56 protein-coding genes and 1 tRNA gene (2 of these 57 only partly in view) are annotated in these 54,717 nt (G+C 73.2%); 13 read left to right on the top strand and 44 right to left on the bottom strand.

Going from position 1 to position 54,717, the window contains the following annotated elements:
* From MET2598_RS0126065 to MET2598_RS0126045, 5 genes are all read right to left on the bottom strand, one after another.
* Positions 1-992, bottom strand: the 5' portion of a protein-coding gene (locus MET2598_RS0126065; RefSeq protein ID WP_018262864.1) for a sensor histidine kinase. 58 nt of this gene lie to the left of the window's left edge; 992 of the gene's 1,050 nt are visible here — the first part of the coding sequence; the start codon lies at positions 990-992; its stop codon lies beyond the left edge, outside the window.
* Complete coding sequence (locus MET2598_RS0126060) at positions 989-1,423, bottom strand: response regulator (RefSeq protein ID WP_018262863.1); 435 nt, start codon at positions 1,421-1,423, stop codon at positions 989-991. The genes MET2598_RS0126065 and MET2598_RS0126060 overlap by 4 nt, the downstream gene beginning before the upstream one ends.
* A gap of 12 nt (positions 1,424-1,435) precedes the next feature.
* Positions 1,436-4,096 (bottom strand): CHASE domain-containing protein, encoded by a 2,661-nt coding sequence (locus MET2598_RS43895; RefSeq protein WP_018262862.1) that lies wholly within the window; start codon positions 4,094-4,096, stop codon positions 1,436-1,438.
* A 235-nt stretch (positions 4,097-4,331) separates the two neighbouring features.
* Positions 4,332-4,640 carry a hypothetical protein gene (locus tag MET2598_RS0126050; protein ID WP_012330290.1) on the bottom strand — a complete coding sequence of 103 codons (309 nt, stop codon included), beginning with the start codon at positions 4,638-4,640 and terminating at the stop codon, positions 4,332-4,334.
* Between the two features lie 92 nt (positions 4,641-4,732).
* A complete protein-coding gene (locus MET2598_RS0126045) occupies positions 4,733-4,972 on the bottom strand; it encodes a hypothetical protein (protein ID WP_018262861.1) in 240 nt (79 codons plus the stop codon).
* Between the two features lie 433 nt (positions 4,973-5,405).
* Between MET2598_RS0126045 and MET2598_RS0126040 the strand changes: the two genes are divergently transcribed.
* Positions 5,406-5,666, top strand: coding sequence for a hypothetical protein (locus MET2598_RS0126040; RefSeq protein ID WP_018262860.1), 261 nt, complete (start codon positions 5,406-5,408; stop codon positions 5,664-5,666).
* A gap of 46 nt (positions 5,667-5,712) precedes the next feature.
* Here the strand turns inward: MET2598_RS0126040 and MET2598_RS0126035 are convergent, their stop codons facing one another.
* Complete coding sequence (locus MET2598_RS0126035; RefSeq protein ID WP_012330293.1) at positions 5,713-6,327, bottom strand: invasion associated locus B family protein; 615 nt, start codon at positions 6,325-6,327, stop codon at positions 5,713-5,715.
* Complete coding sequence (locus tag MET2598_RS0126030) at positions 6,327-7,094, bottom strand: SapC family protein (RefSeq protein WP_012330294.1); 768 nt, start codon at positions 7,092-7,094, stop codon at positions 6,327-6,329. The genes MET2598_RS0126035 and MET2598_RS0126030 overlap by 1 nt, the downstream gene beginning before the upstream one ends.
* An 829-nt stretch (positions 7,095-7,923) precedes the next feature.
* Between MET2598_RS0126030 and MET2598_RS0126025 the strand changes: the two genes are divergently transcribed.
* From MET2598_RS0126025 to ccoG, 5 genes are all read left to right on the top strand, one after another.
* Positions 7,924-8,214, top strand: a complete 291-nt coding sequence (locus MET2598_RS0126025) for a hypothetical protein (protein ID WP_012330296.1) — start codon at positions 7,924-7,926, stop codon at positions 8,212-8,214.
* 157 nt (positions 8,215-8,371) lie between these two features.
* Positions 8,372-10,219, top strand: coding sequence for a tetratricopeptide repeat protein (locus MET2598_RS0126020; protein WP_018262858.1), 1,848 nt, complete (start codon positions 8,372-8,374; stop codon positions 10,217-10,219).
* A gap of 69 nt (positions 10,220-10,288) precedes the next feature.
* The gene (locus tag MET2598_RS0126015; protein ID WP_012330298.1) at positions 10,289-10,630 is read left to right on the top strand and encodes a hypothetical protein; all 342 of its coding nucleotides are present in this window, start codon (positions 10,289-10,291) and stop codon (positions 10,628-10,630) included.
* A gap of 421 nt (positions 10,631-11,051) precedes the next feature.
* Complete coding sequence (locus MET2598_RS0126010; RefSeq protein WP_012330299.1) at positions 11,052-11,906, top strand: HD domain-containing protein; 855 nt, start codon at positions 11,052-11,054, stop codon at positions 11,904-11,906.
* Between the two features lie 128 nt (positions 11,907-12,034).
* On the top strand, positions 12,035-13,465 hold the full coding sequence (gene ccoG, locus MET2598_RS0126005; RefSeq protein WP_018262856.1) for a cytochrome c oxidase accessory protein CcoG: 1,431 nt from the start codon (positions 12,035-12,037) through the stop codon (positions 13,463-13,465).
* On the opposite strand, the gene MET2598_RS0126000 is transcribed toward ccoG, so the two are convergent.
* The 4 genes from MET2598_RS0126000 to MET2598_RS0125985 form a co-directional block, all read right to left on the bottom strand.
* Positions 13,449-13,901: a DUF6691 family protein gene (locus tag MET2598_RS0126000; RefSeq protein ID WP_012330301.1), complete on the bottom strand. Its 453-nt coding sequence runs from the start codon at positions 13,899-13,901 to the stop codon at positions 13,449-13,451. The genes ccoG and MET2598_RS0126000 overlap by 17 nt on opposite strands.
* The gene (locus MET2598_RS0125995) at positions 13,898-14,323 is read right to left on the bottom strand and encodes a YeeE/YedE family protein (protein WP_012330302.1); all 426 of its coding nucleotides are present in this window, start codon (positions 14,321-14,323) and stop codon (positions 13,898-13,900) included. The genes MET2598_RS0126000 and MET2598_RS0125995 overlap by 4 nt, the downstream gene beginning before the upstream one ends.
* 263 nt (positions 14,324-14,586) lie before the next feature.
* Positions 14,587-14,802 carry a hypothetical protein gene (locus MET2598_RS0125990; RefSeq protein ID WP_012330303.1) on the bottom strand — a complete coding sequence of 72 codons (216 nt, stop codon included), beginning with the start codon at positions 14,800-14,802 and terminating at the stop codon, positions 14,587-14,589.
* 250 nt (positions 14,803-15,052) lie between these two features.
* Positions 15,053-15,127 (bottom strand) — tRNA-Val (locus MET2598_RS0125985).
* Between the two features lie 177 nt (positions 15,128-15,304).
* Here MET2598_RS0125985 and MET2598_RS0125980 point away from each other — a divergent pair.
* The 4 genes from MET2598_RS0125980 (at position 15,305) to MET2598_RS0125965 (ending at position 27,334) form a co-directional block, all read left to right on the top strand.
* A complete protein-coding gene (locus MET2598_RS0125980) occupies positions 15,305-17,587 on the top strand; it encodes a glycosyltransferase family 2 protein (protein WP_018262855.1) in 2,283 nt (760 codons plus the stop codon).
* A gap of 109 nt (positions 17,588-17,696) precedes the next feature.
* Positions 17,697-17,933: an Lrp/AsnC ligand binding domain-containing protein gene (locus MET2598_RS0125975; RefSeq protein ID WP_012330305.1), complete on the top strand. Its 237-nt coding sequence runs from the start codon at positions 17,697-17,699 to the stop codon at positions 17,931-17,933.
* A gap of 495 nt (positions 17,934-18,428) precedes the next feature.
* Entirely contained in the window at positions 18,429-25,859 is a 7,431-nt protein-coding gene (locus MET2598_RS0125970; RefSeq protein WP_018262854.1) for a type I polyketide synthase, read from the top strand.
* A 107-nt stretch (positions 25,860-25,966) separates the two neighbouring features.
* The gene (locus MET2598_RS0125965; protein WP_012330307.1) at positions 25,967-27,334 is read left to right on the top strand and encodes an aminotransferase class I/II-fold pyridoxal phosphate-dependent enzyme; all 1,368 of its coding nucleotides are present in this window, start codon (positions 25,967-25,969) and stop codon (positions 27,332-27,334) included.
* A gap of 69 nt (positions 27,335-27,403) precedes the next feature.
* On the opposite strand, the gene MET2598_RS0125960 is transcribed toward MET2598_RS0125965, so the two are convergent.
* Both MET2598_RS0125960 and MET2598_RS0125955 read right to left on the bottom strand, forming a co-directional pair.
* On the bottom strand, positions 27,404-28,249 hold the full coding sequence (locus MET2598_RS0125960) for a formyltransferase family protein (protein WP_012330308.1): 846 nt from the start codon (positions 28,247-28,249) through the stop codon (positions 27,404-27,406).
* 32 nt (positions 28,250-28,281) lie between these two features.
* A complete protein-coding gene (locus MET2598_RS0125955) occupies positions 28,282-29,055 on the bottom strand; it encodes an SDR family NAD(P)-dependent oxidoreductase (protein ID WP_012330309.1) in 774 nt (257 codons plus the stop codon).
* A gap of 186 nt (positions 29,056-29,241) precedes the next feature.
* On the opposite strand from MET2598_RS0125955, the gene MET2598_RS0125950 reads away from it, so the two are divergent.
* Complete coding sequence (locus MET2598_RS0125950) at positions 29,242-31,227, top strand: capsular polysaccharide biosynthesis protein (RefSeq protein ID WP_018262853.1); 1,986 nt, start codon at positions 29,242-29,244, stop codon at positions 31,225-31,227.
* A gap of 219 nt (positions 31,228-31,446) precedes the next feature.
* Here MET2598_RS0125950 and MET2598_RS0125945 read toward each other — a convergent pair whose 3' ends face one another.
* From MET2598_RS0125945 to MET2598_RS0125935, 3 genes are all read right to left on the bottom strand, one after another.
* Positions 31,447-32,514 (bottom strand): phytanoyl-CoA dioxygenase family protein, encoded by a 1,068-nt coding sequence (locus MET2598_RS0125945; RefSeq protein WP_026190947.1) that lies wholly within the window; start codon positions 32,512-32,514, stop codon positions 31,447-31,449.
* A 116-nt stretch (positions 32,515-32,630) separates the two neighbouring features.
* Positions 32,631-32,873 (bottom strand): hypothetical protein, encoded by a 243-nt coding sequence (locus MET2598_RS42345; RefSeq protein WP_018262851.1) that lies wholly within the window; start codon positions 32,871-32,873, stop codon positions 32,631-32,633.
* Between the two features lie 150 nt (positions 32,874-33,023).
* On the bottom strand, positions 33,024-34,382 hold the full coding sequence (locus MET2598_RS0125935; protein ID WP_012330312.1) for a capsule biosynthesis protein: 1,359 nt from the start codon (positions 34,380-34,382) through the stop codon (positions 33,024-33,026).
* A gap of 633 nt (positions 34,383-35,015) precedes the next feature.
* Here MET2598_RS0125935 and MET2598_RS0125930 point away from each other — a divergent pair.
* Positions 35,016-36,248 carry a polysaccharide biosynthesis/export family protein gene (locus MET2598_RS0125930; protein ID WP_018262850.1) on the top strand — a complete coding sequence of 411 codons (1,233 nt, stop codon included), beginning with the start codon at positions 35,016-35,018 and terminating at the stop codon, positions 36,246-36,248.
* Between the two features lie 42 nt (positions 36,249-36,290).
* Here MET2598_RS0125930 and MET2598_RS0125925 read toward each other — a convergent pair whose 3' ends face one another.
* Positions 36,291-37,268 (bottom strand): D-2-hydroxyacid dehydrogenase family protein, encoded by a 978-nt coding sequence (locus MET2598_RS0125925; protein WP_018262849.1) that lies wholly within the window; start codon positions 37,266-37,268, stop codon positions 36,291-36,293.
* Positions 37,269-37,613: 345 nt separating this feature from the next.
* Between MET2598_RS0125925 and MET2598_RS0125920 the strand changes: the two genes are divergently transcribed.
* Positions 37,614-38,702 (top strand): branched-chain amino acid ABC transporter substrate-binding protein, encoded by a 1,089-nt coding sequence (locus MET2598_RS0125920; protein ID WP_012330315.1) that lies wholly within the window; start codon positions 37,614-37,616, stop codon positions 38,700-38,702.
* Between the two features lie 46 nt (positions 38,703-38,748).
* Here MET2598_RS0125920 and MET2598_RS0125915 read toward each other — a convergent pair whose 3' ends face one another.
* The 27 genes from MET2598_RS0125915 to rplC all read right to left on the bottom strand — a co-directional run.
* Positions 38,749-40,032, bottom strand: coding sequence for an aminotransferase (locus MET2598_RS0125915; protein ID WP_012330316.1), 1,284 nt, complete (start codon positions 40,030-40,032; stop codon positions 38,749-38,751).
* 187 nt (positions 40,033-40,219) lie between these two features.
* The gene (gene rplQ, locus MET2598_RS0125910; protein WP_012330317.1) at positions 40,220-40,636 is read right to left on the bottom strand and encodes a 50S ribosomal protein L17; all 417 of its coding nucleotides are present in this window, start codon (positions 40,634-40,636) and stop codon (positions 40,220-40,222) included.
* A 187-nt stretch (positions 40,637-40,823) separates the two neighbouring features.
* Entirely contained in the window at positions 40,824-41,876 is a 1,053-nt protein-coding gene (locus tag MET2598_RS0125905) for a DNA-directed RNA polymerase subunit alpha (protein WP_415926910.1), read from the bottom strand.
* A 186-nt stretch (positions 41,877-42,062) separates the two neighbouring features.
* The gene (gene rpsK, locus MET2598_RS0125900; protein WP_012330319.1) at positions 42,063-42,452 is read right to left on the bottom strand and encodes a 30S ribosomal protein S11; all 390 of its coding nucleotides are present in this window, start codon (positions 42,450-42,452) and stop codon (positions 42,063-42,065) included.
* Positions 42,453-42,644: 192 nt separating this feature from the next.
* Complete coding sequence (rpsM, locus tag MET2598_RS0125895) at positions 42,645-43,013, bottom strand: 30S ribosomal protein S13 (protein ID WP_012330320.1); 369 nt, start codon at positions 43,011-43,013, stop codon at positions 42,645-42,647.
* Between the two features lie 216 nt (positions 43,014-43,229).
* Positions 43,230-43,829, bottom strand: coding sequence for an adenylate kinase (locus MET2598_RS0125890; RefSeq protein ID WP_012330321.1), 600 nt, complete (start codon positions 43,827-43,829; stop codon positions 43,230-43,232).
* Positions 43,830-44,014: 185 nt separating this feature from the next.
* Positions 44,015-45,352: a preprotein translocase subunit SecY gene (gene secY / locus MET2598_RS0125885; protein WP_012330322.1), complete on the bottom strand. Its 1,338-nt coding sequence runs from the start codon at positions 45,350-45,352 to the stop codon at positions 44,015-44,017.
* Between the two features lie 110 nt (positions 45,353-45,462).
* Positions 45,463-45,951 carry a 50S ribosomal protein L15 gene (gene rplO / locus MET2598_RS0125880; RefSeq protein ID WP_012330323.1) on the bottom strand — a complete coding sequence of 163 codons (489 nt, stop codon included), beginning with the start codon at positions 45,949-45,951 and terminating at the stop codon, positions 45,463-45,465.
* Positions 45,952-45,961: 10 nt separating this feature from the next.
* Complete coding sequence (rpmD, locus tag MET2598_RS0125875; protein ID WP_012330324.1) at positions 45,962-46,153, bottom strand: 50S ribosomal protein L30; 192 nt, start codon at positions 46,151-46,153, stop codon at positions 45,962-45,964.
* 10 nt (positions 46,154-46,163) lie between these two features.
* Positions 46,164-46,742, bottom strand: coding sequence for a 30S ribosomal protein S5 (gene rpsE, locus MET2598_RS0125870; RefSeq protein WP_012330325.1), 579 nt, complete (start codon positions 46,740-46,742; stop codon positions 46,164-46,166).
* 100 nt (positions 46,743-46,842) lie between these two features.
* Positions 46,843-47,205 (bottom strand): 50S ribosomal protein L18, encoded by a 363-nt coding sequence (gene rplR / locus MET2598_RS0125865; RefSeq protein WP_012330326.1) that lies wholly within the window; start codon positions 47,203-47,205, stop codon positions 46,843-46,845.
* A gap of 12 nt (positions 47,206-47,217) precedes the next feature.
* Positions 47,218-47,751, bottom strand: coding sequence for a 50S ribosomal protein L6 (rplF, locus tag MET2598_RS0125860; protein ID WP_012330327.1), 534 nt, complete (start codon positions 47,749-47,751; stop codon positions 47,218-47,220).
* Between the two features lie 33 nt (positions 47,752-47,784).
* Positions 47,785-48,180, bottom strand: coding sequence for a 30S ribosomal protein S8 (rpsH, locus tag MET2598_RS0125855; RefSeq protein WP_012330328.1), 396 nt, complete (start codon positions 48,178-48,180; stop codon positions 47,785-47,787).
* Positions 48,181-48,196: 16 nt separating this feature from the next.
* A complete protein-coding gene (gene rpsN / locus MET2598_RS0125850) occupies positions 48,197-48,502 on the bottom strand; it encodes a 30S ribosomal protein S14 (protein WP_012330329.1) in 306 nt (101 codons plus the stop codon).
* Between the two features lie 44 nt (positions 48,503-48,546).
* Positions 48,547-49,113, bottom strand: a complete 567-nt coding sequence (gene rplE, locus MET2598_RS0125845; RefSeq protein ID WP_012330330.1) for a 50S ribosomal protein L5 — start codon at positions 49,111-49,113, stop codon at positions 48,547-48,549.
* The gene (gene rplX, locus MET2598_RS0125840; protein WP_012330331.1) at positions 49,106-49,423 is read right to left on the bottom strand and encodes a 50S ribosomal protein L24; all 318 of its coding nucleotides are present in this window, start codon (positions 49,421-49,423) and stop codon (positions 49,106-49,108) included. The genes rplE and rplX overlap by 8 nt, the downstream gene beginning before the upstream one ends.
* Positions 49,423-49,791, bottom strand: a complete 369-nt coding sequence (gene rplN, locus MET2598_RS0125835; RefSeq protein WP_012330332.1) for a 50S ribosomal protein L14 — start codon at positions 49,789-49,791, stop codon at positions 49,423-49,425. Before rplN ends, rplX begins: the two co-directional genes overlap by 1 nt.
* Before the next feature lie 271 nt (positions 49,792-50,062).
* On the bottom strand, positions 50,063-50,323 hold the full coding sequence (gene rpsQ / locus MET2598_RS0125830) for a 30S ribosomal protein S17 (protein ID WP_012330333.1): 261 nt from the start codon (positions 50,321-50,323) through the stop codon (positions 50,063-50,065).
* 12 nt (positions 50,324-50,335) lie between these two features.
* Complete coding sequence (gene rpmC, locus MET2598_RS0125825) at positions 50,336-50,551, bottom strand: 50S ribosomal protein L29 (RefSeq protein WP_012330334.1); 216 nt, start codon at positions 50,549-50,551, stop codon at positions 50,336-50,338.
* A 13-nt stretch (positions 50,552-50,564) separates the two neighbouring features.
* Positions 50,565-50,978, bottom strand: a complete 414-nt coding sequence (gene rplP / locus MET2598_RS0125820) for a 50S ribosomal protein L16 (protein WP_018262847.1) — start codon at positions 50,976-50,978, stop codon at positions 50,565-50,567.
* A 34-nt stretch (positions 50,979-51,012) separates the two neighbouring features.
* Positions 51,013-51,771 (bottom strand): 30S ribosomal protein S3, encoded by a 759-nt coding sequence (gene rpsC / locus MET2598_RS0125815; RefSeq protein ID WP_012330336.1) that lies wholly within the window; start codon positions 51,769-51,771, stop codon positions 51,013-51,015.
* Positions 51,772-51,781: 10 nt separating this feature from the next.
* A complete protein-coding gene (rplV, locus tag MET2598_RS0125810) occupies positions 51,782-52,165 on the bottom strand; it encodes a 50S ribosomal protein L22 (protein WP_012330337.1) in 384 nt (127 codons plus the stop codon).
* Position 52,166: 1 nt separating this feature from the next.
* Positions 52,167-52,445, bottom strand: coding sequence for a 30S ribosomal protein S19 (gene rpsS / locus MET2598_RS0125805; protein ID WP_012330338.1), 279 nt, complete (start codon positions 52,443-52,445; stop codon positions 52,167-52,169).
* Positions 52,446-52,457: 12 nt separating this feature from the next.
* Positions 52,458-53,294, bottom strand: coding sequence for a 50S ribosomal protein L2 (rplB, locus tag MET2598_RS0125800; protein ID WP_012330339.1), 837 nt, complete (start codon positions 53,292-53,294; stop codon positions 52,458-52,460).
* A gap of 26 nt (positions 53,295-53,320) precedes the next feature.
* The gene (locus MET2598_RS0125795; protein WP_012330340.1) at positions 53,321-53,617 is read right to left on the bottom strand and encodes a 50S ribosomal protein L23; all 297 of its coding nucleotides are present in this window, start codon (positions 53,615-53,617) and stop codon (positions 53,321-53,323) included.
* Entirely contained in the window at positions 53,614-54,234 is a 621-nt protein-coding gene (rplD, locus tag MET2598_RS0125790; RefSeq protein ID WP_012330341.1) for a 50S ribosomal protein L4, read from the bottom strand. The genes MET2598_RS0125795 and rplD overlap by 4 nt, the downstream gene beginning before the upstream one ends.
* Positions 54,234-54,717: the 3' portion of a 50S ribosomal protein L3 gene (rplC, locus tag MET2598_RS0125785; protein ID WP_012330342.1), read on the bottom strand. 257 nt of this gene lie beyond the right edge of the window; only the last 484 of its 741 coding nucleotides appear in the window; its start codon lies off the right edge, out of view; it ends in the stop codon at positions 54,234-54,236. Before rplC ends, rplD begins: the two co-directional genes overlap by 1 nt.

Here is a 54,717-nt window from a genome sequence, read left to right as displayed (position 1 = left end):
TTGGAGCGCAGGTTCGTGCCCATGGCCCGCAGGATGCGCGAGCCGAGGCCGGAGCCGAGCGGGGTCCCCTCCCCCGACCAGCCGATGCCGTCGTCCTCGACCACGAGGCAGAGCGCGTCCTCGCCGCGCCGCGTGATGGCGACCCGGATCTCCCCCGCCACCTCGGGCGGATAGGCGTACTTGTAGGCGTTGGTGACGAGTTCGGTCACGACGACGCCGAGCGAGACCGCCTTGTCGGTGGCGAGCCGGATCGGCTCGGCCCGCAGGCGGATGGCGTGGTCGCGCCCCGCCGCCTTCATGGAGGCTTCGAGTTCCTCGACCAGGCTCGCCAGGTAGGCGTCGACCTCGACCGCCTGGACGTCCTGCGAGGTGTAGAGGCGGCGGTGGATCCCCGCGATGGCGGAGATCCGCGCCTGCATCTCCTCGAGCGCGCTCTTGGCGGCCGGGTCCGTCACCGCGTTGGTCTGCATCCGGGCCAGCGCCGCCACCAGGGCGAGGGAGTTGGCGACGCGGTGATTCACCTCCCGCAGCAGGATCTCGGCCCGGTCGCGGGCGGCCCGCACCTCGGCCTCCGCCCGCTCCTTGTCCCGCCGCAGCGCCTCCTGGCGCAGGGCGGTGTCGATCGCCTCGCCGAGGAGTTCGCGGAAATGGCCCTGCACGTCCTTCCAGACGTAATCCACGGCGCCGGCCTTGAGGGCGGCCACGGCGACGCGGCTGTCCTCCGAGCCGGTCACGTAGACGACCGGGGGCGCCTCGGGCAGGGCCCGGATCGCCGCCAGCACCTCGAGCCCGCTGCGGCCCGGCATGTGGTGGTCGAGGGCGACCACGTCGATGCCGCCCGCCCGCAGCCGCGCCAGCCCCGCCTCCCCGTCCTCGGCGAGGTCCACGGCGTAGCCCCGGCCCCGCAGGGCGCGCTGGACGAGGCGCCCGAGCCCGGGATCGTCGTCGATGTAGAGGATGCGGGCCTGGCCCGGCGCGGCCGCGTCGCTCATGGATTCTCGGGCACCTGCATCACCGAGAAGAACAGGCCGAGCTGCCGGATCGCGTTCGCGAAGCCGTCGTAGTTCACCGGCTTGGTGATGTAGACGTTGGCGCCGAGGTCGTAGCAGCGCTGGATCTCGCGGCTGTCGTCCGTGGTGGTGAGGACGACCACGGGCGAGCGCCGGGTATGCGGGTTCGCCTTCACGGTCTCCAGGATGTCGAGGCCGGTCATGTCCGGCAGGTTGAGGTCGAGCAGGATCAGGAGGTGGCGCCCCGCGCTGACCTCGCCGCTGCCGTCCGGCCCGAGCAGGTAGGCGAGCGCCGAGGTGCCGTCCCGGAACGGCAGGATCTCGTTGTTCACGCCGGCCCGGCGGATGTTGCGCTCGATGAGCCGGGCGTGGCCCTCGTCGTCCTCGATCATCACGATGCAGACGGGATGCATCCGGTCCTCCCCTCACTCGGCCGCCATCCCGGGCGCACCCCCGGGGGCGGCCTCCGGGGTGCCCTCGAACCCGGCCCGGTCCGGCCCGGGGGCGCTCGCGACCGGGCGGCGCGGCAGCGTCACCGTGAAGGTGGTGCCCTCGCCGAGCCGCGAGGCCACCTCGATGCGCCCGCCGAGGGAGCGCACCAGCGCCTTGACGTGGGCGAGCCCGATCCCCTCCCCCGGCCGGTCCTGGGCGCCCGCCCGGCGGAACAGCTCGAAGACCCGGGCGTGGTCCTGGGGCGCGATGCCGCGCCCGTTGTCGCTGACGGCGAAGCGCACGCGGTCGCCCGGGGCGGCCTCGGCCGCGACGGCGATGCGGCCGGGCCGCTCGGGCGACAGGTATTTCAGGGCGTTGTCGATCAGGTTGGAGAAGATCTGCTCGATCGCGAGCCGGTCGGCGGTGATCGGCGGCAGGCCGGGCGCGACGCTCACCCTTGCCCCGACCGCGTCGGCCTGGTGGCGCTGCGCGTCGGCGAGCCCCTGGATGACCGCCGTCATGTCGAGGGGCTCGGGCCGGAAATTGCGCCGCCCCTCCCGCGACAGCTTCAGGATCGCGGCGATCAGCCCCTCCATCTTGGTGATCGCCGCCCGGATGAAGCCGAGGGCCTCGCTCATGTCGCCGTCGATCTGCGCCGCCTGCGGGTGGCCCTCGAGCGCGCCGCGGATCTCCTCCTGCAGCGCCTCGAGCTCGCTCGTGAAGCCCATCACGTTGACGAGCGGCGCCCGCAGGTCGTGGGAGACGATGTAGGCGTAGCGCTGGATCTCCTCGTTCGACTCGCGCAGCTCGGCCTCGGCCTCGCGCTGGGCGGTGATGTCGGTGTGGACCCCGACCCATTCGCGGATGCGCCCGTCCGGCTCCAGGATCGGCACGGCCCGGATCGCGTAGGGCCGCCACGTGCCGTCGCGGCTGCGCACCCGGTGCTCGAACACGAAGGTGCGCCGCGCCGCGACGGCCGCGTTCCAGGCGTCGATGCTCGGCTGCGCGTCGTCGGGATGCACCGCCCGCGCCCAGCCGTAGCCCTCGTACTCGGCGCGGGTCTGCCCGGTGATGGCCGCCCAGCCGGGCTGCTCGCCGGTCATCCGGCCGGCCGCGTCGTTGGTCCAGAGCACGCCCCGCACCGCCCGCACCGCGGCGCGGAAGCGGTCCTGCTCGTGGCGCACCGAGATCAGGAGGCGCGCATTGTCGAGGGCGATCCCGGCCTGCCCGGCGAAGCCCAGGATCAGGCGCTCCTCCCGGGTCCCGAAGCGGCCCGGCTCGGGATGGCCGAAGAGCAGGGCGCCGAGCGTCTCGCCCGAGCCGGAGACGACCGGCACCGCGAGGTAGCTGCGCACGGGCAGGTGGCCCTCCGGCATGCCGCCGTGGGAGCCGTAGCGGGCATCCGCCGCCACGTCGTCCGAGCGCACCACCCCGTCGGCCCGGAAGGTCGGGGCGAAGAGCGCGGTGGCGCGGGGCAGGCCGAAGCGCGTGAAGGCCTCGCGCGGCGCGCCCGTCAGGCTGAACAGGCGCCAGGCCTCCTCCGGATCGCCCTCGCGCCCGGCCGGCACGCGCTCGAAGAAGGCGCCGTAGGCCGCCCCCGTGAGGGCGGTGGCGTTGTCGATGATGCTCTGGACGAGGCGGCCGAGATCGTGCTCGGCGGCCAGGGAGGCGCCGGCGCGGTTGAGCCGCTCCAGGCGCGCGGTCTCCTCCTGGAGCGCGAGCCGCGCCTCCTCGGAGCGCCGGCTGACCCGGACCTGGGCGAGGGCCCCGCCCGCGAGCAGCAGCGTGAGGACGAGGCCGAGCCCGCCGATCGTCGGCGCGAGCGCCCCGGCCGGGTCGTGCGCGAAGGCCGGCGTCGCGGCGGCGCTCAGGGTCCAGGTCCGGCCCGCCAGGGTGAGGGCGCGCCGCGCCGTCAGGCCGGCTTCCGGCCGGCCCGCCCCGGGCGCGGAGGCGTAGAGGAGCCGCTCGGGCATCGGCTCCGAGGCATCGGGCACGGCGCCGTCATGGACCGCGTAGGCGAGTTCGCGCGCGCCGCCCGCGGTGCGGCGGGTGACCACCTGCGGGAAGAAGTCGCCCGCCCGGAACGGGGCGTAGACGAACCCGCGCAGGGCGCCGCGCCGGTCCGCGACCGCCTCCGGGATGGCCTCCCCCGCGTAGACCGGGAGGTAGAGCAGGAAGCCCGGCTGGCGGTCGCGGTCGATCTCCTGGACGAGTTCGACCTTGCCCGAGAGCGCGACCTCGGCGCCGTCGCGGGCCCGCGCCATCGCCTCCCGGCGCGTCGGCTCGGAGGACATGTCGAAGCCCATCGCGGCGGCGTTGCGCCGGTCCGCGGGTTCGAGCGCGACGATGGCGGTGGGGTCCGGCGCTCCGGTCTCCGGCCACGGCTCGGGCGCGCCCTCCGCGCCGAGCCGCCGCAGCGCCTCGCGCTCGCCGGGGGCGAAGCGCTGCGCGAAGCCGAGGCCGCGGATGCCCGGATAGAGCTCCCCGAGGCGCAGCCGCGCCACGTAGGCGGCGAATTCCGCCCGGCTGACCTCCCGGCTCGCCGCGTAGAGCCCGGCCGCGCCGCGCAGGAGCGCCGCGTAGGTGTCGAGCCGCTCGCGGATGTCCTCGGCCTGCGCGTCGACGAGCCGCGCGAACCGCTCGCCGTCCCGCACCGCACTCACCTGCCGGAGCTGCAGGGCCGCGCCTCCCGACAGGATCAGGCCGACCAGCAGGATCAGCAGCGGCAGCCCGTAGCGTCCGATCGGGCGCGCTGAACCAGACGAGGGCGGAGCAGGCGACGAGATGACGGCGATCCTCTGCGCGAGCGCGACCGGGATGTTCTAGTGCCGCCGCGCTGCACGGCCAGACAGCGGGGCCCGCAACAGGGGAAGTTCGGCCGGTCTCGAGTCAGGCCTTGGCGCGGGAGCCGCGCCGCGGGTGGGCCGGGCGCACCGCCGTGCGGGAACGGCATCGCTGCCACCCCCAATGCTCGTAGGGGCTCGTCGGCGCGGCCTCGCACCAGCCCGCCCGCCGCAGGCGCTCCGCGAGGATCTGGCGGTCGAGGCAGGCCTGCTCGCTCATCGCGGAGGACGGGAGCCCGCAGGCCGCGTCGGCCCGCTCCCACCGGGCGACGAGATCCTCGGACGCCGCGGCCCGGCCGACGCAGAGGAAGGCGAGCCCGAGCACGAGACCCGGCAAGGTGAGGTGACGGAGCATGGGCGAGTCCTGCGCGCCCGACCGATTCGGGCCCGCGCGGGATAGCACGGCCGGCGCAACCGGCAAGGCGGCAACCGGTCCCGCGCCCGCGATCAGTGCGGGGCGAAGATCGGGCGGCGCGGGACCGGGCGGGGCGGGCGGCGCGGGGGCGGGACGGCGCCCGCCATGCGCCGCGACGCGCCCTCGATGGTGCGCGACCACAGGCTCGCCGCCTCCGCCGCCTCGCCCCTCGACGCGAAGGTCTCGTCGGATCTCAGCAAGGTCTCGTTCTTGCGGCCGATCAGGCGCCACCGCCATCGGCCGGTATCATCCTGCTCGATGAGGAATTCCATAGCCGCCTCCACTGGATTTCCTTTGCGGAGGAATATGCCTCATGCCATGGGCCGCGGGGCGCCGCGCCGGCCCGCGAGGCAGGCGATCTGCCCCGCGGGCGCGATTCGGCGCGAGTCTTCCCCAGGATCCACAGGTCCGCGCCGGCGCGCGGGCGGCGCGAGCGAGGGATCGGCTTGACGGCTGTGCCGGCGACACGAATCCCGGCGCGCATGTCCCGGCGCGCATGTCCCGGCGCGCATGCCGGAGCGGAACCGATCGGTCCGCCGCGCCTTCTCTCCGCGGTTCCCGGGGGAGGCCGGGACCGAGGCAGCGGATCCCCGCGCGACGATCCTTCGGTCCCGGTGCCGGTCGAACGGGGCAAGCCGGGCCGCGGCGCCGTGCGCCGCGATCGAGGGGGGACCGCCGCGGCGGATCCGTCGGAGGGAGGCCGCGATGGTCGGTTCGATGTGGAAGCTCGGCATCGAGATGACGATGCTCGGGCTCGAAGCCCAGACGGTGATCGGCCTGCGCCTCGCCAAGATGGCGCTGGGCGGCCCGGCCGCGGCGGCCGAGGCCCAGCTGATGGTGGCCGAGAAGGTGGCCGCGGCCGGCGAGGCGGCCGTCCAGGCCGCGACCGGCGGGTCGCCCCGCAAGATCGTGCGCGGCTACCGGCGCAAGGTGCGCGCGAATACGCGGCGGCTGCGCAAGGGATGAGCGACGGGCGCCGCGCGGCGCCCGTTGCGGATCGGGCGCGCCGGTGTCAGGCGCGCTCCTTGGCGAGGGCCTCCAGGGCCTGATCGAGGCCGCGGAACGACAGCGGCAGCGTCACGTCCCGGCCCGCGGCGTCCTTGAACGTGAGCCGCCCCGGCTCGCTGCCGGCCCGCCAGCGCTTGAGCACGTCCTCCCTGGTCGCCCCATCCGCCACGCAGCCCGCCGGGAGGCAGCGCCGCCAGGCCAGATCGAGCGCCGCCGCCTCGCGGCCCTCCTTGCCCTCCAGGCCCACCCGCACGCCCGACGGGAAGCTGACCGTCACCGGCAGCACCGCCGTCAGCCGCAGGCCGGCCTCGCCGGGCGCCCGCCCCAGCGCGACCTGCGCCAGGGGCGCGGCCTGACCCTGGACCTGGACGGCCTGCGCCACCTCGCAGAACCGGGTCACCTTCTCGCCCTCGGCGAGGCGCTGGCAGCGCAGCGTCCACTCGCCGAAGCTCGCCGTGGTCAGTTCCGGCTCGGCCGGGACCGGCGGCGCGGCGGGCGATGCGGCGGGCGGCGGAGCGACCGCCGGCTTGGGCGCGGGCTGCGCCAGCACCGGCCCCGCGAGACCGAGGGCCGCGGCGAGCGCGGCCGGGACGGAGCGGAGCCCGATCGCGCGGCGCATCACGCGGCCTCCCCCAGGCTCTCGGCATTCGCCGGCGCCGGCGGCGCGAAGGTGAGGGCGAAGTCGCCGATCGCCTGCAGGCTGACGAGATGGGCCGAGATCGCCGCCAGCCAGCCCTCCCGGCGCAGCCGCAGGAAGACCTCGTCCGAGAGGCCGTTCAGCGCGCCCTCGTCCACCACCAGCGCCCCGTGCAGGGCGTGGCTCTCCCCCGTCGCCGGGTCCTTCCCGTGCAGCGTCACCCCGCGCAGCAGCCCCAGATCCTGCAGCACCCGCCCGAGCGCGCCCGTGCGCTTGGCCGCCTCGGCATAGTCCGCCACCAGCCGCACCCGCTCCTGCAGCGGCGGCGTCTGCGCCCCGTCCTCCCCGAACAGCGCCAGGCTCTCGCCCGCATCCTCCTCGCGCAGCACGCCCTCGGCGGTGTCGTCGAGGCAGACCAGCGCGGGCCGGCCCTCGCTCTCGCCCAGGATGAAGGGGAAGCGGCGCAGATAGGCCGGCAGGTAGCGCCCGGTCCAGGTGCCGTCCTCGCTCACCAGCGCCGAGCGGCCGGGCACCAGGCCGGTGAGGAAGACCGGGGTCGGGCCGAGGCTCTCGGGCAGGAACAGGATCGGCAGGTGGCGGCAGGCGGCGGCGAACTCGTCGACCACGGCGGGCACGAGGTGGCTCCCGCGCGCGAAGCCGAAACGCTGCGGGTTGGCCAGCCGCAGCCCGCGATGGCCCTCCCGGTCGAGGGGCACGACGGCGCGGTAGAACAGGGGAAGCTGAGTCATGGATCGATCCTCGGCTGGAGGGTTGGGAGGGGGGACGCCCACCGCGCCGCGGCTCCGCGGGCGCGAGGGACAGCGGAGCCCGCCGCCCCGGGCGATGTCAGGGGATATTCCGCGCCGCCCGCACCGGCGCGTCAGGGGCGCTCCGGCCGGCGGACACGGCGAGCCAGGGAGAGAGCGGGAGGCGCGGTGTCACGAAGGGCGGTCCGGGCATGTCGGTGATCGCGGCGTCGCCCGCGTCGGGCGGGCCCGGCGCCGCGGAGGACGGAGATCGGGCCGCGCGGGGCGCGGTGCGCCCGCACCTGCCCGACCCGGCCGCCATTCCACCGCCTCGCCCGCTCTCCGCGGTCGGTTCCGTTCCTTCATCTCGGTTCTGCGCTATCCCGACCGCACCGCGCTCTTCCTGGAGAGCATCCGACGCCGGATGCCCCAACGGAAGGCGCTATAACATGGCCCGCGCGCGGGTTTCCAGAGCGGCCCATCAACGAAACGCGACGCGAATTCCGCTGCGCCGGGATGTCTTCGTCCTCGCGTTCGACGAAGCAGTGCGATGCCGGCGGGCGCAGCCGGCCCGGTCCCGGCGCGGGACCCGATTGCACCGTGATCGGATCCTGCTCTAGAGGAACCTGACCCGCGCTCCAGTCGTGCGCGGGCCGCTTTCGGCGGCGTCGCGCCGTGCCTATGGTGATCGTCCGTCACCCAGGCATCACGGTCCGTCATGCCCCGCCGGGTGGTCCGCGGTGGGGCGAAGAGCGCGCGGCTTTCCCCTGAGGCATGGTTCGATAGATGTTGCCTGACCCTGAGGCATTTCGGTCCCCGGCCGGAGACGACAGTGACCTTCTCTCACCGCCTCGCGCGCGCCGCCTGCCGGCTCGGCCTCGCCGCAGCCCCGAGCCTGACCGCGGGCCCCGCGCTGGCCCAGACCGCCTCGCAGATCACCCCGCCCTCCTTCCGGCCGCCCCTGCAACGCCAGGGCGGCGTCCTCGTCATCCCGGACGGAGCGGGCTGGAGGCGCCCGCAGGCGCGGAGCGGCTCACCCTCCCTGCGCGCCCGGCCCGGGTCGCGGCCGCCCTCGCCGGGCCCGCGCCGGCCGTCGCCGCCCGCCTCGCCGGCCGCCCCGTGACGGCCGCCGGGCTCTTCGCGGCCGCGGGCTTCGCGCCGGCGCGGATCGGCCTCCCGGCCCGGGCGCGCGCCGACCGCACCGGCGAGGGCGCGCGGTGCCGGCGGCCGGGCGGCGCGCGCCGGTTCGGAGCCGGCGGGGCGGCGGGAGGGGGTTCGCCTTGACCGGCGCGGCGGAATTGCGGGAGGCCCTGCGCGAGCAGCGGGCCGGCCAGGTCGAGGCGGCCCTGGCGCGCTGCGAGCGGCTCCTGGCGCGCGAGCCGCGCAACGTCGCGGCGGCGCGCCTGGCGGCCTGCCTCTGCTTCGGCCTCGGCCGGTTCGAGGCGGCCCTGGCGCGGTACGACCGCGCCCTCGCCCTGGATCCGGACCACGCCGAGACCCTGCGCGACCGCGGCGTCACCCTGCAGGCCCTGTCGCGGCCCGAGGACTCCCTCGCCTCCCTGGAGCGCGCGCTGGCGCGCGACCCCGCCTCCGCGGCGACGTGGTTCGACCGCGCCAACGCGCTCGTGAGCCTCGGCCGGCCCGAGGAGGCCCTGGCGAGTCTCGACCGCGCCCTGGCGCTGAGGCCTGCCGACCCGGACGCGCTCGGCAACCGCGGCAACGTCCTGCACGAGCTCGGGCACCTGGACGAGGCGCTGGCGAGCTACGCGCAGAGCCTCGTCCTGCGGCCGCACGCGCCGGAGGTTCTGACCAACCGGGCGATCACGCTGCTGACGCTCGGCCGCTTCGCGGAAGGGTTCCAGGCCTACGAGTGGCGGCGGCGCCAGCGCGGCTGGGTGGAGCCGCGCCCGCCCGGCCCCGAATGGCAGGGCGACCTGATCGCCGGCCAGCGGCTCCTCCTCTACGCCGAGCAGGGCCTGGGCGACACGATCCAGTTCGTGCGCTTCGCCCGGATCGCGGCCGCGCGGGGGATGGAGGTGGTGCTCAGCGTCCAGGAACCCCTGCGCGCCCTGCTGAGCGGCCTGCCCTTCCTGCGGGTGCTCGCGCCGGACGAGCCGCTGCCGGTCCTGCACGCCCACGCGCCGCTGATGAGCCTGCCGCGCCTGCTGCGGCTCGATGCGGCGGACCTCGCCGCCGGCCCCTACCTCGCGGCGCAGCCGGAGCGGGTCGCGGCCTGGAGGGCGCGGCTGCCGCCCGGATTCCGGGTCGGGGTGGCGTGGCAGGGGCAGCCCGGCCGGGCGATCGACCGCGGCCGCTCGCTGCCCCTCGCGTGCCTCGCGCCCCTGGCGCGGGTGCCGGGCGTGCGGCTCGTCAGCCTGCAGAAGGTGCACGGGCTCGACCAGCTCGACCGCCTGCCCGAGGGGATGGCCGTGACGGTGCTGCCGGACCTCGACGCGGGCCCGGACGCCTTCCTGGACACGGCGGCGGTGATGATGTCGCTCGACCTCGTGGTGACGAGCGACACGGCCGTCGCCCACGTGGCGGGCGCGCTCGGCCGGCCGGTCTTCGTGGCGCTCAAGCCGGTGCCGGACTGGCGCTGGGGCCTCGCTGGGGAGCGGACGGCCTGGTACCCGACGATGCGGCTGTTCCGGCAGGAGCGTCGGGGCGACTGGGAGGCGATGGCGGCCGCGATGGCGCGGGAGGTCGCCGGCCTCGCGGGGGGCGCCGGGGCGCCGGACGGCGCGCCCGGGACCGTGCGGGTGCCGGTGTCGCTCGGCGAACTCGTCGACAAGATCACGATCCTGGAGCTCAAGGCCGAGCGGATCGCCGATCCCGCCAAGCGCGCGAACGTCGTCCGGGAGCTCGCGCTCCTCGACGCGGCGCTGGCGGCGAGCGGGCTCCTGTCGGAGGAGGTGGCGGCGCTCCAGACCACCCTGCGCGGGATCAACGCCGAGCTCTGGGATGCCGAGGGCCGGATCCGCGCCTGCGCCCAGGACGCCGCCGCCCGGGACGAGCTGGTCGCCCTCGCCCTGCGGATCAGCACCACGAACGAGCGCCGCTCGGCCGTGAAGCGGGAGATCAACCTGCGCGGCGGCTCCGTCCTGATCGAGGAGAAGCAGTACCGCTGAGCAGGCTGCGCCGCGGCCGGCGGGGCGGGGCTAACCGAATCGCAACCGCGGCCGGGGCACCTCGCCGGGATGGCAGCCGTGCGCGTCGTGATCCATGAACTGCGTGACGATCTCCGCCACGGCCACCCGCGCCGCTGGCCCGGCCTCGCCATCAAGGTGACCCACCGGGAGGGCCTGCGGGCGTATCTCGGCGGCTGCACCTGGCCGGACGGCGACGATGCCGAGACGTTCCTGGACTGGTGCGCGAGCCAGCTGCCGGACGCCTGGATCCAGATCCGCACGCCCGACCTGTCGTCGCCCGGCGGGGCGATCAGCATCACCATGGCGGTGGGCATGCGGGGCGCGAAGCCCGACCCGCACGGCCAGATGCGGACGCGGCAGCGGTGGCCCTTCCCGCTCGCCGATTGGTAGGCGGGCCCCTCCGGCCCCGTCCGATGCGGCGAGGGCCGGGGCGCGCTGCCGGTTCCGGGATACGAGATCAGACGGATTGCGTCGCCATGCGGATGTGGGCTTCGCTCAAGCGCCGCGCGGGCTCGTCATCCCGCATCCGCTTGATCCCTTCGGGATGGCGGATGTGGGCTTCGCTCAAGCGCCGCGCGGGCTTGCCATGCGCTGTCCGGACGTGATCGTCCGGCCAGCGGATGACACAACCGTGACGCAGCCCGGCGCGTTAGCGGGAAGGCGGCCGGCCCCTCGCCGCCGGAGGCGCAGGAGCGAGGTGCGTGATGACCAGGGATCCCGAGGCCCGCGCGGAGGTGGCCCGCTCCGCCCCGGAGAGCCCATCCCCGGCCCGCCCGGCCGGGCCCCGACGGCCTGCCCCGCGGCGACGGCCATGATCACCACCGCCCACCTGGCCGCCGAGGCGCTCGGCGACCACCTCGCGGCCGCCCTGCGGGGCACCTTCGGGGCGACGCAGGCGCCCCTGGCCGAGATGGTCGGCTCGGTCGCGCGCCTCGCGCTGGAATGCCTGGCGAATTCCGACGCGCTCTACCACGACCTGGAGCACACGCTGCTCGTCACCCAGGTCGGGCTCGACATCCTGCGCGGCCGGACCCTGCTGGAGCCGGTCACCGCCGGCGACTGGGCGCACCTGCTGGTGGCCTGCCTGATGCACGACATCGGCTACGTGCGCGGCATCCTGCCGGGCGACTCGGCCCGCGAGGGCTACGTCGTCGACGCCGCCGGCGGACGCGTGGTGCTGCCGCGCGGCGCCTCCGACGCGGCGCTGACCGCCCACCACGTCGAGCGCTCGAAGCTGTTCGTGAGCGCCCGCCTCGGCCAGTCGGACCTGCTCGACGCGGCCAGGATCGCGCGGTCGATCGAGCATACCCGCTTCCCGGCCGAGGAGACCTGCCCGGGCCGCGACCCGGCGGACGAGGCCTGCCTGGTGCGCGCCGCCGACCTGATCGGCCAGATGGGCGACCCGCTCTACCTGCGCAAGGCGAACGCGCTGTTCCACGAATTCGAGGAGGCCGGCACCAACGCCGCCCTGGGCTACACCTCGCCGGCCGACCTGGTGGAGCGCTACCCGGACTTCTTCTGGCGCAGCGTGTCCTCCCACCTGGACGGGGCGCTGAAATACCTCGACGTGACGGTGAGCGGGCGCCAGTGGATCGCCGGCCTGCAGGCCAACGTGTTCCGGGCGGAGCGCCCGGGCGGCTTCGGCCCGCCCCGGGCCGCGCCGTGAGGTGAGCGCCGGGCCGTCCGCGCCCCCGGCCGGCATGGCCCGTCCCGGCGCTGCGCCAGATCAAAGACCCGGGAGCGGCTCCGGTGCAGCCTGGACGCGGCCCGCCTCCGCGATCCGGCGACACGACCATGACCGGCACCTCCCTCCCCGCCCCGCTCTACGCCCCGCGCAAGAAGATCTACCCGGCCGCGGTCCACGGCCGCTTCCGGCGCATCAAGTGGGGCCTCCTCGTCGTCACGCTCGGGATCTACTACCTGCTGCCCTTCCTGCGCTGGGACCGCGGCCCGAACGCGCCCGACCAGGCGGTCCTGCTCGATCTCCCGGCGCGGCGCTTCTACTTCTTCTTCATCGAGATCTGGCCGCAGGAATTCTACTACGTGACCGGCCTGCTGGTGCTCGCCGCGATGGTGCTGTTCCTGATGAACGCGGTGGCCGGCCGGATCTGGTGCGGCTATCTCTGCCCGCAGACGGTCTGGACCGACCTGTTCCTGGCCGTCGAGCGCCGCATCGAGGGCGACCGGCGCGCCCAGATGCGGGCGGCGGCCGGCGGCTGGAGCGCGGAGCGTCTCGCCCGCGCAATCCTGAAGCACGGGGCGTGGCTCGCCATCGCGTGGTGGACCGGCGGCGCCTGGGTCCTCTACTTCGCGGACGCGCCGACCCTGGTGCACCAGCTCGCCACCTTCCAGGCGCCGTTCGCGGCCTGGCTCTGGATCGGCATCCTCACCTTCACGACCTACCTGCTCGCCGGCCACGCCCGCGAGCAGGTCTGCACCTACATGTGCCCCTGGCCGCGCATCCAGGCGAGCCTGATCGACAAGGAAGCGCTCAACATCACCTACCGGTACGACCGGGGCGAACCGCGCCTGTCGCTCAAGAAGGCCGAGCAGGCCCGCGCGGCGGGCGCGCCGGCGGGCGACTGCGTCGATTGCGGCCAATGCGTCGCCGTCTGCCCGACCGGGGTCGACATCCGGAACGGGCTGCAGCTCTCCTGCATCCAGTGCGGCCTGTGCATCGACGCCTGCGACGCGGTGATGACCCGGATCGGCCGGCCCCCAGGCCTGATCGCCTACGACAGCGACCTCGCCGTGAGGCGCCGCCAGCAGGGCCTGCCGACCCGGATCCGCCCGGTCCGGCCGCGCACGATCCTGTACGCGGCGATGATCGCGGTGGTGGGGAGCGCGATGCTCGCCCGGCTCCTGACCCGCCCGGATCTCGGCCTGCACGTCGCCCACGAGCGCAACCCGCTCTCGGTGACGCTGTCGGACGGCGCCGTGCGCAACGCCTACGCGGTCCGGTTCATCAACAAGCAGCACCGATCGCGCCGGCTCGACCTCTCCCTGGAGGGGATCCCCGGCGCCCGCCTCGCCCTCGCGGGGGACCCGGCCGGCGAGGCGCTCGCGCGCGAGATCGGGCCCGACCGCACCGAGGAGGTCCGCGTCCTCGTCACCGTGCCGCCGCCCGGCCCGGCGGCGGCGTCGACGCCGCTGACCTTCGTGCTGCGCGACCCCGCGAGCGGGGCCGAGGCCCGGTTGGCCGACCAGTTCAGCACCCGGCGCTGAGCGCGGGGCGGCGCGGGCGCTCCGCGGTGAGGCGGTGGAGCAGCATGCCGGCGAGCATCGCCGCGACGAAGACGGCCACGGAGGGCAGGCCGAGGGCGAGGCCCGCCAGCGCCGGACCGGGGCAGAACCCGGCCAGGCCCCAGCCCACTCCGAACAGGACGGCGCCGCCGAGCAGGCGCGCGTCGACGCGGCGATTCGCCGGCACCTCGAAGCGCGGGGCGAGGAGGGGCGCCGCCATCCGCGCCTTGAGGGCGTAGCCGAGCGCCGAGACGCCGACCGCGCCGGCCAGCACGAAGGCGAGGCTCGGATCCCAGGCGCCCGCCAGGTCGAGGAAGCCCAGCACCTTCCGGGGATTCATCATGCCCGAGAGGGCGAGCCCGACGCCGAACAGGAGGCCGCTCGCGAGGGCCGCGAGGAGGCGGGGCGCGGCCCTCATCGCGCGACCCCGTGCCGGACCAGGAACACCGTGACGATGGCGGCGGCCATGAAGGCCGCGACCGCGGCGAGGGAGCGCGGCGACAGGCGCGCGAGGCCGCAGACCCCGTGCCCGCTGGTGCAGCCCGACCCGAGACGCGTGCCGAAGCCGACGAGGAGGCCCGCCGCGATCAGCACCGGCCAGGAGACCTCGACCTCGACGGGCGGCCAGTGGCCGGCGGCGAGGCGGAACAGCACCGGGCCGAGCAGGAGGCCGGCCAGGAAGACCGCCCGCCACGCCGTCTCGCGGCCCGGCGGCCCGAGCAGGCCGCCGGCGATGCCGCTGATGCCGGCGATGCGTCCGTTGGCGAGGAGGAGCAGGGCCGCGGAGGCGCCGATCAGGGCGCCGCCCGCGAGCGGGGCCAGGAAGGGGGTGAGGGCCATCGCCGGGGATCTCCGATCTGTCCGACCAGCGCCGCCCGGCCGTGGCCCGGGCCCGCCGAATCGCGGCGCGGCGGGACCGCTCCGCGCGCCTGATGTCGGCCGGCGCGGCGCGGTGCGCAAGCCCGGCGGCCGGCCCGGGTCCTCGGCGCGCGAGGGCCCGCCCGTCGACCGGGCGGGCCCCGCCGGTTCCGGGATCGTCGTCCGGCCAGGGCCGGGGATCATGCTCCAGACCGATCGGTGGCGGCGCGCGGGCCGGCGCGCGCTCAGGCGTCCGCGGCCGCCCAAATCTCATGCAATCCGCTGAAGCCCTGAAACCAGTAGATCCCGCGATCGGGATCGAAACCGTGGCGTGGATACGAGGTGGCCAACCGCGCGACGAGATGTTCGGCTTGCGCACGGTCCATGATCGAATGGGCCAGAACGAATTCGTTCGCGGGCCCGCGGGTCCTCAACTCTCTGACCCGAATCGTGTAGGCCAACGTTCTCCTCCATCGTCATTGCACAACCGCTGGGGGCTGAATTGACAATCGGAAGTAGTTCGGATTGGTTCACGCGGGTTGGCCCGACGGTTAACCGACGCGCGACGAAATCCCGACAATGAGCGGAAATTCGCGATGGCCGGCGGCAAGGATCACGGGCTCAATGACCCTGGAACCGCCACGCAGAAAAGGCCGCCCTCGCGGTGCGGCCCTTGCGATGTCATGGGGTCTGATGGGTCATGGGGTCTGATGGTGGGCGCGACAGGGATCGAACCTGTGACCCCTACGATGTCAACGTAGTGCTCTCCCGCTGAGCTACGCGCCCCGCAGGGCCGCTCATGCGGGAAGCGGCCCCGGTGTGAGGGGCCGTATAGGGGTGTCGGACGGGGTTGGCAAGCCGGTTTTGCGCGCGGCGCCCCTTTCCGGGCGAGGGAGTGGTGGGCTAGGAGGCCGGCCGACAGCGGCCGCCGGGGGCCGGGACGGGCAGCGGAGAGCGACGGCGATGAGCGAGCGCGCAGGCCAAGTCCGCGGCGGCCACGTCCGCGCGGGCCAAGACCGCGGCGGCCAAGACCACGCGGACCCGATCCGCGCGGGCGCCGCCCGCGGGGCCGTCGAGGCGGCGATCCTCCCCCTGCGGGGCGAGCGGACCACCCGCGCCTTCGCGCCCGACCCGCACGAGGCCGCCTCCCTGGTCCTCGACCTGAGAGGCAGCGGGCTGGGCGGGCGCTGGGTCGAGATCAGCTTCCGCGACGAGGGCCGCGGCTCCTTCAGCCGGGTCGAGCTCGCCGCCGTGGCCGAGCGCCTGAGCCAGCACGAGACCACGAGCCTCGCGGAGCGCGCCTACGGCAACGGCCGCTTCACCTGGACCGGGCGCCTGCCCGCCGGCCTCGTCGCGCTCAAGGTCACGCCCATGCTCGGCGAGACCGAGGTCACCCTCGGCGACATGACGCTGCGGGAGCGCAGCCGCCTCGCCCTCCTCGGCCGCGGCCTCCTGCGCCGGCCCGACCTCGCCGGCCAGGCCGTGTTCTGGCGGCTCCTCGGCAAGCGCGTCCGGGCGCGCAACCGCCTGCTGCGGGCGATCACGCCCCCGGGCCTGACCGGCTACGACACCTGGGTGCGCTGCTTCGACACCCTCTCGGAGGCGGACCGGGCGCGCATCCGCGCCGAGGCCGGCGCCATGACGGACCCGCCGCTGATCTCGGTGGTGATGCCGGTCTACAACCCGGCTCCGAAGGTGCTGGAGGAGGCCCTGCGCTCCGTCCGGGCGCAGCTCTACCCGCATTGGGAACTCTGCATCGCCGACGACGCCTCGACGGACCCGGCCGTGCCGCGCCTGCTCGACCGGGCCGCCGCCGCGGACGCGCGGGTGCGGGTCGTCCGCCGCCCGGAGAACGGCCACATCGCGCGGGCCACCAACACGGCCCTCGCGCTGGCGGCCGGCCCCTACGTGGCCTTCATGGACCACGACGACGTCCTGCCCGAGCACGCCCTGTTCGAGGTCGCCAGGGCGATCGCCAAGGACCCGTCCCTCGACCTGATCTACACGGACGAGGACAAGGTCGACGCCAAGGGGCGGCGCTTCGAGCCGCATTTCAAGAGCGACTGGAACCCCGAACTCCTCTACGCGCAGAACTACATCAACCACCTCACGGTGGTGCGCACCAGCCTGGTGCGGGAGGTGGGCGGCCTGCGGCCCGGCTTCGAGGGCAGCCAGGACCACGACCTGCTGCTGCGCCTCGCCGACCGGCTCTCCCCCGACCGCATCCGCCACCTGCCGCAGGTGCTCTACCACTGGCGCGCGGCGATCGGCTCGGGCACCTTCTCGGACACGGCGCTCGCCCGGGCCGAGGCCGCCCGCCTCCAGGCCCTGCGCGACCTGATCGCGCGCCGCGGCTGGCCGCACCGGGCCGAGCGCGGTCCGCTCGGCTTCAACCGCCTCGTGCGCGCCGTGCCGGACCCGGCCCCGCGCGTGTCCGTGGTGATCCCGACCCGCGACCGGGCCGAGCTGCTCGCGGTGGCGCTGCGCGGCCTGCTCAAGGGGACCGCCTATCCGGACATCGAGGTGATCATCCTCGACAACGACAGCCGCGAGCCCGCCACCCGGGCGCTGTTCGCCGAGGTCGCGGCCGACCCGCGGGTGCGCGTGCTGCCGAGCCCCGGCGCCTTCAACTTCTCGGCGCTGTCGAACGAGGGCGCCGCCGCCGCGACCGGCCCGCTCCTGCTCTTCCTCAACAACGACATCGAGGTGAGGGAGCCCGGCTGGCTCGCCGAGATGGTCTCGATCGCCGTCGAGCCCGGCATCGGCGCGGTCGGGGCCAAGCTCTCCTACCCGGACGGCACGCTCCAGCACGGCGGCGTCGTGCTGGGCGCGGGGGGCGTCGCCGGCCACAGCCACCTCGGCATCGGGCCCGAGGATCCCGGCTATTTCGGCCGCATGGCGATGGCCCAGGAGGTCTCCGCCGTCACCGGGGCCTGCCTGATGATGCGCGCGAGCGTCTTCCGGGAGGTCGGCGGCTTCGACGCGGAGCGCCTCGCGGTGGCCTTCAACGACGTCGACCTCTGCCTGCGCATCCGGCAGGCCGGCTACGCCATCATCTGGACGCCCCATGCCGGCCTGATCCATCACGAATCGAAGAGCCGGGGCCTGGAGGACACGCCGCAGAAGCGCGCCCGCTTCGAGGCGGAGGTCGCCACGATGCTCGAGCGCTGGGGGGCCCAGCTGCGCAACGACCCGTACTACAACCCGAATTTCGCCCGCGCGAAGGCCCAGTTCCGGCTCTGGTGACGGGCCTGCGCGGCTTGCCGATGCTGCGCCGCAGCGCTAGAGGGAAGCCGGCCCGGTATGCAGCCCCGCCGCGGGGCCGGGCATCCCGGCGGCCAGGGGGGCGAGGCCGATGCAGACCTTCTTCGTCGAGATCAAGTGCCAGCTCGGGCGCACCTACACGGTGGCGAGCGCGCTCGCCGACCGGGAGATCGCCTCAGAGATCTACTCCACCGCCGGGCATTACGACGTTCTCGCCAAGTTCCACGTCGAGGATGGGGTCGATATCGGGCACTTCGTCGCCGAGAACGTGCAGACGATCCCGAACATCCAGGACACCCGGACCATCATCACCTTCAAGGCCTTCTGAGCATCGTCGGCCGGGACGGCCACCGATCCGGCGGACGCGGCGGGGAGAGCGGGCCGGGCGGAACCGCGCGACGCCCCGCCGAGGTCCCCTCCGAAGGTCCCCTCGCGCGGGAACGGGCGCGGGAACGGGCCTGCGGGTTGGCGGCCGTGCTCAATCCGGGGAAGCGGACGGCGGCTCTGCCGCAATACGACCCGAATTTCCGGCTTACTAGCGGCCTGCGCCAGCACAGTCGCGAGGCACGATGAACTTAACAATGACGGGCGCTGTTCGATGCTGGCAACCGCACGATGTGCCGCGGATCAGGGCAAGCTGCCGAAATTCGCGACGCAGTATCACTGATGAAGTTGTGCAACACCGCCCCGGCATCGGCAGGGGCTGAGGGATGACGGCGGCCTGCGGGGGGTTGGCCTCGGCTCAGGTCGCATACTATGGCTAAGGAAGGTCCGCGTCGGCACACCCGCCGGCTTCCCCTTTGAGCGAGCGTGCGTACCGAACGTGAGACATCGTCCTGACATCGCGATCATCGGTCGGGCCTGCCGACTCCCGGGTGCCACGGGCATCGACGGCCTCTGGCAGCTCCTCGCCGAGGGGCGCTGCGCGGTCTCCCGGATCCCGGAGGACCGCTGGTCCCTGGAGCGCCTGGGGCATCCGCGCGTCCAGGAGCGCGGCAAGAGCTACACCTGGGCGGCGGGCGTGCTCGACGACATCTGGTCGTTCGACCCCACCGTGTTCGGGATCTCGCCCCGCGAGGCGGAGCAGATGGATCCCCAGCAGCGGATGCTGCTCGAACTGACCTGGGAGGCGCTGGAGGATGCGGGCCTGCGGCCCTCCGCCGTCGCCGGGACCGGGATCGGCGTCTTCGTGGGCGCCTCCTCGCTCGATTACGGCAATCTGCGGGTGCTCGACTGCGCCTCCGGCGACGCCTACGCGGCGACCGGCAACACGCTGTCGATCCTCTCGAACCGCATCTCCTACATCTTCGACCTGAAGGGGCCGAGCTTCACCCTCGACACGGCCTGCTCGTCCTCGCTGGTGGCCCTCGACGCGGCCGTCGCGGCGATCGCCTCGGGCCGCATCGACACGGCCGTGGTGGCGGGCGTGAACGTGCTGGCGAGCCCGTTCAACTTCATCTCCTTCTCGAACGCCTCGATGCTGTCGCGCACGGGCCTGTGCCAGGCCTTCTCGGCCAGGGCGGACGGCTACGTGCGCGCGGAGGGCGGCGTCGTCCTGGTGCTGCAATCGGCGGCGGCGGCGGCGCGGACCGGCGCCACGGTGCGCGCGGTGATCGCGGCCTCCAAGGTCAATTCGGACGGGCGCACGACCGGCATCTCGCTGCCCTCGGGCTACGCGCAGGGCGTGCTGCTGGAGGAGATCTACCGCGAGGCCGGCATCGACCTCGACGCGGTCGCCTTCGTGGAGGCGCACGGGACCGGCACGCCGGTCGGCGACCCGATCGAGGCCGGCGCCATCGGGTCGAAGATCGGCCGCGGCCGCACCGCCCCGCTGCCGATCGGCTCGATCAAGACCAATATCGGCCATACCGAGCCGGTCTCCGGCCTCGCCGGCCTGCTGAAGGCGAGCCTCGCCCTCGAGCACGACCTGCTGCCGCCCTCGCTGCACTGCGAGGAGCTCAACCCCGCCATCCGCTTCGACGAGCTGAACCTCGCCGTGAACACGGCGCCGCGGCCGCTCGCGCGGGGGCGCGGCGAGCGCTTCGCGGGCGTGAACTCGTTCGGCTTCGGCGGCACCAACGCGCACGTGATCCTCACCGACGCCAAGGGCGCCGCCCCGGCGGGCGCGGGCGAGGCCGCGCCGGCGCCGGAGGTGCTGCTCCTGTCGGCGCAGAGCCGCGCCGCCCTCAACGAACTCGCCGAGGCCTACGCGGAGCGCCTCGACGGCGCCGCCCCGGCCGAGATCGGCCGCATCGCCGCGGCGGCCGCCCACCGCCGGGAGCGCCTGCCCACCCGGCTCGCCGTGCCGCTCGCGGATGCCAGCGCCGTCGCCGAGAGCCTGCGGGCCGTCGCGGCCTCCGAGGAGCCGCCCGCCGGCGCCCTCGGCACCGCCTCCGAGCGCTCGGGCCCGGTCGCCTTCGTGTATTCCGGCAACGGCAGCCAATGGGCCGGGATGGGCCGCGACGCCTATGCGGCGAATGCGAGCTTCCGGAGCCGCTTCGAGGCGGTCGACGCGCTGTTCCGGCCGCTCGCCGGCTGGTCGCTGACCGAGGCCCTGTTCGCGGACGACCTGGAGGCGCGCCTCGTCCTCACCAGCGTCTCCCAGCCGCTGATCTTCGCGATCCAGAGCGCCGCGACGGCGGCCCTGCGGGCGGTCGGGCTCACCCCCGGGGTGATCATCGGCCACTCGGTCGGCGAGATCGGCGCCGCGGAGGCCGCCGGCATCCTGAGCCTGCCCCAGGCCGTGCGGGTGATCTTCAACCGCTCGAAGCACCAGGAGACCACGCGCGGCCTCGGCACGATGGCGGTGCTGCTGGCCCCGGTCGAGGAGGTGGAGACCTTCCTGGCCGATTTCCCCGACCTCGACATCGCGGCCCTGAACAGCCCGAAGGCGGTCACGGTGGCGGGCCCGGTCGAGTCGATCGACGCCGCCATGAAGGCGATGGCGCGCAAGCGCCGCCGCGGCCGCAAGCTCGATCTCGACTACGCGTTCCACGGCCGGCTGATGGACCCGATCGAGGGGCCGCTGCTGCGCGACCTCAAGGGGCTCGCGCCCTCGGCCGGGACCGTGCCGATGGCCTCGACCGTGACCGGCGACCTGCTGGCGGGCGAGCGGTTCGACGCCGGCTACTGGTGGCGCAACATCCGCGAGCCGGTGCGCTTCAGCGAGGCCGTGCAGGCCGCCGCCCGCGCGGGCGCCCGCGTCTTCGTCGAGGTCGGCCCGCGGCCGACCCTGCTGCCCCATATCGGCGACTGCCTGGAGCCGCTCGGCATCGACGGCGCCACCGTGGGCGTGCTGCACAAGAAGCCGTCCGACCGCGACCCGTTCCTGCAGGCGCTGGCGAGCGCCGTGGTGCAGGGCGCCGCCGTGGACGAGGCGGTGGCCTTCGGGCGCAACCCCGAGGGGCCGGTCGCCCTGCCCTCCTATCCCTGGCAGCGCCGCCCGTTCCGGCTCGCCGAGACCACCGAGGTGCTGAGCCCGGCGAGCCCGCGGCCCTACCACCCGCTGATCGGATCCCGGCTCTTCGCGGGCGGGCTGGAGTGGCAGGCCCATCTCGACCTCGCCACCAATCCCGACCTCGACGACCACCGCATCGACGGCCAGGCGATCCTGCCCGGGGCGGCCTTCGTGGAGATGGCGCTGGCGGTGGCCCGCGAGCATCTCGGCAGCGAGGCCGTGACGCTGGCCGACGTCGAGATCCAGCAGCCGATGATCTTCGCCGAGGAGGCCCTGCGCGAGGTCCAGGCGCGCTTCGCGCCCGGCGTCAACCAGGTGCAGATCCTGTCGCGGCCCCGCCTCGCGCAGGCCGCCTGGCAGCTCCACGCGGTCGCCAAGATCGTGGAGGGCGAGCGCCCGGTCCCGGCCCGCGTCGAGGTGGCGCTGCCCGACGACCAGGTCGTGTCCGGCGAGGAGCTCTACGAGCGGGCGCGCCGCTCCGGCCTCGGCTTCGGCCCGAGCTTCCGGCAGGTCGCCCGCAGCGCCCGGCTCGACGAGGCCACCATCGTCTCGGAACTGGTGCCGGCAGAGGCCAATCCGCGCTTCGGCCTGGTGCCCGCCCGCCTCGATTCCTGCTTCCACGGCCTGATCCTGCTCTTCGCCGACCTGCTCGGCGAGAATGCCGGCAAGGCCTACGTGCCGGTGCGCTTCGGCGAGGTGCGCCTGCTGCGGCCCGGCGGCGTGATCGCCCGGGCGATGATCCGGACCCTGCGCTGCAACGAGCGCAGTATCCTGGCCGACTTCACCCTGGTGGACGCGGAGGGCGCGGTGATCGCGACCCTGCGCGAGGGCCGCTTCCAGGCCCTGCGCGCCAAGGGCGGCGGCGACCTCGACGCCTACGCGATCCGGCAAGCGACCGAACTCGCCACCGAGCCGACCGCGATCGCGCTGGAGCCGCAGCCCTCGGTCGCCGCGACCGCGCGCCGGCAGGCGCCGGGCGTGCTGGCGCAGGACGAGGCGGCGCTCTCGCCCGGGCACATGCTGCTGGAAGGCTGGGCGACCGCCCTCGCCTACCGGCTCGCCCGCGGCCTGTCGCGCGGCAGCATCGTCGACCTCGCGTCCCTCGGCCGCCTGCCGGAGGCGCTGCGCCCCTGGTTCGTCAACCAGCTCATCGCCCTCGACGGCAGCGGGCTCGCCGAGGGACTCGGCGACCACCGCTGGAAGCTGCGCACGGACGTGACGCTGCCCGATCCCGACGAGATCATGCGCTGGATCGCGGCGGACCATCCCGACCTCTCGGCGGAGCTGCTGCTCTGCGCCGATCTCGGCGCAGTGGTCGCCCGGATCCTCGACGGGAGCCTGAGCCAGGCCCCCGTCCTGCCCCAGGCCGCCCTCGACGGGTTCAGCCTGCGCGGCGCGACGGTGCGCGCCTCGGCCGAGACGCTGATGCGGCTGCTGGAGCGCAGCCAGTCGGCCCTGCCCCGCGACCGGGCGCTGCGGCTCCTGCAGATCGGCTACGGCCCGCTCTCCGCGCAGGTGGCGGCCTTCGCGGCCGCCTGCGAGGCGAAGCTCACCGTCTTCGAGGCGGATCGCCGCCTCGCCGAGCGGGCGCGCCTCGCGCTCCCGGCCGGGATCACGGTGATCGAGGACCCGGCGGAGCTGCCCCAGGCCGCCATCGACGCGGTGCTGGCGAGCGACGTGCTCCATCGCAGCGACCGCGAGCTGCTCGGCCGGCTCGCGGCCAGCCTCGCCACGGGCGGGCTGTTCGCGGCGGTCGAGCCCGCCGCCTCGCTGTTCCGCGACCTCGTCTTCGGCCTCGCGCCGACCTGGTTCGAGGGCGAGCCCGACCTGCCGGTCGGGCGCCTCGACGACGTCGCGGGCTGGCAGCGGGCGCTCTCGGCGGCCGGCCTCGTGAAGGTCTCGGCCGACCGCGCCGCCACCGAGGCGGGCAACGACCTCCTGCTCCTGGCCGAGGCGCCGCCGCGGCCGAAGCCGGCGCCGGGCCAGACCTTCGCCTTCATCATCGGGTCGGAGGACGATTTCGCGGCCGAGACCGCCTCCTCGCTGGCGACGCTGCTCGTGGCGAGCGGCGTGCACGTCTCGATCATCCTCGATTCCGAGGTGTCGCTGCAGGAACTGGCGCGGGAGACGCCCGACACCGTGATGTACCTCGCCAAGGCCTTCGGCCGCGGCGGGGAGCCGGCGGCGCGCCTGCGCGAGCGGGTGCTCGGGCTCAAGCGCTGCGTCGAGCATCTCGGCACGCGGCCGACCCGGCTCTGGGTGGTCTGCCCCGGCGCGACCCGGGACCGCGGCGGGCCGGCCTGCAGCGTCGAGGCCGGCGTCTGGGCCTTCACGCGCACGCTGGCGAACGAGGTGGCGAGCCTCGACATCCGGCGGGTCGACCTCGCGGCGACGCTGACCTCGAAGCGCACGGCCGAGCGGCTGCGCGACCTCATCCTGTCGGGCACGGCCGAGACCGAGATCGTCCTCGACGAGGACCGCACCCGGGTCGTGCGCTTCGCGGCGGGCGGCACCGGCCGGCGCTCGGTGCGCGAGGCCGGGGCGGCGCCGGCCGCGCGGCTGGAGCGCAGCGCCCATGGCGGCCTCAACGAGATGCGCTGGGGTCCGGCCGAGCGCGTCGCCCCCGGCCCGGGCCAGGTGGAGATCGCGGTCGAGGCGACGGGCCTCAACTTCCGGGACGTGCTCTGGGCGCTCTCGATGCTGCCCGAGGAGATCCTGGAGGACGGCTTCGCCGGCCCGCGGCTCGGTCTCGAATGCTCGGGCCGCGTCACGGCGGTCGGCCCCGGCGTCACCGCGGTGGCGCCCGGCGACGCGGTCGTGGCCTTCGCCCAGTCGGGCTTCGCCACCCACGTGGTGGTGCCCGAGATGGTGGTGGCGCCGGCGCCCAAGGGCATCGGCCTGCAGGCCGCCGCGACGACGCCGGTCGCCTTCCTCACCGCCTATTACGGCCTCGTCACCCTGGCCCGGATCAAGGCCGGCGAGTGGGTGCTGGTCCATGGCGGGGCGGGCGGCGTCGGCCTCGCGGCCCTGCAGATCGCGGCCTCGCGGGGCGCGCGGGTGATCGCCACGGCGGGCTCGACGGAGAAGCGCGCCCTCGTGAAGGCGCTGGGCGCCGAGCACGTGCTCGATTCCCGCTCCCTCGCCTTCGTGGACGAGATCCGCCGGATCACCGGCGACGGCGTCGACGTGGTGCTCAACAGCCTCTCGGGCGAGGCGATGGAGCGCAGCCTCAACGTCCTCAAGCCGTTCGGGCGCTTCGTCGAGCTCGGCAAGCGGGACTACGTGGCCAACACCCATATCGGGCTGCGGCCGTTCCGGCGGAACCTGTCCTATTTCGGGGTCGACCTCGACCAGCTGCTGCAATTCCAGCCGGAGGAGGGCCAGCGCCTGTTCCGCGAGGTGATGGCGCTGTTCGCGGACGGGGTTCTGAAGCCGCTGCCGTTCCAGCCCTTCGCGGCCGAGGAGGTGTCGGACGCGTTCCGGCTGATGCAGCAATCGGGTCACGTGGGCAAGATCGTGATCGCGCCGCCCCGGGCCGGCACGGTCGCGGCGGAGACGCGCCGCCCCTTCGTGGTGGCGCCCGACCGCAGCCACCTCGTCACCGGCGGCCTCGGCGGCTTCGGCATCGAGGCGGCGCGCTGGCTCGCCGATCACGGGGCCAGGCACATCGTGCTCGTCGGCCGCCGGGCCCCGTCGAGCGAGGAGGCCCTCGCCACGATCGCGGAGCTCACCGGCCGCGGCGTGAGCGTGCGCACCCTGGCCTGCGACATCGCGGATCGCGCGGCGGTCGCGACGCTCCTCGACGCGGTCGAGGCGGAGGGCCCGCCCCTCGCCGGCATCATCCACGGCGCCATGGTGCTGCAGGACGGTCTGGTCGCGAACCTCGATCCGGCCGCCCTCGACGCGGTCCTGGCCCCGAAGGTGACCGGCGCGAGCCACCTCGACGCGCTCACCCGCACCCGCAGCCTCGACTACTTCGTGCTGTTCTCCTCGGCCACGACCTTCATCGGCAACCCGGGCCAGGGCGCCTACGTGGCGGCGAACGGCTTCATGGAGGGGCTGGCCCGGCAGCGGCGCCGCCTCGGCCTGCCGGCCCTGGCGGTGGCCTGGGGGGCGATCGGGGATGTCGGCGTGCTCGCCCGCAACCGCGCCGTGATGGAGACCCTGTCCGAGCGCGTCGGCGTGACGCCGGTCGCCGCGCGCAAGTCCCTCGATCTGATGGCCGAGGCGCTGAGCCTGCAGGGCCCGGCCCCGGACGACGCGGTGCTGGCCATCGCGGCGATGCACTGGGGCAAGGCCCGCGAGCGCCTCGCGACGCTGAAATCGCCGAGCTACGCGGCCCTGGGCTCGGAGCAGCAGACGGAGGCCGGCGGGGTCACGGCGATCAGCATCCCGGGCCTCCTGCGCAGCCTCGACCTCGACGAGGTGCGCAAGGTCGTGGCGGACGCGATCGTCGAGGACGTGGCCCGCATCCTGCGCCTGCCGAAGGACGACCTCAGCCGCGTGCGGCAGCTCTCGGAGATCGGCCTCGACTCGCTGATGGGCGTCGAGCTCGGCGCCAGCCTGCAGGAGCGCTTCGGCCTGGAGGCGCCGCCGGCGGGCGTGTCGAGCAGCCAGACCGTGCTCGAACTCGCCGACACGCTGATCCAGTCGGTGGCGGCGCCGGTCGACGAGGGCGCGGCGGCGGTGCTGAGCCTCGCCCAGCGCCACGCGGGCGAGAGCCTGGATGCCAGCCAGCTCGACCCGCTCCAGGCCCTCGTCGAGGAGAAGAGCCGCGAGATCAAGGTGATCCTCTGAGATGCGCCCGCCGCGGCTCGCGGAGCCGCGGCGGGCCTCAGAAAATCCCCTTTTGCGTGTCTTCCTGCCTCTCCCGTAGCGGAACATCGGACGGATACGCGCTGCCCATGAGCAGTTCCACCAAACCCACAGGCGGTCGCGAGGCGCTCGCCGGCTTCGTGGCGGCCCGCCTCGGCAAGGCCCCCACCCGCCCGGGCCCGACCCGGCCCGCGCCGAAGCCTGCCCTGGTCCCGGCGCAGGATTTCGAGAGCCTGCCCGGCTACAAGGAGCTGAAGCTGCAGCGCTCCGCGGCGGAGCTGATCGGCCTCGGCAACCCGTTCTTCCGCGTTCACGACGCCAAGGCGGGCGCGACGACGCGCATCGACGGCGAGACGCTGATCAACTTCTCGTCCTATGATTACCTCGGCCTCAACGGCCATGCGGAGGTGAACGCGGCGGCGCAGGCCGCGCTGTCCACCTACGGCACCTCGGCCTCGGCGAGCCGGGTCGTCGCCGGCGAGCGGCCGGGGCACCTCGCCCTGGAGCGGGCGCTGGCGGCCCATTACGGCACCGAATCCTGCGTCGTCATGGTGAGCGGGCACGCCACCAACGTGGCGACCATCGCGGCCCTGATGGAGGCGGGCGACGTGATCTATCACGACGCCCTGATCCACAATTCCGTGGTGACCGGCGCGCAGCTCTCGGGCGCGCAGCGGCGCAGCTTCCCGCACAACGACCTCGCCGCGCTCGAAGGGCTGCTTCACGCCACCCGCCACGAGCACCGCCGCGCCCTCATCATCATCGAGGGCCTCTACAGCATGGACGGCGACGCGCCGGACCTCGCCGGCTTCGTCGCCCTGAAGGAGCGCTACGGCGCCTGGCTGATGGTGGACGAGGCGCACGGGCTCGGCGTGCTCGGGCGGCACGGCCACGGGCTGCACGAGCATTGCGACGTCGACCCGCGCTCCGTCGACATCTGGATGGGCACGCTGTCGAAGACGCTCTCGTCCTGCGGCGGCTACGTGGCGGGCTGCGCCGCCCTCGTCGAGTTCCTGAAATGCACGGCGGGCGGCTTCGTCTACTCGGTGGGGATGTCGCCGCCGCTCGCCGCGGCGGCGGCCGCCTCGCTGGACCTGATGCACCGCGAGCCGGAGCGGGTCGAGCGCCTGCGCCGCAACGGCCAGCTCTTCCTCAGCGAGGCGCGCCAGCGCGGCCTCGACACCGGGACCAGCCTCGGCCTCGCCGTCGTGCCGGTGATCATCGGCGACTCGCTCAAGGCCGTGACCCTGTCCGACCGCCTGTTCAAGCGCGGCGTCAACGTGCAGCCGATCATCCACCCGGCCGTGCCCGAGCGCTCGTCGCGCCTGCGCTTCTTCCTGACCTCGGAGCACACGGTGGAGCAGATCCGCCTCACCGTCGCGGCGCTCGCCGAGGAGACGGCGGAGCTGAACCGGGGCGGCTCGCTGGTCGAGCGGCTGATCGCGCGGCGCAGCTGAGGCGGGAACGGGCAGCTCCCGCCGCGGGCAGCCCCCGCCGGAGGGGGCCGCCGCCCGGCGCTCACCCGCTCAGCGCAGCGACAGGCTGAACGCCTCGGCAAGGTCGCGCGCGTCCACGAGGCGGCGGCCGCGGCGCTTCAGGTCGCGCAGCTGCGCGGGGCTCGGGAAGCCGCAATAGGGCAGCACCGGCACGGCGCGGCCCGGCGGCACCCGGCCGTCCCGCCGCACGGCGTCGAGGATCCCGGCGAGGAGCGGGCGGCCCGCCTCGTGCAGGCGCATCGCCGCCCGGGTGGCGGTGACGTCGGCGGGCAGGTCCGCCCGCTCCTGCGCCAGGATCGTGCCGGCATCGATCTGCGGGCTCAGGCGATGCACCGTGACCCCAAAATCCGGCGTCTCGTCGAGGAGCGCGTGCAGGGTCGGTACCGGCCCGCGATGGCGCGGCAGCAGCGAGGGATGCAGGTTGATCCCGCCGAGCGGCGCCGCCGCCAGGGTCGCGGCGTCGAAGATCTGGTCGAAATGGTAGGAGACGATGAGGTCGGCCCGGTGCTCGGCGATGAGCGCCGTCGTCTCGGGCGCGTTCACGGCGTCGATGCGGGCATGCGCCAGGCCGAGCCGGCGGCAGAGCGCGGCGAGCGGCGTCGTCTCGGGCTGGTCCAGGCTGCCGCCGAGCCGCTGCGTCACCGGCGCGAGGCCGCGCACGAGGTCGGGCAGGCCGAAATTCACCCCCAGATAGGGCAGGAAGCCGGGGCCCGAGCGCACGAGGTGGCGGCGCACTTGGCCGAGGAGCCCGCCGGCGCTCGGCCGCTCCGGGTTCGAGAGGCCCACGAAGGCGATCTCCGCCGCGTGGTCGGCCACGAAGCGGCGCACCGCGCGGGCGTTGGGCAGGGCTTCGAGGGTGAAGAGGGCGATGCGCAAGGGAGGCTCCGGCGTCGCGATGCGTGGGGGGATCAGCGCTGCTGCCGCTCCCCCGTCCGGAAGCGGAAGCCGCGCATGCCGAGGCGGCGCAGGGATTCCGGCAGGAGGGCGGCGCCGCGGGCCGCCGCCGCGAGGGCGGCCGGGAAGGCGATCACCGCCTCGTCCCGGGCGAGGCCCCTGGCGATCCGCCGCGCCGCCGCCTCGGCGCTCATCTCCAGGGGACGCCAGCCCTGGTAATCGGCCCCCATGGCGGTGCGCACGTAGCCCGGGCAGACCACGTTCATCCGCACGCCTCGCGGCGCGAGCTTCTCGCGGAGGGCGAGGCCGTGGGCGAGGAGCGCCGCCTTGGTGCCGCTATAGGCGGGCGCGTCGGGCAGGGGCGCGATGGCGGCGAGCGAGGAGATCAGGGCGACTTGGCCGCGTCCCCGCGCCGCCATCCGCGCCACGCAGGGCAGCGCCACGTTGAGCGCCCCGAGCAGGTTCACGTCGATGACCAGGAAGGCCGTCTCCTCGGTCTCGATCCCGCCCTCCGGGTGGCCGCCATTCACGCCCGCATTGGCGATGGCGAGGTCGAGGCCGCGGCGGGCGGCGAGGTCCTCGATCCAGGCGCGCGTGGCGGCGCGGTCGCGCACGTCGAGGGCGCGGGTCTCGACCTCCGCCCCGGCGCGCCGGCAGGATTCCGCCACCGCTTCCAGCCGCTCGGCCCCGCGGGCGTTGAGCGCGAGGGTCGTGCCCGGGGCCGCGTAGTGGCGCGCGAGGGCGGCGCCGATCCCGCTCGACGCGCCGCTGATCAGGATGACGGGCATGATCCGGCTCCACGGTCGGGCCGGGGCGGGGCCGCCCGGCGGTCCCGGCTATAGCGGCGACGCGGCCGCGCCGGAAGCCGGCGCACCCGCGCCCCGGCCCGACACCGCCGCGCTTGACGGGGCCCGGCCGATATGGAACGGCGCGGGACCCGCGGCGCGGGCAGACCCGCCCGAGACGAGCACCGGATGGATCACAGCAAGCTCAAGCGGTTCTGGCCCCGCACCGCGTCCGACAGCGAGCCGGAGACGCCGCGCCGGTCGCGCCGGCTGGGCAGCGATCCGACCTCCCGCCGCGTGCGCCTCACCGACCGCTGGGACGACGGCTTCCTGCGCCTGCCCGCGGCGGGGCGCGGCGCGCGCGGCCTCAGCTACATCGTGGACGGGCTCGGCATCTACTACGACGCCACGGCGCCGAGTGAACTCGAGATCATGCTGGAGGAGGGCGGCTGGGAGACGCCCGAGACCCTGGCGCGGGCCGAGGCCGGCAGCGCCCGCCTGCGCGAGGAGCGGCTGAGCCTCGACAACGACCCGCGCCGCCGGCTGCTCGGCGAGGTGCTCGGCGAGGCGCCCGGCCCGCGCGCGGCCCCGCGCGTCGCCATCGTCGACCAGGGGCGCCAGGACGCCACGATCGGCTTCGGGCTCGCCGGGGCGACCTGCTTCACCGCGATGCTGGCCGCCGCGGCCGCCGAGCACCCGCAGGCCGAGCGGGTCGTGGTGATGGACCCGGCCGCCCCGCCCGGCACGGTCGGCCACATCGACGCCGCCACGGCCGCGCGCTTCGGCGCCCGGCTGGTGACCGAGCCGGTCGCCGCCTGGTCGGTGGTGGAGGAATGCGCCCGCCTGTTCGTGGTGACCAGCCATATCGGCCTCGAAGCCGCCCTGGCGGGGCGCCGGGTGACCTGCTTCGGCCTGCCCTTCTACGCCGGCTGGGGCTTCACGGACGACCGGCTGCACCTGCCGCGGCGCTCCCGCCGCCGCAGCCCGCAGGAGGTCTTCGCCGCGGCCTACATCGTCTGCTCCCGCTACTTCGACCCCTATCTGGGCGAGGCCTGCCGGCTGGAGGACGCCCTCGACTACCTGGCCCTGATCGTCGGCCGCGCCCGGGAGAACACGGCGCGCACGCTCTGCCTCGGCTTCTCGGCCTGGAAGCGGCGCTCGGTGAGCGAGACCTTCTCGTCCCCGGGCCAGCGTCCGGTGATCCCGCAGAAGGTCGCGCGCGTGACCGCCTCCGACCTGCGGGGCTTCGCGCGCGTCGTCGCCTGGGCGAGCCGGATGCCGGAGGGGACGGAGGAGGCCTGCCGCGCCGCAGGCATCCCGCTGCTGCGGATGGAGGACGGGTTCCTGCGCTCGGTCGGGCTCGGGGTCGCCCTGCGGCCGGGGGCCTCGCACGTCCTCGACCGCGCGGGGGTCTACTACGACGCCACGCGCCCGAGCGACCTGGAGCGGCTGCTGGAGACGGCCGAGTTCGACGAAGCGATGCTGGAGCGCGCGGCCGACCTGCGCGAGACTATCGTCGCCGCACGGGTCAGCAAGTACAATGTCGGCGGCGCGCCGATGCCGCCGCGGCCGCGGCCCGGCCCCCTGGTGCTGGTGGCCGGCCAAGTGGAGAACGACGCCTCGATCCGGCTCGGCTGCCTGGAGGTGCGCACCAACGCGGACCTGCTGCGCCGCGCCCGGGAGCGTCATCCGGGGGCGGTGATCGCCTTCAAGCCGCATCCGGACGTGGAGGCGGGCCTGCGCCCCGGCTGGGTGCCGGCGCAGGACCTGGCGGCCCATGCCGACATGGTGCTGCGGGACGTCTCGGCGGCGGACGCGATCGACGCGGCCGACCACGTCGAGACGCTGACCTCCCTGATCGGCTTCGAGGCGCTGCTGCGGGGCAAGCCGGTGACGACGCACGGCCTGCCCTTCTACGCCGGCTGGGGCCTGACGGAGAGCCCGCCCTGCCCGCGGCGCACGCGGCGGCTCAGCCTGGACGAACTCGTGGCGGGGGCGCTGATCGCCTATCCGCGCTACGTCGATCCGCGCACCGGCCTGCCCTGCCCGCCCGAGGTGCTGGTGCGCCGCCTCGCGGAGGGCGATCCCTCCCTGTCGCGGCGGGAACTCACGGCCGAGGCGGTGATGAAGCAGGTCTGGTCCCTGATCTGGCGCCACGTGCTGCGGCGGGGCTGAGCCCCGCCGGCGCGGGGCTGAGCCCCGCCGGCGCGGGGCTGAGCCCCGCCGGCGCGGGGCTGAGCCCCGCCGGCGCGGGGCTGAGCCCCGCCGGCACGGGGCTGAGCCCCGCCGGCACGGGGCTGAGCCCCGCCGGCACGGGGCTGAGCCCCGCCGGCACGGGGCTGAGCCCCGCCGGCGCGCCCCGGGTGCGCCGCGTCCCGGCGCCGTCGGTCGGCCCTAGACCTGCGCGGGCGCGTCGACGGTCACCGGCCCGACCGGCCGCCAGGGGGCGCCGCGGCCGGTGAGGCGCCGCTTCAGGTCCTGGAACCCGAGATAGAGCGCGAGTTCGCGGCCGCGCAGCCCCGGCAGCGCCTTCGGGTCGAGGCCGGTCCAGGGCAGGAACGGGTTGCGGCGGATGTAGGTGTGGACGGTCACCCGCGTGCTCGCCCGGAGGCTCGGGGCGCGGGCGTGGAAGCCGAACGTGTCAGCGATCACCAGGGTGTTGGCCGGCACCGCGACCCGCACCGGCGCGCCGTAGCCGAGGCCGGGCAGGTCCTCCTCGCGGATCCGGAAGGAGCCGGCCGCGTGGTGGCTGTTGGCATGCCCCCGCGCCGCGACGCTCTGCGCGCGCTCCCAGGCCAGGCGCTCCGGCGTCAGCCGGTGCGAGCCGGGCACGTAGACGAAGGGCCCCTCCTCCTCCGCCACGTCGTGCAGGAAGAACCAGCCCTTGGTGGTGGCGTGGAAGGTGTCGGCGTGCAGCGCCGTCTGCGGATCGTTCGGGCCGTCGGGCTCGGCCACGACGGTCTGCAGGTAGTAGACCGGCTCCCCGGCCCGCGAGGCCGCGTAGTAGGTCAGGCCGCGCAGCGCGGGGTGGCTGACCAGCGCCGAGAGCTGCGGCAGGCCGGGGAGCGTGTCGCGGCCGAGCGGGACCATGCGCTGCACGGCCTGGCCCTGGCGCAGTTCCCGGGCCGCGAAGCGCCGCCCGAAGATCTCGTCCTTGAGGGCCCGGAAGGTCTCCGGGTCCAGGAAGTCGCGCTTGATGACGATGCCGTCCCGGTCGAAGGCGGCGCGGTCGGCCGGGTCGACCAGCGGCGCCATCCGGGCGCGGCGCTGCTCGGCCATGCGGGCGGCGAGTTGCACCCGCGCCGCGTGCAGGCCCAGGCGGTTGAGCGTCGGGCTGCCGAGGATCGGGTTCTTCGCGAAGGACTTGTCGGCGCCGGCGATTCCGGCGAGCCAGACGGGCACGCGGGCGGCGGATGCCAGGGTTCCGGCCGCGCGGGCGGCTGTGCGGGTAAGTGCGGCCATGGGCTTCGTTCGGCTCCTTGCCTCCCGTCCGCCGCGCGGCGCGAGGCCGGCGGGGACGTTCCCGGCTCGCGGGTTTTCTCGGCCAAACTGTGATGTTGGCGGCTTTGCGGGACAATCTAACCGTAAGATCGCGTCACTGTTGCCGATATGCTGTCGGACGACATCCGACGGATGGCTTCGCCATCTCCCCTTTCGGCCATGCGGATGTCGGCGTCGCTCAAGCGCCGCGCGGGCTCGTCATCCCCCATCCGCTTGATCCCTTCGGGATGGCGGATGTGGGCTTCGCTCACGCGCCGCGCGGGCTTGGCATCCGCCGTCCGGACGTGATCGTCCGGACGGCGGATCAATCCAATGATCACGCCGGTCGATCCAGGCCGCGGTTTCGTCCGCTGTGTTGATCGATGGTGCCGACGCGCGGGCTCGGACGGGCCGGAGGGCGGCCGGAACGACGAAGCCGGCCCGTTGCCGGGCCGGCTTCGCGGTCGTGTCCTCGCGCGGGGGGCTGAGGATCAGGCGTTCTGCATCGCCTCGATCCCGCCGATCTCCATCTCGGCGGCGAGGGCGGGCGCCTCCCGCTGCCGGCGGGCAGCGCGGCTGCGCACCTCGAGCCAGGTGCCCTGGGCGAGGTCGAGGCGGGAGGCCGCGGCCTCGACCGCCGCGGCGAGCCCCTCGCGCCGGTAATAGACGCCGCGGATCTGGATGTTGGCGACGATCGCCTTGACGAAGGCGTCCCACAGGTCCCGGCGCGGCGGCCGCGCCTCGGTCCAGAACCGGTCGAGGGAGCCCTGATAGGTCAGACCGTCGATGTCGTAGACCGCGGCACCGAGCGTCATGGTCGGCTTGCCGGCGCGCATCGACCACATCCCGACCGTGCTGTTGACGGTCACCACGCCCTGGCAGCCCTCCAGCATGGTGCCGAGATTGCCGCCGTCGATGTAGTCGACCCGGTCCGGCACGTTCCACTTCACGGCGGAGCGGCGCACGATGCGCTTCCAGTTGCGGATGTTCGGATCGAGCGGGTGGATCTTGATGAGCAGCCGCGACCCCGCCGGCGCATGGGCCGCGAAGGAGCGGATCACCATGTGGATCGGCGTCTTGAGGTCGAAGAAGGGCGAGTAGGCCCGCAGCTGGAAGTCGTTCTCCATCTGCAGCGGCATCACGTAGTAGGGCGTGCCCGCCTCGCGCAGGGCCTCGACGTGGCGGTCGCCGCGCGGCCCGGTGCGCTTGGCGCGCAGGATGTGCAGGGCCGTGGCGATGTAGACCAGCGCCGGATGGTGCACCTGGTGCGACCGGTAGCCCGGGTAGAGCCACCAGAGCCAGTTGCTCATCAGGTGGTAGGCCATGTCCCAGATCACCTGGGTGACGAAGCTGTCCCGGTAGCGGGGGACGAGATCCGGGTCCGGCACGTCGCGGGCGAGGTCCATCACCGCCTCGGGATCGCGCGGGAAGCAGCTGTCGCCCGACATGCCGTCGCGCTCGAAGGTGATCCAGTCCGGCCGCAGGTAGCCGAAATCCGTGACCGTCACCTTGAGGTCGCGGGCCTTGGCGGCCGCGATCGCCACCTTGTGGTAGAAGCGCTGCTCGCCGAGGAGCACGAGGTCGGTGACGCCCTCGCGGTCGATCAGGTCGGCGACGAAGGCCGGCCACTTCTCGCGCGAGCCGCGGAAGTCGATGCCGCCCGGCCGGCGCCAGAACAGCCAGTCGCCGAAGCAGAGATTGACCCGAAGGCAGCGGTGGCCGCGCGCCTCGAGGGCGTCCGCCGTCTCCGCGAAGAAGGGAGAGATCGGTCCCTGCAGGAACAGGAAGACCTGGCGCTTCGCGCCGTCCCCGACACCGGTTCCGCCGTGTCTCGCAGCATCAGCTCTCACGCAGGCACCTCGGGGCTGGTTGCAGGACGGCGGGGCGGTCATCCCGTCGCGGCGGCAGGGTACGGACGGACCCCGGTGGAGCAATGGCGCCTCTGCAACACTCACCGGGATTCACACGCCGGTTGTCCAGATTGGCCATTTCGCGCAGGGGGACTTGACGGCGACAGGGCCACGGCCCCGCCGCGTCAAGCTGGCGCTAATGATCGCCCAATCGCGGCAGCAACATGGAAAGACGATGATGCGGCTGCGGTTTTCCCCACCCGGTCGCCGCCGCCACACGCCCGTCGCATTCCTGCACGACCAAGCTTCGCCACCACATCCCGCACGGCCCGGCCGCGGGGCCGGCTGTGGATTTCGGGCAACAAGCCGCCGGAGTCCGGGGCCGGCGGACGGCCGGTAGGGTCTGGTAAATCGCCTGCGGGGAGCCTGCCTGCTAGGCTGCCGCCAGCCCCCGGGCCGGCGCTTCGCCCCGGGCGGCAATCCGCGACCGTGGACCGCCCGAGGCGGCCCGCTCTGGAGAGACCAAATCGGGCGCGGATGCCGCCGCGCGGCCCCTGCCGCCGGCACCCGCGCCCTCGGGACGACGAATGCCCCGGGCGCGCGGCCCGGCGGCGTTCCGTGTGGAGGACCTTGATGGTGCGTGTCGGACCGCTCGCAGTTGCGGGAGCCCTGCTGCTCTCCGGCTGCAGCAACTTTCTGCCGGCCGCCGGCCCGACGGCCAGCGCCGTGACCGAGGGTGCGGACATCGCCACCGACCAGGGCCTCCTCGCCCGCTACGAGATCATCGACGTCGACGCGGCGGTGGTGGAGGCCCTGCGCGGCCGCCCCCTCGACAGCCTGCTCGCCTCCTTCGGCGACCGCCGCGCCGCGGTCGCGCCGGTGATCGGCATCGGCGACGCCGTCACGGTGACGATCTGGGAGGCGGGGACGGGCGGCCTGTTCTCCGGCCCGGTGCTGGCGGACCGCTTCTCGGCGGGGTCGAAGGCCTCGACCATCCCGGAGCAGATCGTGGGCCGCGACGGCTCGATCTCGGTGCCCTATGCGGGCCGCATCCAGGTCGCGGGCAAGCGCGTCCAGGAGGTGCAGGGCCAGATCGAGCAGGAGCTCGCCGGCAAGGCGATCCAGCCGCAGGTGCTCGTCACCGTGACCTCGCCGCTCAGTTCGAGCGTGACGGTGATCGGCGAGGCGGCGAGCGCGGGCGGAGGCGCCCGGCTCAGCGCGGCCGCCCTGCGCGGGCCGGTCTCCTCGATCGGCGGCGGGCGCGTGCCGCTCTCCGAGCGCGGCGACCGCCTGCTCGACGTGATCGCGGCGGCCGGCGGCGTCTCCGCCCCGGTGAACGAGACCTTCGTGCGGCTCTCCCGCGGCCCGACCACCGCGACGGTGCCGCTGCTCAGCGTCGTCTCGAACCCGCGCGAGAACATCTTCCTGCGCCCGGGCGACACGGTCACGCTGGTGCGCGATCCCCAGACCTTCCTGGCGATCGGCGCGCTCGGCACCCAGTCCGAGATCCCGTTCAGCGCCGACGGCATCACCCTGGCCCAGGCGCTCACCAAGGCGCGCGGTCTGTCGGATTTCCAGGCCGATCCGGCGGGCGTGTTCGTGTTCCGCTTCGAGCCGGCCTCGGTGGTGCGCCGCCTGCGGCCGGGCAGCCCGCTCCTCGGCAGCCCGCAGGTGCCGGTGGTCTACCGGATCAACATGCGCGACCCCAACAGCCTGTTCGTCTCGCAGGCCTTCCGGATGCGCAACCGCGATCTCGTCTACGTCTCGAACGCGCCCTTCACCGAGGTGCAGAAGGTGCTCGGCGCCTTCTCGACCGTCACCGCGCCGGTCGCGGCCGGCGCCTCGATCTACACGGTGACCCGCTGAGCCCCGCCCCGGCGGGCCGGGGCCCGGCCCGCCGGGACCGGCTCAGGCGGCGGGTTCGACCACCCGGACCGGGGCGCCCCGCCGCCAGGCGGCGATCGCCTCGACCGTGTCCTCGTAGAACATCCGGTAGGTCGCGTCGGTGACGTAGCCGAGATGCGGGGTGAGCACCGCGTTCGGCAGGGCGCGCAGCGGGTGGTCCACCGGCAGCGGCTCGCGGTCGAAGACGTCGAGGCCGGCCGCGCGCAGGCGGCCCTCGCGCAGGGCCGCGATCAGCGCGGCCTCGTCCACCAGCGGGCCGCGGGCGGTGTTGATCAGGACCGCCCCGGGCCGCATCAGCCCGATCTCCGCCGCCCCGACGATGCCGCGGGTCGCGGGCGCCAGCACGAGGTGCAGGCTCACCACGTCGGCGGTGCGAAACAGATCCTCGCGGGAGACGAGGGCCGCGCCGCCGGCCGCGGCGCGCTCGGGCGTGAGGTGCGGGCTCCAGGCGACCGGCTCCATGCCGAAGGCGGCGCCGATCCGGGCCATCCGGCCGCCGATCCGGCCGAGCCCGACGAGGCCGAGCCGCCGCCCGTCGAGCACGCTGCCGATGCTGTCCTGCCAGAGGCCGGCGCGCATGCGGGCGAACTCGCCCGGGAGGTGGCGCAGGCAGGCGAGAATCAGCGCGAAGGCGAGTTCCGCCGTGGCGACGCCCCCCTCGCCGTTGCGCGTGTGGCAGACCGTGACGCCCGCCCGCGCCAGGGCCGGAAAATCGAGCGCGTGCGTGCGCCCGCCCGTGAACACGACGAGGCGCAGGTTCGGCAGGGCCTCGATCAGCGCGGCGTCGAGGGGCATGCGCTCGCGCATCAGGCAGAGCACCGCGTAGGGCGCGAGCCGCGCGGCGGCCTCGGCCCGGGGCACCGGCTCGTGCAGGAAATCGACCGCGATCCCGGGCGCGAGCCCGGCCCAATCGGCCAGCCCGGCGGCGGCGCGCTGGTAATCGTCGAGCACCGCGACGCGAATCGGATCCTGCCCAGCCATCCGGTCCTCCCTGCGGCCGCGTCCCGGGCCGCCGCGGCCATTCTCCGCGCTGCGCGGACGCGCGTCCATGGAGCGTCCGGCCCCGGCCGCGCCCGCCGCCGGCACGGCGAGGATGACGGCCGCGGCGCGGCGCGAGATGATGCGGTCCGGGGCCGCCTCCCGCGCCGCGCCGCCGGTTCGCGGGCGGCTTTCCCCGGCATCCGGCGGGGAGGCGCGATCCGGCGCCGCGCCGCTCAGCGCGCGGCGGACAAGGGGGAGCGCCCGTGCTATGGCGCGGTGCAAACGGGTGCGGAGGACGAGGACGTGACCCAGACGCGCGCAGGCGGGTGGAGGCGGGGCCGGGCCGTGACGCCGTGGCTCGTGGTCGCCTGTCTGCTCGGGGCCGCGCGTCCGGCCGCGGCCGAGGTGGTGGTGGGCGTGGCGGTGCCGCGCACCGGGCCGGTGGCCGGCATCGGCGAGCAGGTGCTGCAGGGCGTCCAGGCCGCCGTGAAGGAGGCGAATGCCCGGGGGGGCCTCGCGGGCGAGCCGATCATCCTCGACGTGCAGGACGATGCCTGCGAGCCGGGCCAGGCCGTCGAGGTGGCGGAGCGCTTCGCGAAGGCGGGGGTCGGCCTGGTGGTCGGCCACGTCTGCTCCAGCGCCTCCCTGGCGGCCTCGGACGTCTACGCGGCGAAGGGCGTGGTGATGATCAGCCCGGCCTCGAACGCCGCGCGCCTGACCGACCGCGGTCTGCCGACCATCTTCCGGGTCTCCGGGCGCGAGGACGACCAGGGGCGGCTCTCCGCCACGATCCTGGCGGAGCGCTTCCGGGACAAGAAGATCGCCATCCTGTACGACGACACCCCGCTCTCGCGCAGCCTCGCGGACTCGACCAAGGCCAACCTCAACAAGATCGGGCAGAACGAGACGCTGTTCGCCGCGATCGTGCCGGGCCAGACCGACGACGCGGCGCTGATCAAGCGGCTGCAGGGGGCCGGGATCGAGGTCGTCTACTATGGCGGCCACTACCAGGAGATGGGCAAGCTGGTGCGCAGCGCCGCCGAGCAGGGCTACCGCCCGCAATGGTTCGGCACCTCCGGCATCGCCACCAAGGAGTTCGGCACCCTGGCCGGCCCGGCCAGCAACGGCGTGCTGATGACCTTCAACCCGGACCTGCGCCGCAAGCCCGAGGCCGCCGCGGCCGTGAAGGCCCTGCAGGCGGACGGGATCGATCCGGGCGGCTTCGTGCTCTACGGCTACGCGGCCATGCAGGCGCTGGTCGAGGCCGGCAACTTCGCCCGCTCCAGCAACCCGAAGACCATCGCCGAGACGCTCCATTCCGAGCGCTTCAACCTCGTGCTCGGCAATGTCGGCTTCGACCAGAAGGGCGACGTGACGGCGCCGGGCTACGTGCTCTACGTCTGGCGCGACGGGGCCTTCACCTACGCGAATTGAGGGCGGGCCGGGACGCGAGGGGGGCGGCCGGCAGGGCCGCCGCCGCTCAGGCGACGGCGCGAAGCCGCGCCTCGGTCGCGGCGAGCAGCGTGCACAGGGCGACGACCTCCGCGGCCGCCTCCACCTCGGCGAGGCTCGGATAGGAGGGGGCGAGCCGCAGCATCCGGTCCTGCGGGTCGCGCCCGTAGGGGTGGGTGGCGCCGGCCGGGGTGAGGGCGAGCCCGCTCCCCGCCGCCAGTTCCACCACCCGGGTGGCGCAGCCCTCGGGCACCTCCAGCAGGATGAAGTAGCCGCCCTCCGGGTTGGTCCAGCGCGCCGCGCCCGATCCGCCGAGTTCCCGCTCCAGGATGGTGGTGACCGCCCGGAACTTCGGCGCGAGGAGCCGCCGGTGGCCGTCCATCAGCGCCTCGAGGGCGCCCTCGCGGGAGAGGAAGCGGGCGTGGCGCAGCTGGTTGAGCTTGTCCGGCCCGATGCTGCGCTTGCCGGCATGGGCGAGGTACCAGCGGAGATTGGCCGGCGAGGCGGCCAGGAAGGCGAGGCCGGCGCCCGCGAGCGTCACCTTCGAGGTCGAGGCGAAGACGATGGGGCGGTCCGGCTGCCCGGCCGCCGCCGCAGCCTCCAGCACGTTGCGCAGGGCCGGCCGGCGCTCGGTCAGGTGGTGGAGCGCGTAGGCATTGTCCCAGAACAGGCGGAAATCGGGCGCGGCCGCCGGCATCGCCGCGAGGCGCTCGACCGTGGATTCCGCGTAGGTCTCGCCGCCCGGATTCGCGTATTGCGGCACGCACCACATCCCCTTCACGCGGGGATCGCGCAGGCGCTCCTCGACCGATCCGAGGTCGGGGCCGTCCGGGTTCATCGGCACCGGCTCCATGACGATGCCGTAGGTCTCGCAGAGCGCGAAGTGGCGGTCGTAGCCGGGGACCGGGCAGAGGAACCGGATCTCCCCCTCGCGCGACCACGGGCCGGCCCCGCCCGGCACGCCCTTGAGCAGCGCGTAGACCAGGCAATCGTGCATCAGCGCGAGGCTCGAATTGTTGCCGACCGCGACCTGCTCCGGCGGGGCGCCGAGGATGGGCGCGAACAGGCGGCGCACCTCGGCGAGGCCCTGCAGCCCGCCGTAATTGCGGGCGTCCTCGCCGGTCTCGGTGAGGTGGTCGCGGTTGCCGGGCAGCGCCAGCAATCCCTCGGAGAGGTCGAGCTGCTCGGGCGCCGGCTTGCCGCGGGTCATGTCGAGCTTGAGGCCGCGCCGCGTCAGGGCGGCGTAGCGCTCCTGGAGCGCGGCCAGGGAGGTGCGCAGGGCCTCGGGCGGGAGTTCGGCGAGCGGAACCATACGGAGCGGGATCATGGCGAGCGCAATCGTGACGGGCGGGGACGCGACAGGGCCCGCGCCGGAACCGGGCGAGCCTCGCGCGACCGGCCGCCCGGGTCCAGCGGCGCGGCGCGGGGACCGGCCCCGCGCGGAGCTCATGAAAAAGGCGGCCCGGGGGCCGCCTTCGCGTGGGAATCCGGCCTCGGGCCTACTCGGCCGCCTCGGCCGCGGCCTGGGTCGGACCGGAATCCCGGCCGCGGGCGTCGACGTCGCGGTCCACGAACTCGATCACGGCGAGCGGGGCGTTGTCGCCGTAGCGGAAGCCGGCCTTCATGATGCGGCAATAGCCGCCCGGGCGGGCCTGGTAGCGCGGCCCGAGCACCTCGAACAGCTTCTTGACCATGGCCTCGTCGCGGATCTGCGCGATCGCCTGACGGCGGGCGTGCAGGTCGCCGCGCTTGCCGAGGGTGATCAGCTTCTCGACGACCGGGCGCAGGTCCTTGGCCTTCGGCAGCGTCGTGACGATCTGCTCGTGCTTGATCAGCGCGGCCGACATGTTGGCGAACATCGCCTTGCGGTGCTCGGTGGTGCGGTTGAAGCGGCGGCCCCGGTATCCGTGACGCATGGCTGTCTCCATTGATTGTCGGCCGCCGTGCCACGGGCCGGCCGGTCTTCGTTGATTGAGCGGCGAGGGGCGAAGGGGGCAGAGCCCGGCAGCACCCATCGCCTCTCCCGACGGGCCCCGCGAGGCCCGTCGGGAGAGGCGCGGGAAGCGGCGAGGTGGATCTTCCCCCTCGCCGCTCCCGGTCCGCTCAGTAGTGCTCCTCGAAGCGCTTGGCGAGGTCCTCGATGTTCTCCGGCGGCCAGCCGGGCACGTCCATGCCGAGGTGCAGGCCCATCGCGGCGAGCACTTCCTTGATCTCGTTGAGAGACTTGCGGCCGAAATTCGGCGTCCGCAGCATCTCGGCTTCCGTCTTCTGGATCAGGTCGCCGATATAGACGATGTTGTCGTTCTTCAGGCAGTTCGCCGAGCGGACCGACAGTTCGAGCTCGTCCACCTTCTTGAGCAGGGCCGGGTTGAAGGGCAGCTGCGGCGCGAGCGGGGCCGCCTCCTCCTTCCGGGGCTCCTCGAAGTTCACGAAGATCTGGAGCTGGTCCTGGATGATGCGGGCCGCGTAGGCGAGCGCATCCTCGGGCGAGACCGCGCCGTTGGTCTCGACCGTCATGGTCAGCTTGTCCTTGTCGAGATCCTGGCCCTCGCGGGTGTTCTCGATGCGGTAGGACACCTTCGTGACGGGCGAGAACAGCGCGTCGACCGGGATGAGGCCGATCGGCGCGTCCTCGGGCCGGTTGCGGTCGGCCGGGACGTAGCCCTTGCCGGTCGCGACCGTGAACTCCATGCGGATCTCGGCCCCCTCGTCGAGCGTGCACAGCACGAGGTCGGGGTTGAGGATCTGGATGTCGCCGATCGTGCTGATGTCGCCCGCCGTGACCAGGCCGGGGCCGGTCTTGCGCAGGGTCATGCGCTTGGGCGCGTCGCTGTTCGAGCGGATCGCGATGGTCTTGATGTTGAGGACGATGTCGGTGACGTCCTCGCGCACGCCCGGGATCGAGGAGAATTCGTGCAGCACGCCGTCGATGTGGACCGAGGTCACGGCCGCGCCCTGCAGGGACGACAGCAGCACGCGGCGCAGCGCGTTGCCGAGCGTCGTGCCGAAGCCGCGCTCCAGGGGCTCGGCCACCACGGTCGCCACGCGCTTGGGGTCGTGCCCCGGAACGACTTCGAGCTTGTTCGGCTTGATCAGCTCTTGCCAGTTCTTCTGAATCACCACGATGACACCTCTCGTCGACCTGTCGGGCTGCAGCCCGCGCCCGGCCAGCCCGCGACTCGTCCTGATCAGTCTCGAAGCTTGATGGGGAGCGGATGCGGTCAGGACACCGCTGCGACGCTTCCCGAGCCCTCAACGGAGAAACCCAGCGCCCTGGACAGGACGCCGGGTACCCGTTCGCGAATCCCGCCCGGCGCTACGGCGTCCGTCGGGGGGACCGGATCAGACGCGGCGGCGCTTGCGCGGCCGGCAGCCGTTATGCGGGATCGGCGTCACGTCGCGGATCGACGTCACCGTGAAGCCCGCCGCCTGCAGGGCGCGAAGCGCCGATTCGCGGCCCGAACCGGGACCCGACACCTCGACCTCGAGGGTGCGCATGCCGTGCTCGGCGGCCTTGCGGCCCGCATCCTCGGCCGCGACCTGGGCCGCGTAGGGGGTCGACTTGCGCGAGCCCTTGAAGCCCATCGCGCCGGCGGACGACCAGGAGATCGTGTTCCCCTGCGCGTCCGTGATGGTGATCATGGTGTTGTTGAACGACGCATTCACGTGCGCGACGCCGGACACGATGTTCTTGCGCTCGCGACGACGGATGCGGGTTGCTTCCTTGGCCATATTCTCTTTCGATCCTTCAGGCGCGCCCGTCGTGCCAGGCGCTCGGGACGGTGCTGGCGGCGACGGGCCGCGGGGCTCAGGCGGCGCGCGGCGCCGCGGGTCAGGCGGCGCGCCGCGCCGCGAACGGGGGCGGCGACGGGCGCCGCGGACGAGGGCTGGGCGGGGCCCTGCCGGGCCCCTCCCCGCCGCGGATCACTTCTTCTTGCCGGCGATCGGCTTCGCCTTGCCCTTGCGGGTGCGGGCGTTGGTGTGGGTGCGCTGGCCGCGGACCGGCAGGTTGCGGCGGTGCCGCAGGCCGCGGTAGCAGCCGAGGTCCATCAGGCGCTTGATGTTCATCGCGACCTCGCGGCGGAGGTCGCCCTCCACCACGTAGTCGCGGTCGATGGCCTCGCGGATCTGCAGCACTTCGGCGTCGGTCAGCTGGTTGACGCGGCGCTCGGCCGGGATCCCGACCTTCTCGGTGATCTCCTCGGCCTTCTTGGGGCCGATGCCGTGGATGTACTGGAGCGCGATGACGACGCGCTTGTTGGTCGGGATGTTGACGCCTGCGATACGGGCCACTGGTGTGCTCTCCATCGCGTCCGGGGCGGCGAGCCCTCGCGGACGGTCTTCAGGGTGATCGCGCGCGTCCGGTGGAGCCCGGCCCCTGCGCGCCGTCCCGACGACAAATCGGCCCGAGCGGCCTCCGAGGAGACCGCCGGGCCGTCCATGCCTGAACGAAGGAGGGTCGCCTAGCGCGGACGCCCCGGCTTGTCAACCGGCATGTCCGCGCCCGCCTCACGCCGAGACCGGCTGAAGGCCGCCGAGCAACGCTTCGATCTCGCGGCTCACCTGGTCGATCGGCGCCATGCCGTCGATCGGCCGCAGCAGGCCGGTCCCCGCATAATATTCCGAGAGGGGGGCGGTCAGGCTGCGATAGGCGTCGAGGCGGGTCTTGAACACCTCCGGGGTGTCGTCCTTGCGCACCACCTCGCCGCGGGCCAGGGTCTCGGCGGCGCGGTTGGCGATGCGGCCGACCAGCGCGGCCTCGTCGACCTTGAACTCGATCACCGCGTCGAGCCGCAGCCCCTTCCCGGCGAGGAGCGCGTCGAGGGCCTTGGCCTGCGCCACGGTGCGGGGAAAGCCGTCGAGGATGAACCCCTTGCGGGCATCCGGCTCCTCGATGCGGTCGCCCACGATGCCGATCACCACCTCGTCCGGCACGAGGCCGCCGCTCTCCATGATGCTCTTGGCCTGGAGGCCGACCGGCGTGCCCGCCGCCACCGCGGCGCGCAGCATGTCCCCGGTCGAGAGTTGGGGAATCCCGAACCGCTCGACGATCCGCGCCGATTGCGTGCCCTTCCCGGCACCCGGCGGGCCGAGGAGAATGATCCGCATAACCTGTCTCTCCCTTGGACCCCGCGGGCGGTGGCGTCCGCCTTGGGGCCGATTGTTCTCACGCGTGCGGCCGACCTCGGATCCGACCAGGTGCCGACCACCCGAGCATAAGCGCCGAGTCGGCAACCGGCCAATGATGATCGGTCGAGCCGGATCGCGATACCCACCCGGCCCCCGACTATGGACTAACGGCGGCGCGCGCCGCGCAGCTTCGCCTTCTTCACCAGCCCCTCGTACTGATGCGCCAGCAGGTGTCCGTGGACTTGTGCAACGGTGTCCATCGTGACCGAGACGACGATCAGCAGCGAGGTGCCGCCGAAGTAGAACGGCAGCGACGCGTAGGAGACCAGGATCTCCGGGATCAGGCAGATCAGGGTGAGGTAGGCGGCGCCGATCACGGTGACGCGGCTCAGCACCTTGTCGATGTACTCGGCCGTGCGCTCACCCGGCCGGATGCCCGGGATGAAGCCGCCATGCTTCTTGAGGTTGTCGGCCGTCTCCTGCGGATTGAACACCACCGCCGTGTAGAAGAAGGCGAAGAAGATGATCAGGGCGGCGTACAGCACCATGTAGAGCGGCCGGCCATGGCCCAGATAGGTCGCCAGCGTGGCGACGATGCCGGTGCCGCTCGGGTCGCTCTGGAAGCTCGCCGCGGTGGCCGGCAGCAGCAGCAGCGAGGAGGCGAAGATCGGCGGGATCACGCCCGGCGTGTTGAGCTTGAGCGGCATGAACGAGGTCTGCCCCTCGTACATGCGGTTGCCGACCTGGCGCTTGGGGTAGTTGATCAGCAGGCGGCGCTGGGCGCGCTCCATGAAGACGATGAAGTAGACCACCGCGGTGGCCATGACGGCCACGCCGAGGATCACGGCGGTCGAGAGCGCGCCCTGGCGGCCGAGCTCCAGCGTGCCGGCGATGGCCGAGGGCAGGTGCGCGACGATGCCCGCGAAGATGATCAGCGACGAGCCGTTGCCGATGCCGCGCGAGGTGATCTGCTCGCCGATCCACATCAGGAACAGCGTGCCGCCGGTCAGCGTGATCACCGTCGAGATCGCGAAGAACAGGCCGGGCTCCTGCACGATGCCGCCCGAGCTCTGCAGGCCCACCGCGATGCCCCAGGCCTGGAAGATCGCCAGCACCACCGTGAGGTAGCGGGTGTACTGGTTGAGCACCTTGCGGCCGGACTCGCCCTCCTTCTTGAGGGCTTCGAGCGAGGGCAGCACCGAGGTGAGGAGCTGCACGATGATCGAGGCCGAGATGTAGGGCATGATGTTGAGCGCGAAGATCGCCATGCGCTCGACCGCCCCGCCCGAGAACATGTTGAACAGGCCGAGCACGCCGCCCTGCGCATTGGCGAAGCTCTGCCGGAGCGCGTCGGGGTCGATGCCGGGCAGCGGGATGTAGGTCCCGAGCCGGTACACGATCAGGGCGCCCAGGGTGAACCAGATGCGCTTCTTGAGCTCGTCCGCCTTGGCGATGGCGCCGAAGTTCAGGTTTGCGGCGAGCTGCTCGGCTGCAGAGGCCATGACAGGGTCCTTGGAGGAGCGGCGGCGACGAATCGCGTTCAGAAACGGAGACGGCGGCCTCGCGCTGCACGCACGGGCCGCCGCCGATCTCGATCGACTTAAGGTCTGCCCTACGCGGACGCAACCGCGCCGTCGGTCGCGGCGAGCGACTGGGTGACGGAGCCCCCGGCCTTCTCGATGGCCGCGACGGCCGACTTGGAGGCGCGGGCGACCTGGAAGGTCAGGGAGGCGGTGAGCTCGCCGACGCCCAGGATCTTCACGCCGTCGCGCACCCGCGAGACCACGCCGGCGGCGACCAGCGCCTCGACGGTGACGGGCGCGCTCGGATCGAGCTTGCCGGAATCGACCGCCTGCTGGATGCGCCCGACATTGACCTCGTTGAGGTCGGTCGCGCCCGGGTTGTTGAAGCCGCGCTTCGGCAGGCGACGATGCAGCGGCATCTGACCGCCCTCGAAGCCCTTGATGGCCACGCCGGTGCGGGCCTTCTGACCCTTCACGCCGCGGCCCGCGGTCTTGCCCTTGCCCGACCCGATGCCGCGTCCGACGCGCATCCGGTCCTTGGTCGCGCCCTCGTTGTCGCGAATCTCGTTCAGCTTCATGACGCCCTCCTCACGCCGCGCCGTCGAGGACGCGCACGAGGTGATGCACCTTCGCGATCATGCCGCGCACGGACGGGGTGTCCGGCAATTCGGCGATGCGGTGGAGCTTGTTCAGCTTGAGGCCGATCAGCGTCTCGCGCTGGCTGGCCTCGCGGCGGATCGGCGAGCCGATCTGCTGAACCCGCACGGTCTTCTCTGCCATGCCGCCCTCCTTACGCCGCGTCGGCCGAATCGGCCGAGCCCGGCTCGGCGTCGCGGCGGCGGGCCTGCAGGGCCGACACCTTGAGGCCGCGGCGCGCCGCCACCGCCCGCGGGGAATCCTCGCGCTTGAGCGCGTCGAACGTGGCGCGGATCAGGTTGTAGGGGTTCGACGAGCCGAGCGACTTCGCCACCACGTCCTGCATGCCCACCGACTCGAACACGGCGCGCATCGGGCCGCCCGCGATGATGCCGGTGCCCTGGGGGGCGGCGCGCAGGATGACCTTGCCGGAGCCGTGGCGGCCGGCGACGTCGTGGTGGAGCGTGCGGCCCTCGCGCAGGGCCACCCGGATCAGGCCGCGCTTGGCCGCCTCGGTGGCCTTGCGGATCGCCTCGGGCACCTCGCGGGCCTTGCCGTGGCCGAAGCCGACCCGGCCCTTCTGGTCGCCGACGACGACGAGGGCGGCGAAGCCGAAGCGCCGGCCGCCCTTCACCACCTTGGCGACGCGGTTGATGTGGACCAGCCGGTCCACGAATTCGGTATCGCGCTCCTCGCGCTCGTCGCGACGGCGACCCTCACGTTCACGTGCCATCAGATCACTTCCGGTTCACTGGCGCGGGCGGCGGTCCCGCTCGCATGATGTGCTTATGTCCGCCGTTGGCGCGGGGCCCCTGCGCGGCCCCGCCCCCGGATCAGAACTCGAGGCCGCCCTCGCGGGCGGCGTCGGCCAGCGCCTTGACGCGGCCGTGGTAGAGGTAGCCCGAGCGGTCGAAGATCACCTTGGTGACCCCGGCCGCCTTGGCGCGCTCCGCCACCAGCTTGCCGACCTCGAGCGCCGCCGCCTTGTCGGCGCCGGTCTTCAGACGGGCGCGCAGGTCCTTGTCGAGGCTCGACGCCGCCGCGAGCGTGCGCCCGCTCGCGTCGTCGATGACCTGGACGTAGATCTGCTTCGAGGAGCGGAAGACCGAGAGGCGCGGACGGCCATTCGCCGCCGCGCGGAGCGCCCGGCGGACGCGCGCGCGGCGCCGGTCGAGCAGGTCGATTTTGCGAGACATCGTCGGCCGCCCTTACTTCTTCTTGCCTTCCTTGCGGAAGATGAACTCGTCGGAGTACTTCACGCCCTTGCCCTTGTAGGGCTCCGGTCCGCGATACTCGCGGATCTCGGCGGCGATCTGTCCGACGCGCTGCTTGTCGATGCCGGCCACGATGATCTCCACCGGACGCGGGGTGGTGATCGTGATCCCGGCCGGGATCTCGTACTCGACGTCGTGGCTGTAGCCGAGCGACAGCTTGAGCACCTTGCCGGCGACCGCGGCGCGGTAGCCGACGCCGTTGATCTCCAGCTTCTTCTCGAAGCCCTTGGTCACGCCCTCGATGAGGTTGGCGACCTGGGCCCGCGAGAGGCCCCACATCGCGCGGGCCTCCTTGGTCTGGCTGCGGGGCTGGACCGAGATCGCGCCGTCGGCGTGGCTGACCTCGACCAGGTCGGGCACGCGGAACGACAATTCGCCCTTCGCGCCCTTGATCTTCACGTTCTGGCCGTCGACCGTGGCGGTGACGCCGGCCGGGACGGTCACGGGCTTCTTGCCTACGCGGGACATGTTCGTCTCTCCTCGTCGGGTGGGGTCTGCCGGTCAGAAGACCTTGCAGAGCACCTCGCCGCCGACGTTGCGCTCGCGCGCCTCGTGGTCGGCCATGACGCCCAGCGGAGTGGACACGATGGTGACGCCCAGGCCGTCGGCGACGCGCGGCAGGGTATCGACCGACGAATAGACCCGGCGGCCGGGCTTCGAGACGCGCTCGATCGAGCGGATCACGGGCTGGCCGTCATGGTACTTGAGCTCGATCGCGAACTCGGTGCGCCCGTTGCCGTAATCGGTGGTCGCGTAGTCGCGGATGTAGCCCTCGGACTTCAGCACGTCGAGGATGCGGGCGCGGAGCTTGGAGCCCGGCGTCTGCACCACGTTGCGGCGGCGCTGCTGACCGTTGCGGATGCGGGTGAGCATATCGCCCACGGGATCGGTGATCATCGGCTGTGCCCTCCCCTCACCAGCTGGACTTCACGAGGCCGGGGATCATCCCGCGGGAGCCGAGGTCCCGCAGCGCGACACGCGAGATGCCGAGCTTGCGGTAATAGGCCCGGGGACGGCCGGTCATCGCGCAGCGATTGCGGATGCGGGTGGGGTTGGCGTTGCGGGGCAGCTCCGCCAGCTTGAGGCGCGCCTCGAAGCGGTCCTCCATCGGCAGCGACTCGTCGTTCGCCGTCGACAGCAGCGCCTCGCGCTTGGCGGCGTAGCGCTTCACCAGCGCCACCCGCTGCTTGTTTCTCTCGATCTTGCTCTTCTTGGCCATGTCTGTCGCTCTCCGGTTGCCGCGTCTGAGGGGCTAGCCGCCCCTCACTGCCGGAACGGGAAGTTGAAGTGCTTGAGCAGGGCGCGGGCCTCGGCATCGGTCTTCGCCGTCGTGGTGACGACGATGTCCATGCCCCAGGCGTTCTGCGCCTTGTCGTAGTTGATCTCCGGGAACACGAGGTGCTCGCGAAGGCCGAGCGCGTAGTTGCCGCGCCCGTCGAAGGATTTCGGGTTCAGGCCGCGGAAATCGCGCACGCGCGGCAGCGCGATGGTGATCAGGCGGTCCATGAACTCGTACATGCGCTGGCGGCGCAGGGTGACCTTGCAGCCGATCGGCATGTTCTCGCGCACCTTGAAGGTCGCGATGGCCTTGCGGGCCCGGGTGATGACCGGCTTCTGGCCGGCGATCAGGCCGAGATCCTCGGCCGCCACGGTCGCCTTCTTGGAATCCTGGGTCGACTCCCCGACGCCCATGTTGATCGTGATCTTCTCGATCGTGGGCACCTGCATGGGGTTCGTGTAGCCGAACTCCTGGATCATCTTCGCACGCACGACCTCGTCGTAGTGCTTCCGCAGTCGCGGCGTGTAGCCGTCCTTGCGCGCCTCAGCCATCGATCAGATCTCCCGAGCGCTTCGCGAAGCGCACCTTGCGCCCGTCCTCCAGGATGCGGAACCCGACCCGGGTCGGCTTGCCGTCCTTGGGGTCGGCGACCGCGAGGTTCGACAGGTCGATCGCGGCCTCCTTCGAGATGATGCCGCCCTCCTGCGTCTGGGTCTGGCGCTGGTGGCGCTTCACCAGGTTCACCCCGCGGACCAGCGCGCGGTTCTCCTTCGGCATCACCTGGATCACTTCGCCGGTGCGGCCCTTGTCGCGCCCGGTCAGGACGACGACCTTGTCGCCCTTCTTCACCTTGGCGGCCATCACAGCACCTCCGGGGCGAGCGAGATAATCTTCATGTGGTTGCGCGCGCGCAGCTCGCGCGGCACCGGTCCGAAGATGCGGGTCCCGATCGGCTCCTTCTGGTTGTTGATCAGCACGGCCGCGTTGCGGTCGAAGCGGATCACCGACCCGTCCGGACGGCGCACGTCCTTGGCGGTGCGCACGACGACGGCCTTCATGACGTCGCCCTTCTTGACGCGCCCGCGCGGAATCGCCTCCTTCACCGACACCACGATGATGTCGCCGACGCCGGCGTATTTCCGCTTGGATCCGCCGAGCACCTTGATGCACATCACGCGACGCGCACCGGAATTGTCGGCGACGTCCAGATTCGTTTGCATCTGGATCACGGCCCAACACCCTTTCCTTGTTTCAGGCAGGTCTCCGCGGCGCGGCATGCGGCGCGGACGGCAGCCTGATGGGGATCTGACGTCCCCGCCATTGAAACGACCGCGCTGCGGCATCGGGGCCGGCGCGGTCAACGATCGCGACGAAGGGCGCGAACACCCGGTCAGCTGTCGTGGAGGCCGGTCGGCTACACCGGATCGGCCCCGATGGCAAGCGGCAATCCGGTGCCGGCGCGAGGCGCCCGCTCCCCCGCGGGGGGAGCGGCGCCGCGCCTCACGCCTCGGTGGCCGCCACGTCCCGCGCCTCGCCCTCGACCAGCCGCCAGGTCTTGAGCTTGGAGAACGGCCGCGACTCCTCGATGAACACCGTCTGGCCGACCTTGGCCGCGTTGTTCTCGTCGTGGGCGTGGTAGTTCTTCGACCGCCGGACGGTCTTCTTCATTACCGGGTGGGTGAAGCGGCGCTCCACCTTGACCACGATGGTCTTGTCCTGCTTGTCGCTGACGACGACGCCCTGCAGCACGCGCTTCGGCATGGGCTTCTCTCCTTAGCCTTGCGCCGCCTGCAGCGTCTTGCGGCGCTGCAGGGTCCGGACGCGGGCGATGTCGCGGCGCACCTCGCGGATGCGCGCGACGTTCTCGAGCTGACCCGTCGCCCGCTGGAAGCGCAGGTTGAACTGCTCCTTCTTCAGGTTGACGAGCTCCTCGCCGAGCTGATCGGGCGACATCGCGCTCAGATCAGACAGTCGCTGGGACGACTTCATGGTTGGGCCTCCCTCAATCCACGATGCGCTGGATGAAGCGCGTGCGGACCGGCAGCTTGGCGGCGCCGAGGCGCAGCGCCTCGCGGGCGATGTCCTCGGCGACGCCGTCGATCTCGAACATGACCCGGCCCGGGTGGACGCGGGCCGCCCAGTACTCGGGCGAGCCCTTGCCCGAGCCCATGCGGACCTCGGTCGGCTTCTGGGTCACGGGCACGTCCGGGAAGATCCGGATCCACACGCGGCCCTGGCGCTTCATCTCGCGGGTGATCGCGCGGCGGGCCGCCTCGATCTGGCGCGCGGTGACGCGCTCGGGCTCCAGGGCCTTGAGGCCGTAGGAGCCGAAGTTCAGGTCCGTCCCGCCCTTCGCGGTGCCGTGGATGCGGCCCTTGAACTGCTTGCGGAACTTCGTCTTCTTGGGTTGCAGCATGGCTGTCTCTCAAACTCCAGCGGGCGTGAGCCGATCAGGCCGCGTCGCGCCCGCCGCGATCGCCGCGGTCGCGATCCCGGTCGCCACGCTCACGATCACGGTCGCGACGCCCGCCCGAGCGGCCGCCCTCCTCCTGGGCCCGCTTGTCCTGGGCCATCGGGTCGTGCTCGAGGATCTCGCCCTTGAACACCCACACCTTGATCCCGCAGGTGCCGTAGGTGGTGAAGGCCGTCGCCGTGCCGTAATCGACGTCGGCGCGCAGGGTGTGCAGCGGCACCCGGCCCTCGCGGTACCATTCGAGCCGCGCGATCTCGGCCCCGCCGAGGCGGCCCGAGCAGTTGATGCGGATGCCCTCGGCGCCGAGGCGCATCGCCGATTGCACGGCGCGCTTCATGGCCCGCCGGAAGGCGACGCGGCGCTCGAGCTGCTGGGCGATCGAGTCGGCGACGAGCGTCGCGTCGATCTCGGGCTTGCGCACCTCGATGATGTTGATCGTCACGTCGGCCTTGGTCATCGTGCCGACGAGCTTGCGCAGCTTCTCGATGTCCGCGCCCTTCTTGCCGATCACCACGCCCGGGCGGCCCGAGTGGATGGTGACGCGGCACTTCCGGTGCGGGCGCTCGATCACGATCTTGGAGACCGCCGCCTGCTTGAGCTGCTTCATCAGCGCCTGGCGGATCGCGACGTCCTCGTGCATGAGGCGGGCATACTCGCCCTTGTTCGCGTACCAGCGCGAGTCCCAGGTCCGGTTGATGCCGAGCCGGAGACCGATCGGATTGACTTTCTGTCCCATCAGTTCCTCCTCAGGCGGCCTCGGCCCGGACCTCACGCACCACGATGGTGAGGTTCGCGAACGGCTTCAGGATGCGGGCCCCCCGGCCGCGGGCGCGGGCGTGGAATCGCTTGAGAACCAGCGCCTTGCCCACGTAGGCCTCCTTGACCACGAGGTCGTCGACGTCGAGGTCGTGGTTGTTCTCGGCGTTGGCGATCGCGCTCTCGAGGCACTTCCGGACCTCGACCGCGATGCGCTTGCGCGAGAACTGCAAGTCGGCGAGCGCGTTCGCCACCTTCTTGCCCCGGATCAGCTGCGCGACGAGGTTGAGCTTCTGCGGGCTGACGCGCAGCATGCGCGCGACGGCCTTCGCCTCGTTCTCGGGGAGCGCGCGGGGTGCTGCTGCCTTGCCCATCTTAGCGCCTCTTCGCCTTCTTGTCGGCCGCGTGACCGTGGAAGGTCCGGGTCGGCGAGAACTCGCCGAACTTGTGCCCGACCATCTCCTCGGTGACGTAGACCGGGATGTGCTTCTGCCCGTTGTAGACCCCGAAGGTCAGGCCAACGAACTGCGGAAGGATCGTGGAGCGGCGGCTCCAGATCTTGATCACCTCGGCGCGGGTCGAGCCGCGCGCGGTCTCCGCCTTCTTCAGGAGGTAGCCGTCGACGAACGGCCCCTTCCAGACTGAACGTGCCATGGGTCGAAGCCCTTACTTCTTGCGGTTGTGGCGGCTCGACACGATGAAGGTGTCGGTGCGCTTGTTCGAGCGGGTCTTCTTGCCCTTGGTCGGGAAGCCCCAGGGGGTGACCGGGTGACGGCCGCCCGAGGTGCGGCCCTCGCCGCCGCCGTGCGGGTGATCGATCGGGTTCATCGCGACGCCGCGGTTGTGCGGGCGCCGGCCGAGCCAGCGCTTGCGCCCCGCCTTGCCGAGCGAGATGTTCATGTGGTCGGGGTTCGAGACCGCGCCCACAGTGGCGTAGCACTGGCCGTGCACGAGGCGCTGCTCGCCCGAGTTGAGGCGCAGCGTCACGTAGCCCTGGTCGCGGCCGACGATCTGGGCGTAGTTGCCCGCCGAGCGCGCCAGCGCCCCGCCCTTGCCGATCTTGAGCTCGACATTGTGGACGATCGTGCCCACCGGCATGTTGCCGATCGGCATGGCGTTGCCCGGCTTGATGTCGACCTGCTCGCCCGAGACCACCCGGTCGCCGGCCTTCACGCGCTGCGGCGCCAGGATGTAGCTCTGGCCGCCGCCCTCGTAGCTCACGAGGGCGATGAAGGCGGTGCGGTTCGGATCGTACTCGATCCGCTCCACGGTCCCGACCTTGCCAGCGAATTCACGCCGCTTGAAGTCGACGTTGCGCAGGGTGCGCTTGTGGCCGCCGCCGCGGAAGCGGACGGTCACCCGGCCGAGGTTGTTGCGGCCGCCGGAGGAGATCTTGCCCTCGGTCAGCGCCTTCACCGGCTTGCCCTTGTAGAGCTCGGACCGGTCCACGATCACGAGCTGGCGAAGGCTCGGCGTGACCGGCTTGAATGTCTTCAAAGCCATCGTCGTGTTCCCTTACCGCCGTTCCGTCACAGCCCGGTCGTGACGTCGATCGTCTGGCCCTCTTCGAGGGTCACGATCGCCTTCTTCACGTCCGAACGCTGGCCCCGCTGCCCGCGGAACATCTTGGTCTTGCCCTTGGTGATCAGCGTGTTGACGCTCTTCACCTTGACCTCGAACAGCCGCTCGACCGCTTCCTTGATCTGCGGCTTGGTGGCCTTCGGGGCGACCCGGAAGACCACCTTGTTCAGCTCCGAGAGGTTGGTGGCCTTCTCGGTGATCACCGGAGCGACGATCACGTCGTAGTGGCGCGGATCCGCACTCATTTGAAACGCGCCTCCAGCGCATCGACGGCCGCGCGCGTCAGGACGAGCTTGTCGCGCCGCAGGATGTCGTAGACGTTGATGCCCTGCACCGGCAGGACGTCGATGGACGGCAGGTTGCGCGCGGCGCGGCCGAAATTCTCGTCCACCTCGGCGCCGCCGATGATCAGCGCGTTCGACCAGCCGAGTGCGCCGAAGCGGTCCTTGAGGGCCTTGGTCTTGCCGTCCTCCAGCCGCACGTCGTCGACGACGACGAGGGAGGCGGCCCGCGCCTTGGCCGAGAGGGCGTGGCGGAGCGCCAGCGCCCGCACCTTCTTGGGAAGGTCGTGGGCGTGGGAGCGCACCACCGGCCCGAAGGCCCGGGCGCCGCCGCGGAATTGCGGGGCCGAGGCGGCGCCGTGGCGGGCGTTGCCGGTGCCCTTCTGCTTGTACATCTTCTTGGTGGTCCGGCTGATCTCGGACCGGGTCTTCACCTTGTGGGTGCCGGCCTGGCGCTTGGCCAGCTGCCAGCGCACGCAGCGCTGGAGCAGGTCGGCGCGCGGCTCGAGCCCGAAGATGGCCTCGTTGACCTCGACCGAACCGGCCTCGCCGCCGTCGAGGGTCGTGATCTCGAACTTCATCACGCGTTCTCCTCAACCGCCGGAGCCTCGGGGGCGGCGTCCACCGCCGGGGCCGCGCCGTCGGCGAGTTCGCGGAACTTGCCCGGCATCGGCGCCTCGGCCGGCAGCTTGCGCTTCACGGCGTCGCGGATCTGGATCCAGCCGCCGGCCACGCCCGGGACCGCGCCCTCGACCAGGATCAGGCCGCGCTCCGGATCGGTGCGCACGACGCGCAGGTTCTGGGTCGTGACCCGCTCGACGCCGAGATGGCCCGGCATCTTCTTGTTCTTGAAGGTCTTGCCCGGGTCCTGGCGGCCGCCGGTCGAGCCGATCGAGCGGTGCGAGATCGACACGCCGTGCGTGGCGCGCAGGCCGCCGAAGTTCCAGCGCTTCATGCCGCCGGCGAAGCCCTTGCCCGTGGTCGTGCCCGTCACGTCGACGAACTGGCCCGGGATGAAGTGGTCCGCGGTGATCTCGGCGCCGACCGGGATCAGCGCGTCCTCG

Source organism: Methylobacterium sp. WSM2598, assembly GCF_000379105.1.
In the GTDB taxonomy this organism is placed as follows: domain Bacteria; phylum Pseudomonadota; class Alphaproteobacteria; order Rhizobiales; family Beijerinckiaceae; genus Methylobacterium.
The sequence above is the reverse complement of the archived record's forward strand: the minus strand, read 5'-3'. Positions and strand labels throughout refer to the sequence as shown.

Excerpts from the sequence above, each read along its gene's own strand:
- MET2598_RS0126060 (WP_018262863.1), bottom strand. The coding sequence starts at position 1,423 with ATGCATCCCGTCTGCATCGTGATGATCGAGGACGACGAGGGCCACGCC.
- MET2598_RS0126050 (WP_012330290.1), bottom strand. The coding sequence starts at position 4,640 with ATGCTCCGTCACCTCACCTTGCCGGGTCTCGTGCTCGGGCTCGCCTTC.
- MET2598_RS0126045 (WP_018262861.1), bottom strand. The coding sequence starts at position 4,972 with ATGGAATTCCTCATCGAGCAGGATGATACCGGCCGATGGCGGTGGCGC.
- MET2598_RS0126040 (WP_018262860.1), top strand. The coding sequence starts at position 5,406 with ATGGTCGGTTCGATGTGGAAGCTCGGCATCGAGATGACGATGCTCGGG.
- MET2598_RS0126035 (WP_012330293.1), bottom strand. The coding sequence starts at position 6,327 with ATGCGCCGCGCGATCGGGCTCCGCTCCGTCCCGGCCGCGCTCGCCGCG.
- MET2598_RS0126030 (WP_012330294.1), bottom strand. The coding sequence starts at position 7,094 with ATGACTCAGCTTCCCCTGTTCTACCGCGCCGTCGTGCCCCTCGACCGG.
- MET2598_RS0126015 (WP_012330298.1), top strand. The coding sequence starts at position 10,289 with ATGGCAGCCGTGCGCGTCGTGATCCATGAACTGCGTGACGATCTCCGC.
- MET2598_RS0126010 (WP_012330299.1), top strand. The coding sequence starts at position 11,052 with ATGATCACCACCGCCCACCTGGCCGCCGAGGCGCTCGGCGACCACCTC.
- ccoG (WP_018262856.1), top strand. The coding sequence starts at position 12,035 with ATGACCGGCACCTCCCTCCCCGCCCCGCTCTACGCCCCGCGCAAGAAG.
- MET2598_RS0126000 (WP_012330301.1), bottom strand. The coding sequence starts at position 13,901 with ATGAGGGCCGCGCCCCGCCTCCTCGCGGCCCTCGCGAGCGGCCTCCTG.
- MET2598_RS0125995 (WP_012330302.1), bottom strand. The coding sequence starts at position 14,323 with ATGGCCCTCACCCCCTTCCTGGCCCCGCTCGCGGGCGGCGCCCTGATC.
- MET2598_RS0125980 (WP_018262855.1), top strand. The coding sequence starts at position 15,305 with ATGAGCGAGCGCGCAGGCCAAGTCCGCGGCGGCCACGTCCGCGCGGGC.
- MET2598_RS0125975 (WP_012330305.1), top strand. The coding sequence starts at position 17,697 with ATGCAGACCTTCTTCGTCGAGATCAAGTGCCAGCTCGGGCGCACCTAC.
- MET2598_RS0125965 (WP_012330307.1), top strand. The coding sequence starts at position 25,967 with ATGAGCAGTTCCACCAAACCCACAGGCGGTCGCGAGGCGCTCGCCGGC.
- MET2598_RS0125955 (WP_012330309.1), bottom strand. The coding sequence starts at position 29,055 with ATGCCCGTCATCCTGATCAGCGGCGCGTCGAGCGGGATCGGCGCCGCC.
- MET2598_RS0125950 (WP_018262853.1), top strand. The coding sequence starts at position 29,242 with ATGGATCACAGCAAGCTCAAGCGGTTCTGGCCCCGCACCGCGTCCGAC.
- MET2598_RS0125945 (WP_026190947.1), bottom strand. The coding sequence starts at position 32,514 with ATGGCCGCACTTACCCGCACAGCCGCCCGCGCGGCCGGAACCCTGGCA.
- MET2598_RS0125930 (WP_018262850.1), top strand. The coding sequence starts at position 35,016 with ATGGTGCGTGTCGGACCGCTCGCAGTTGCGGGAGCCCTGCTGCTCTCC.
- MET2598_RS0125925 (WP_018262849.1), bottom strand. The coding sequence starts at position 37,268 with ATGGCTGGGCAGGATCCGATTCGCGTCGCGGTGCTCGACGATTACCAG.
- MET2598_RS0125915 (WP_012330316.1), bottom strand. The coding sequence starts at position 40,032 with ATGGTTCCGCTCGCCGAACTCCCGCCCGAGGCCCTGCGCACCTCCCTG.
- rplQ (WP_012330317.1), bottom strand. The coding sequence starts at position 40,636 with ATGCGTCACGGATACCGGGGCCGCCGCTTCAACCGCACCACCGAGCAC.
- rpsK (WP_012330319.1), bottom strand. The coding sequence starts at position 42,452 with ATGGCCAAGGAAGCAACCCGCATCCGTCGTCGCGAGCGCAAGAACATC.
- MET2598_RS0125890 (WP_012330321.1), bottom strand. The coding sequence starts at position 43,829 with ATGCGGATCATTCTCCTCGGCCCGCCGGGTGCCGGGAAGGGCACGCAA.
- secY (WP_012330322.1), bottom strand. The coding sequence starts at position 45,352 with ATGGCCTCTGCAGCCGAGCAGCTCGCCGCAAACCTGAACTTCGGCGCC.
- rplO (WP_012330323.1), bottom strand. The coding sequence starts at position 45,951 with ATGAAGCTGAACGAGATTCGCGACAACGAGGGCGCGACCAAGGACCGG.
- rpmD (WP_012330324.1), bottom strand. The coding sequence starts at position 46,153 with ATGGCAGAGAAGACCGTGCGGGTTCAGCAGATCGGCTCGCCGATCCGC.
- rpsE (WP_012330325.1), bottom strand. The coding sequence starts at position 46,742 with ATGGCACGTGAACGTGAGGGTCGCCGTCGCGACGAGCGCGAGGAGCGC.
- rplR (WP_012330326.1), bottom strand. The coding sequence starts at position 47,205 with ATGTCTCGCAAAATCGACCTGCTCGACCGGCGCCGCGCGCGCGTCCGC.
- rplF (WP_012330327.1), bottom strand. The coding sequence starts at position 47,751 with ATGTCCCGCGTAGGCAAGAAGCCCGTGACCGTCCCGGCCGGCGTCACC.
- rpsH (WP_012330328.1), bottom strand. The coding sequence starts at position 48,180 with ATGATCACCGATCCCGTGGGCGATATGCTCACCCGCATCCGCAACGGT.
- rpsN (WP_012330329.1), bottom strand. The coding sequence starts at position 48,502 with ATGGCCAAGAAGAGCAAGATCGAGAGAAACAAGCAGCGGGTGGCGCTG.
- rplE (WP_012330330.1), bottom strand. The coding sequence starts at position 49,113 with ATGGCTGAGGCGCGCAAGGACGGCTACACGCCGCGACTGCGGAAGCAC.
- rplX (WP_012330331.1), bottom strand. The coding sequence starts at position 49,423 with ATGGCCGCCAAGGTGAAGAAGGGCGACAAGGTCGTCGTCCTGACCGGG.
- rpsQ (WP_012330333.1), bottom strand. The coding sequence starts at position 50,323 with ATGCCGAAGCGCGTGCTGCAGGGCGTCGTCGTCAGCGACAAGCAGGAC.
- rpmC (WP_012330334.1), bottom strand. The coding sequence starts at position 50,551 with ATGAAGTCGTCCCAGCGACTGTCTGATCTGAGCGCGATGTCGCCCGAT.
- rplP (WP_018262847.1), bottom strand. The coding sequence starts at position 50,978 with ATGCTGCAACCCAAGAAGACGAAGTTCCGCAAGCAGTTCAAGGGCCGC.
- rpsC (WP_012330336.1), bottom strand. The coding sequence starts at position 51,771 with ATGGGACAGAAAGTCAATCCGATCGGTCTCCGGCTCGGCATCAACCGG.
- rplV (WP_012330337.1), bottom strand. The coding sequence starts at position 52,165 with ATGGGCAAGGCAGCAGCACCCCGCGCGCTCCCCGAGAACGAGGCGAAG.
- rpsS (WP_012330338.1), bottom strand. The coding sequence starts at position 52,445 with ATGGCACGTTCAGTCTGGAAGGGGCCGTTCGTCGACGGCTACCTCCTG.
- rplB (WP_012330339.1), bottom strand. The coding sequence starts at position 53,294 with ATGGCTTTGAAGACATTCAAGCCGGTCACGCCGAGCCTTCGCCAGCTC.
- MET2598_RS0125795 (WP_012330340.1), bottom strand. The coding sequence starts at position 53,617 with ATGAGTGCGGATCCGCGCCACTACGACGTGATCGTCGCTCCGGTGATC.
- rplD (WP_012330341.1), bottom strand. The coding sequence starts at position 54,234 with ATGAAGTTCGAGATCACGACCCTCGACGGCGGCGAGGCCGGTTCGGTC.